Origin of the sequence: Brevibacillus laterosporus, from assembly GCF_030489605.1 — a bacterium.
In the GTDB taxonomy this organism is placed as follows: domain Bacteria; phylum Bacillota; class Bacilli; order Brevibacillales; family Brevibacillaceae; genus Brevibacillus_B; species Brevibacillus_B laterosporus_E.
The window spans coordinates 57,672-111,040 of sequence record NZ_JAUKFY010000015.1; the positions used below are offsets into that span (position 1 = coordinate 57,672).

Consider the following 53,369-nt stretch of genomic DNA (forward strand, 5'->3'; position numbering starts at 1 on the left):
AAAATCGTTCCTACTGTTAACCCAAAGCTGTGAAACATCGGTAAGGTATTTAAAAATTTGTCTTTCGAAGTCATATCCATCATGGCCAAGACCTGCTGAATATTATTATAGATATTACTGTGTGTAAGCACCACGCCTTTTGGTTTGCTCTCGCTTCCAGATGTAAATAAAATAAGTTCGCTTTCCTGTAACGGATTCGCCTTTAAAGCACGATGTTTGCTCATATAAGCAAACATCGCTTTTCCTTTATCGGTTGTGCTGATCGATGCTTTTACGTCTTCCAGGTAAATAACCCGAATATGTTTGGCAAGCGAATCAGCCATCGCCTGTAAATTAGCCTTCTGAATAAACTCTCTGGAGGTTAAGATGGTGGAAATACTCGCTGTTTCACAAGCATCCAACACCGTCTGAACCCCCATACTAAAGTTAAGGAGAGCAACCGTCTTGTCTAAATAAAATAACGAAAATAAAGCTACGGTATGCCCAAGTGATGTTGGTAATAATGTGCCGATGCGTTGCTCCTGGTGAACAAGAGTCTGTAATTTATTCCCTAACGCATATGCGCTTATGACCAGCTTTTTATAAGTTATGGACTGGGTTAATTCTTCCCCAATCATCCGGTTTGGACCATTAAGACGACAGGCATCTAGCATTTCATTAAATAATTGCACATGATGCTTCTCTTTGGCATAAAATAATTCTGTTTGCATCGTTCTCAGGACTTTACTGCCAGCCTTTTCCTTTTGAATACGCTTAGATACTCCCTCTTTTGCTGGAATCGTATAGGCCTCACCAATACGGATACGCACCTTGGGGAATAAATGCGTTTTCCACTTATCAGTAATGTAAGAAAATGGTGTTCGTTCAGGCCCTACCAATGTAACAGGATAAATAGTGGCTCCTGTGCGAAGAGCAATATAACCGAGCCCACTATATACTTTCATGATTCCGCCAGTCGTTGTAATTCTGCCTTCGGGAAACAACACCAAAGGTACGCCAGCCTTAACCTCACGCACAATTTTGCGGATGGAATAAAAATTAAAAGGATCAACCGTTATAAATTTTCGTTGTGATAAAAAGCTGGCATATTTTTTGGCAATATCCGTATTGACCACATAGCATACTTCTTTAGGAAGGTTTAAGGCCAGTAATACGGCATCTAAAATTGAAACGTGATTTGGTGCTAACATAACCGGCTTGGAAAAGTCGAGTTTTGAGAGTCCCTCAATCTCAACTCGATAACTCGTATTAACCACCGTTTTTAATAAACTATCTACAATACCCACACCATTCCACCTTTCTCCTTTTGTCTATTTAACTTGCATTCTCAAAAAATCATAACAGACTTGTCAACTAATATATACTTTCATCTCTCTATGCCCAACCATACATTTTTGTAGGATTTGCTTTTTTGTATCTTTTTTCTTAGCATATTCTACTCTCCTTTGTTCAAAACAAGTCTATTTAGCCAGGTAAGAATCAGCTTAAGGAGATTAGCCCTACTCAATCAGCCCTATTTTTTATTTTTTCTGATAAATACCGAAACTAAGTCGTCGTTTTCTGCGTCAAGGATTTTGACAAACGTCATACACTTGTGAAAAAGAACATGAGGAGGAAACCATGAAAAGGATATCTGCTTTATTGCTGTCGTTCCTATTGTTGTTTTCCATGATGCCCCTGCTAGCCCAAGCTAAAAACACAAATTTCTGGGATGTCTCGCGAGATCATTGGGCTTATGAGGCAATCACTGACATGGCCACAAAGGGAATTATTGATGGTTACAGTGACGGTTCGTTTCGCCCTAACTCAAAAGTTACCCGTGCCGAGTTTGCTAAAATTATGATTGCAGCAGCAGGAGTCCAACTGGGGGATAAATGGGGGATTTCTCAGACCTTTAAAGATGTACCTCGCAGCCATTGGGCTTTTACGTATGTCGAGTATGCAAAGCCTTACCTGACTGGCTACAAATCAGGCTCAACCTACAGCTACAAGCCTGATCAGAATGCCGTGCGTGAAGACATTGCCGTAGCTTTGGTGCGCCTGCTAGGCTATGATCAATCAAAATCAGCAAAAGTATCTTTATTAAATCAATTCAGAGATAAAGAAAGAATTTCTTACAATCTTCGCGCCTTTATCGCAATCGCCTTAGATAATGATCTGATTAAAGGCTTCAACGATGGTACCTTCCGACCACAAGATGCCATTACTCGTGCGGAAGCCGCCTCTCTATTGTACCGTGCTAAATTAGATGAGCAAAAAGTGGTTTTCCCAACGGATCCTACTTCTCCTGTCCCGCAACCAAAGCCTGATCAAAAAACAAGGGAAGTGGTTGATGATTTTTCAGATAATCAATTGAAAAAATGGAACAGTGCACGAGGAACTGGATCGTGGGTGGTTTATGATAAACGTGTAACAGCTTATAGCAATGACAGAGCTCTAAAGCATTATCTCCTTCCGCTAAAAGATAAGGTAAGCAGGGATGATACAGAATGGGAAATATCAGTAGATATTATTCCTGTCAAAACCGATGCGGAAGCCGGTATATTTATTAATGGTAATGACGGAGAAGCTGATATTGTTTATCTAACAAAGGATTCCCTGCAGATTCGCCACCTTCCTGATCCTGAAAAGAAAGAGACAAAAGCTATCGCCAGCATTGCCACCAAGCTAACAACACACAATAGCCTAAAAATAAAAGCTAGCGATGATACATTATCCGTTTATCTAAACGGCACCAATATCTATACGCTACAAAATGTGAAATGGGATCATTCCGAAATAGGATTATACATGAGTAAGGATGCTTTTAAACAAATTCCATCAAAGACTACCTGGTTTGACAATTTCACATTTACCGCTACAAAAAAATAAAAAAAGCTGGTCTCCTGAACATTTCGTTACATGATAAAGGTACAATTTTTTATATTTTGGTACCTTTGGCGAAATGTATTGGGAAGCCAGCTTTGTTTTGCTGTTTTACAGATTTTTTTTTAAAATCACCATATCTAAAGCACGAATTCCATTTTCCCAAATTGGATAGGGGTATTGCAAAAAGAAATCGGCTTTGATTCCTGTAATTCGAAACCCTACCTTTTGATAAAACGCTAGATTATCCAAGCTGGAATTCGCTGTTCCTACAACCATCACCTTATAGTTGGCCTCTTTAGCCTTCTCTTCCAAACACGAAATGAATTGTTTGCCGTAGCCCTTTCCCTGCTCTCCTCTACATACCGCAATATTTTTAATTTCGACCATTTCCTCGGTACACGGAAGCAAAATGGCGATACCGAGCAAACGCTCCTCCGTATAAGCAGCGTACATATCTCCTCGATGCTTATAGCGCGCAATCATTTCTTCTGATTCATTAGCCTCTAACAACAATCGATCATATTCACCTTTATCCCGCTCTTCCATGGGTACAAGGACTACAGTTACCTCCTCTGACAAATCGCTCTTCCTCTCTTACATGGACTTCTTGACTTTCTCCTCATATATTAAACAAATCACACCGAAAAATCCATCTTTTCTGAATACTCCTTTTCCTAGCAGAGATTTTCATGACATTGTGTATAATGGAGAAAGACACCTCTCTTACAGGAGGGTATTTGGGAAGGGGTTTTACTGTGTATTCTGAACTACTGCACTCTCCGTTTACCTGGATTGACTCGGGCATCTACCGACAATCTCCGGTAGAACCGATCGCATTGGATGAAGCATTAGCTACTGCTATGAAAGAGCCTAATGCGAAACCGATTATCCATCTATGGATTTATGATAAAGCTTTTTGGTTGGGACGGCGTGACGCCAAGCTTCCGCACTTAGAGCAAGCCTTGAAGGCATACAGTTATGAGGGGTACTCGGCTCTCCTCCGTTCCTCTGGCGGTGCATGTGTTCCACTGGACAGCGGTGTTTTAAATATGGCTATTTTATTCCCACAATGCAATCTGGCAATTGATGATTTTTATAAGCTAGCTGCTGAAATTCTATCAGTCGGGCTTGCTGACTACGGGAAGATTGAACTAGGAGAAGTCGTAGATTCCTATTGTGTAGGTGACTATGATTTTGCGCTTTCCGGTAAAAAAATTGGCGGAATGGCTCAACGCCGTACTCGCTATGGTTCCATTTTACAGCTCTGTATCAATATTGAGGGAAGCGGAATAGAACGCGGAGCCCTGATGGAAGACTTCTATCATCAAGCCGGACTATATGAAATGGAAGTGGCCCAGCGCCCTGTTCCAGCCGTCCGAAAGGAGACGATCGGGAGTATCTCCGAGCATATGGGACGTGCCATCTCCGTAGATGAAGTAAAAGAGCAGCTTTATTCAGCTATTTCAAAAAAATGGACAGCTCCCAAAGGAGAATTGCCTTTGACAGAATCAGATAAAGAAGTCGCAATCCAGCATTTAACGGGGCGCCTTGGTCTCTTCTCTTATACCGCAGCAGAGATTCAACAATCTGATTGGCGGTTACTAAAATAAAGTCATATTCGATGAGCTCCTTTGCATATCTATAAAAAAGACATCTTCTCATTCAAAACCTGAGGATTGATCCGCTCAGGTTTTTTCTTTTTTCATCTTTTTTGAGCCTGAATTGATCAGCATTACATATAGACTTTCGATCCGGACTTGTAAAAATTTGCTCAAGTTACTTCTACTCTGTTTTTCATCTCATTTCAAATAGAGAAAAAAATGCATTTTTGTTTAATTTTTTATACAATACAAGAAGAATGTCCATTAACAATGAAAGGTAAGGAGGATCTTGCATTGATTAATCCTCAAGCTAAGCATATTTTCAATTACCCGATTATGGATTTAATATTGCCCGCCTCAAAAGTAGCTCATGTTCAATTGGGCAATTCTTTGGAACACGCTTTATTAGTATTGGTCAAAAGTAGATATTCGGCCATTCCTGTATTGGACTCTTCCTATAAAGTGATGGGACAAATTAGTAAAACAATGATATTGGAATCCATTCTAGGATTAGAGCGTGTGGAGTATGAAACTTTGCACGAGCATCATGTAGAAGAGGTCATGGAACGTAACATCCCTCGTTTACGCCCTACTGACTCTTTTCAACGTGCTCTAGAATTATCCATTAATCATCCGTTTGTATGTGTCGAGGATGAGCAAGGTGTCTTTGAAGGAATTTTGACTCGTAAAGCAGTTCTTGCCCTCGTGTACCACCATTTCCGTAACGCCGAATAATACAGTCTCAGTCCCCCGTGGTGATGTTAGAAATGAAGGAAAGGCCCGCATCCAGCTTGATGCAGGCCTTTTATTACATATACGCTTTACCTTTTGGTATGCTATGATCCCTTTACCAATAGCATGATGCATGGCCGTCTACCAGTCTTCTATCAATTCTTATTTTTTCTTTTTGTACAAAGTAGCTCCAAATTCAAGCGGGGTTTTATAAGCTTGATAGAACATGGCCTTCTCACCTGCTTTGAAAAATGAGTATCTTTGATCCCTTACGTTCGCCTCAATAAAATATGGTAATCCAGCCCGGTCAATCCCCATATCTAAGCCCAGATCAGCTAGTGACGGTTCATGCTGCTCTAGCTCCTCTGCAATGGCAAAGCATGCAGCCTTTAAACGATTCACAATGATGGGAATACTTTGGGTAGCAAACAGCGAGCCCAGAACTGGTTCCAATTTTACTGCCTTGCCACCTTGTGCTAAGTTACTTAATTTATTGGTGGGATTTGCCAACTTTGCTACCATCCCTGATATCTTCCATTCATGTAATTGATTTTTTTGAATAGAAACACGCACATCAAAAGTTCGATTCTGATACCTGCAAAGCGGAATACCTTGTTGAATAATGTAGGTTTTGTTCTTGATCCAGTTTTCCACAAACTGTACAAGTTCTTCTACATGCTGAAAGCTTTCCTTTGTTCGTGACGAGCAGAAAAAATATCCCTCTGCCTTACGTTCTATTCGAGCAACTCCAATCCCTACTGATCCGACTACCGGTTTGATGTATATAAAAGCATATTTATTCAGCATGTCGGTAAAGGCTTGTTTACGAAATAGCTTGGTTTCCGGAATATAATGACGTAAATTATCCTGTCTCCACAGTCTCTTGTGCACCCTCCATTTATTGCGTGTAACAATCCCGTTATACACTTGGCTTATTTTTTCTAATTTTTTTATCCGAAAAATCGTAGCTTTCTTACCAGAAAGTAACCGATTGTGAATAACTTTTGGGATTATAAAAGTGGAAGGCACCAGTTTCTTATCTCTCCACACATAGCCTTTAATTTTATTCGTGGCAAAGTTAATTTGATCAGCATGAAAAAACACAGTTTCTAGTCCAAGTCTAGCCCCAATCTCTACATAAAATGCCAGCCGCTCATAGGTGTGTCGTTGCTGTCTGTTCAAGGAAATAACTTTCTTATTAAGCATGATTCCGATTTTTTCCACATTCATCCCTTCCTACATCATTTCTTCAGTACATTTTTCTTTTTTATTACTCTATGTAGACAGCAGACAGATGGGTTGCCTATTTTTTCTGCTCGATTTCAACTGAAAAAACCGAGTAATGAATCTGTCCATTACTCGGTTAGGGCTGACGATATCTGTTTTGTTCTTATCTTTTTTCAATTGCAATGATAAAAGGAGCTTGGTTTTGTTGATTCATATATTGATAACGAAGCACAAGGTATTCTGTCTGCGGCAGTTTTTCACAATAATCAACAACTGCCTCCTTCTCAATAGCCCCTGCTTCATGCCCCCAATAAATAATGATCGTCATGATTCCGCCAGTCCGAAGCTTATCCAATCCGGCTTCAATAGCACGAATGGTGGTATTAGCCTGTGTCGTAATATCCTTATTTCCGCCTGGTAAGTACCCTAAATTAAACATAACAGCTCCGATTTCTACCGGAATCTCTTTAATTTGCTCGTGGCTGGTTAATAATAAATTCACCCGCTCTACTACCTGTTCGCGCTCTAAACGTGCTCGGGTTTTCTCAATCGCTTCTGCTTGAACATCATAAGCGTACACTTTTCCTCTTTCCCCAACTAACTGAGCAAGAAATAATGTGTCATTTCCATTGCCCATAGTGGCGTCCACTACAGTCTCTCCCTCTCCTACTCGCTCTCTAATATATTGACGTACAACTTCTAGAACATTTGGAAACACAGTAGCTCTCTCCTTTTTATATCTCTATCTGTAACCCTATCCTTGCAACATGGCATGATTCCCCATATGCGCTTGCTTGCTCGTATACATCCTCGTCTTTTGTGTTATGAAATAGATGCGTAATTAATAATGCTTTTGCTTTTATACCATTTGCAAGCTGAGCAGCTTGCCGCACTGATAAATGGCCAGTAGGCTTATTCGGTTCAAAGCCGTCAAGATACGTTCCTTCACATATAAATAAATCAGGCTCCATAACCCTCTCCCAGTCCGTTTTCATTCCTGTATCCGCACCATAGAGGATTGTTTTTCCATTATGCGTAAACATCATGGCATAACATAAAATGGGGTGGTCTGTTTTGACAAAACGAACAGTGACGTCTCCTACAATCACGTCTGTCTGCTCAGTTATAGGCTTAAAAATTGTTGCTTCTTTATAGACCATTTGACTGCTATATTCGACTGGCTCTGTCGGAGCATAAATGGGTACAGGTTGATCGGCGCGTATCCCTTCTACTCTTTGATGCACATTCAAACCATACTGCAAAACTCCAATATCAGCAATATGATCTTGATGATAATGTGATAAGAAAACCGCATCTAGCTGATGAATTGGTATGTATTTTGTTACCTGACTGATTACCCCGCTCCCACAATCAATTAATATATTCTTCGATCCTGTTTGTAATAAATAACCAGGGGTAGCTCCTCCAGGTCCTGGATACGGCGATTGAAAGCCTAACACAGTGATACGCATGTTTTCACTCTCCATTTCATAGGATGTAGTATGGTGGACAGGAGGTACTCAATGCAAAATTCATGGAAAACTATTTTGCAGATCGCCTTTACTTATATCGGAACGGTTGTAGGCGCTGGATTTGCTTCAGGTCGAGAGATTCTCGAATTTTTTGTACGGTTTGGACCCTATGGCTTAGTTGGCATTGGCATTGCTAGTCTATTATTTGTCTGGTCTGCTATACAGGTAATGCTGGTAGCACAGCGTATACAGGCCAAATCCTATCAGGAAGTTAGCTTCTACCTATTTGGCAAAACGATCGGCACTTTTTTTAATACAACGTTACTTCTAGTTCTCATTGGGACAACTTCCGTCATGCTTGCTTTTACTGGTTCCCTTTTTAAAGAATCGTTCCATTTACCAGCTCAGCTTGGGATTTGGGCAAGTATGATATTTATTTTCCTGGTAACAGCTAGAGGTATGGGTGCTATTCATATGGTAAATAGTATTTTTGTTCCAATCCTTATTGGATTTACGCTGCTTGTCTTCTTCTACACGAAGCCTTGGGATAGCACTGCCTCCGTAGCCGGATTGCCTCTTGATGAACTAGAAGCTGACGGATGGATCCAATCTCCCATCTATTATGTATCGCTTAACGTGGCATTAGCACAAGCAGTCCTAATCCCTATAGGACGAGAATGCCCCTCTAGGCGTACTATCATTTGCGGAGGTTTAGTTGGCGGTCTGGGCATTGGCTTTCTTCTTTTTCTTGCATATGCATCATTATTGGACAATATGCCCCACGTTCAATTTGTAGATACGCCTACTATTTTCATTTTGTCTGGACTAGGCAAAACGATTACCTTTCTTTTTGCATTACTGGTTTATGCGGAGGTTTTCTCCTCGCTTGTTGCCAATCTGTTTGGATTAGTTGAACAGGTGAAAAGCTATATTAACGTTCATTTTTCACTAATCCTATTGATCATACTGCTAATCTGCTATGGGGTTAGTTTCGTAGGATTTAGTTCTTTGCTTACTATATTGTACCCGCTTTTTGGACAGATTGTCGTGTTCTTTTTGGTGATGCTATTTTATCGCCAAATGATGGATCGATCAAAGCGATTGAATTGATATTTGCAGGTAGCATAAGCTGATTCTGTATGTTACTAGAATCAGCTTGTTTGTATTATCTTGCAATGTTCCCTGCCATCTCAAAAAAAAAAATCATCCCCTCATAAACACTATTGTAGCAAAAGAAATCCGTTTTGCTGCCAAGTGTACATGAAGGGATGTTTTTTATGTGGTAAGAATCGTTATACTTGCATTTGCTTTACGCAAATTCCGCTTGTAATTGATTAAAGAGCTCTTCACCAAGATGCAAATCCTTTTTCACAAGGGCTTCTTGATCAAATCCTTTAACCAAGTCCTCATAGCGCTGTTGCTCTGTATTTTGGTATATAATACCTGTTAGCAGGCCATTGTTCGCCATCGAATGGGACATTGCCATAATTTTATTGTGCTTGTCATAGCCTTCAATGCTATCAACTGGAACAATATTTTGTTTGAACCAGTCATATGTGTTTACTTTATTAAAGGTTACACAGGGGCTAAATACGTTAATTAACGAGAAGCCTTTATGTTGTATTCCCTTTTCGATAACATCTGTCAAACCTTTTAAATCACTGGATACAGACTGAGCCACAAAAGTAGCTCCTGCTGACAGAGCTAATTCGATAGGAGAAATAGCTTGTTCAATCGCACCAGCAGGAGTAGATTTCGTCACAAAACCTGCCGCAGAGCGTGGCGATGTTTGACCTTTAGTAAGTCCATAAATCTGGTTATCCATCACAATATACGTAATATCCATATTGCGACGAATCGCATGTACAGTATGCCCCATACCAATAGCGAAACCATCCCCGTCTCCACCAGATGCAATGACAGTTAATTCACGGTTTGCCATTTTTAGACCTTGGGCGATTGGTAAAGCTCGGCCATGCACACCATGGAAGCCGTAGCAATTGATATAGCCTGAAATACGTCCTGAACAACCAATACCAGACACGACGGCCAAGTTTTCTGGTTCTAATCCCACGTTTGCTGCTGCCCGCTGAATCGCAGCTTGTACGGAGAAGTCACCACACCCTGGACACCAGTTTGGCTTGGTACTATTGCGAAACTCTTTGAACGTCGCCATCTTTTATCAGCCCCTTGACTTGTGTATAAATTTCGTTCGGCAAGAACGGATTCCCATCGTATTTTACCACGTTCTCCAATCTATCAGCACAGCCTACATTCAATTTCACCAGGTTGGCGATTTGACCAGTCGCGTTATTTTCAACCACAATAATTTTTTTAGCTTGATCTACGTATGGCTTGATTGCTTCTACAGGGAACGGATGCAGCAATCGAATTTGCGCATGATTTACCTTTAACCCGTCTGCTTCTAAGCGTGTACGCGCTTCTTCCACTGTACCTCCGACAGAGTTGATCGAAACCAACAGTACATCAGATTCTACGCCCTCACCATTAATGCGAACCGGTGTAGGGAATTTAGAAGGAAGCACGTCTAATTTTCGTAAACGTTTATCCATTTGCGCCTTGCGGTTAGTTGGGCTTTCCGATGGTTTACCTGTTTGGTCATGCTCTACCCCTGTAACGTGGTGAAGACCATACTTTTGTCCTGGAATGACGCGTGGAGATACACCATCCTCCGTTACTTGATAACGCTGGAACATCGCACCAGCTTCTGTTTCTGGAAGGTCCTGACCCGCAAGCAGCTTTCCTCGACGAATCTCAACACGTTTATAATCAAGCGGTTCAACGGTTTGCTTACCGAGTGACAATGCCAAATCCGTAATCAAAATAACAGGGACTTGATATTCTTCCGCAATATTAAAAGCCTCTACTGCATCATAGAAGCACTCTTCAACCGATGTAGGTGCCATTACTACCTTAGGAATTTCACCATGCGTACCATTGATCATGGCATTAACATCTGATTGCTCTTGTTTTGTAGGTAGACCTGTAGAAGGGCCGCCACGTTGTGTATCTACAATCACGACAGGCATTTCGGTCATTCCTGCTAAACCAATTGCCTCCATCATGAGAGACAACCCAGGACCGGCTGATGCTGTCAAGGCACGCACACCACCGTAGCTAGCTCCAATTGCCATCGTAATAGCGGCGATCTCATCCTCTGTTTGAATAACTGTGCCGCCAAATTTCGGTAATTTTTTAATAAGATATTCCATGATCTCAGACGCTGGTGTGATTGGGTATGCAGGCATAAAGCGGACTCCAGCCGTCAAACAGCCTAGAGCTATCGCATCATTGCCGATCATGAAAAGACGTTTATTTCCATCTGCCGGTTCTAGTTGGAACTCTGGAAGTTGTCCACCTGTTAATTCATTTACAAATTGTGCTCCCCGAGTAATCGCTTTCATGTTTAATTCGACTACTTTTTCACCTTTACGCAAGAACATGTCCTCTACAATGTTTCGGTATCCCTCAACTGGGATACCCAAAATTGCGCTGGTTGCCCCAATCGACACCATGTTCTTCATTAAAGAAGTACCCAATTCATCAGCAATTTGAGTTAGTGGAACAGCTAATAGGCGAACAGACTGTATTCCTTCTGGCAACACTGGGTTGAATTTAGCATCTGCTATGATGACTCCGCCTTCACGTAACTCTGGAGCATTTACATCAATCGTTTCCTGATCAAACGCTACCAACATATCTAGGACATCCGAAATGGCCTGAACAGGCTTCGTGCTTACACGAATCTTGTTATTGGTGTGTCCTCCTTTAATACGCGAGGAGAAATGACGGTAACCATACAGATAATAACCCATGCGGTTCATGGCAATAGAGAAGATTTCACCCGTACTTTCAATACCTTCCCCTTGTTGTCCTCCAACTTTCCAAGAAAGTTGACTAATCATGAAATTCCACCCCTTCAGCGACTGTGAGAAAATCTACAATCATCATTCAATCCGAACTGCACACATCTGTTCAATCATTATTTGTCTATGTAATATAGTAGACAAATTGTGAAGAATTTGTGTATAAGCAAGACCAATTTTAGACCTAGCTTATTTAAATTGCAAGTACTTTTACTTAAGATGGTTGCATTGTGTTAATAAATGTACTCGGTATATTAATGATCTTCTGAAGTAATTGTAACATGTTCCCATAAAGTCGCAACTATTTTTACTAAAAATTTAGAAGGTTTTGTCCTTCTGTTGAAGTTGATTCATTAGCTATTCTTTATATCTTCGTTGATTTCCGTGCTGAAAGCAAGTCATGTTTATTTATTTGTTATTTGACTGCTTGTACATCTTTTTTACGATGTATTTTTGAAATCATTATATGTAAAAACGATAAGAAAGCCAAGCCAATCGACTAAAAGGCTTGGCATTTAACTCTCTATGCTTTAGCAGGCTTGTTTGCTATTCGGCAAATAAAAAACCTGTTTATTCCAAGAGGACAAACAGGTGAATAGGTAGTTTAGTTCTCTATCATCTGGGTTCTACAATTAATTTTATGGCAGTACGTTCTTCTCCATCAATTATGATGTCTGTAAAGGCTGGGATACAAATCAAATCGACACCACTAGGCGCTACGAACCCACGTGCGATAGCTACTGCCTTCACAGCTTGATTGAGCGCCCCCGCTCCAATGGCTTGAATCTCAGCGGCCCCGCGCTCACGGAGTACGCCTGCAAGAGCACCAGCAACAGAGTTGGGGTTAGACTTTGCTGAAACTTTTAATACGTCCATCCTTTGTACCTCCCGTCAGATAGAAATAACTCTTATCTCTAGAATGATATTCGCATAACCCCTAAAAATTCCTGCCTTTTACGATTAATATTCGCAAAATTCGAATCTACCTTGTATTATTCCATAAAAGGACAAGCGGCGTCAATTCGAATTCGATCTATCTTTGTCGTTTTTCCCGTGGAATTATCGAGGGTAAAGAGAACACCGTTTAATTGTGTCGGCCCTTCTGCCACTTCAAATCTAACAGGTAATTGTGTTAAGAATTTCTTTATAACCGCGCTCCGCTCCATACCCAGAATCCCATCTGTTGGACCGCACATTCCTGCATCGGTAATATAGCCTGTCCCATTAGGTAAGATTCGTTCGTCTCCTGTTTGTACATGTGTATGTGTTCCAACCATGGCACTAATTTTCCCATCCAGATACCAGCCTAGTGCCTGTTTTTCTGAAGTAGCCTCAGCATGCACATCTACAAAAATAAATTTGGTGCGCTTTCTTGCTTCTTCTACTAGCCGCTCCGCTGTTTCAAATGGACACATCAATGGTGGTAAAAAGGTTCTTCCTTGCACATTAATGATGGCAACCTCTCCCACATGTGTTTGGACATAGGTAAGACCTCTACCTGGGGTCCCCTCAGGAAAGTTTGCTGGGCGAACAATACGTGAATCCTCATCGATAAAATCAAAAACTTCTCGATTATCCCACGTATGATTCCCCATCGTAATCGCCTGAACACCCACCTGAAAAAGCTCATTAGCAATTTTTCGTGTAATTCCCCGGCCATGTGCCGAATTTTCACCATTAACTACAATCAGATCAGGTGCATATTTTCGTTTCAGACGCGGTACATACTCTTTGACAATTTCTCTTCCGGGAGACCCTACAATATCTCCAATGAACAATAATTTCATTCTAATCACCTCTACTATTCATTCTAAAGAAAACGGGCGATGACCAATCCGCTGCCTTCAGCAGGACTTGGTTGTACGTATAGAGATGAGAATGTAGATACATTTCTATCCGTCAAAAAAATAAAGTGGCATCTCGCCACTTTATTTTTACTTCGCGTATTCAACAGCGCGGGTTTCCCGAATCACCGTTACGCGTATATGTCCTGGATAATCCAGCTCATTTTCAATACGTTTCGTAATTTCTCGAGCTAGCCTCATTGACTCAGCATCATCGATTTTTTCTGGCTGTACCATCACGCGTACTTCTCGGCCTGCTTGGATTGCATATGATTTTTCTACGCCGTCGAAGGACTCAGAGATCTCCTCCAGTTTCTCCAAGCGTTTAATATATGTTTCCAAGGTTTCACGGCGAGCGCCCGGACGTGCAGCAGAAAGGGCGTCAGCTGCAGCTACTAACATCGCAATGACAGAAGTAGGTTCTGTATCACCATGATGCGAAGCAATACTGTTGATAACAACAGGGTGCTCATTGTATTTCTTCGCTAGTTCCACACCAATCTCTACGTGAGAACCTTCTACCTCATGATCAATTGCTTTACCGATATCATGCAGCAAACCTGATCTTTTTGCCAGTTTCACGTCTTCTTTTAATTCCGCAGCCATTAGGCCGGCAAGATGAGCCACTTCCATTGAATGCTTCAAGACATTTTGTCCGTAACTTGTACGATAGCGCAAACGTCCTAAAATTTTTATTAAATCAGGATGTAATCCGTGTACATCTGTCTCAAATGTTGCTTGTTCCCCGTACTCACGAATACGTTCATCTACTTCACGTCTTGATTTCTCTACCATTTCCTCAATACGAGCTGGGTGAATACGTCCGTCTGCCACCAGCTTATCGAGGGCCGTTTTAGCAATTTCACGTCGAATCGGGTCAAAGCCTGAAAGAATAACTGCCTCAGGAGTATCATCAATAATAAGATCAATACCAGTTAGTGTCTCTAGTGCTCGAATGTTACGACCTTCTCGACCGATAATTCGACCTTTCATTTCATCATTGGGAAGAGTAACAACTGAAACGGTCGTCTCTGCCACATGATCAGCCGCGCAGCGTTGGATTGCTGTTGTGATAATCTCACGAGCTTTTTTATCAGCGTCCTCTTTTGCTTGCGTTTCAATATCCTTGATCATAATTGCCATGTCATGGCGCACTTCGTTTTCTACGTTTGTTAGAATAATTGTTTTTGCTTCTTCTTGAGTTAGTCCTGAAATGCGTTCGAGTTCAGCAACCTGATCTTTATATAATTGCTCAACCTTGGCTTGCAACTCAGTAATTGATTTTTCACGGTCGCTTTGTTCTACTTCTTTACGTTCCAATTGGTCCAGCTTTCGGTCAAGAGACTCCTCTTTTTGAAGGATACGTCTCTCTTGACGCTGAATTTCGTTACGACGCTCTTTGATTTCGTGATCAGCATCTGTACGCAGCTTAAACACTTCATCTTTGGCTTCTAAGACTTTTTCCTTTTTCACTGCCTCCGCATCGCGTTTCGCTTCTTCGACGATTTGCTTCGCCGCCTCTTCTGCGCTTGAAATTTTGGCTTCTGCAATGGATTTACGTAAGAAGTATCCGACCCCAAAACCAATTGCTAGTGCTACCAACAATAGCAAAACTAACAATAGTGGGTTAGATAGATCCATACGTGTTCTCTTACACCTCCTTTGTCTATGACTTTTACATTTCTCATACAAATATTTTTTTCTTGGTGATTCCTATCATCTTCGTATCTCGTACACAAAATCAAAAACAAGTAAGAGCGAAGAAGGAAACATTTGGCATCCATAGCCTAAAAAACAAGACCGATGCGACTCGGTCGACTGCAATCATGATAGACATAGGTCTCATGGATGTTCAGTTATGGATTGCTAATCGCAAAAAGTTATCAAACACCAAGTAATACAAACCTATTTTATTATTTGCGAACAAGCCTTGTCAAGGAGTAGACCTTGCGGGGAGTAGGATTGCTTCGTTAGGGAAGGATTATACAGTATACGCCCTCACTACTCGCCATCTTCCTCCATCCAGTTTTTTGTTCTCCATTCATTTCTTAGCTGTTGAACAATGGAATGTGAAAATCCTTTCCGTAATAAAAATTGTAAGAGCTTATGCTCTGTTTTTTGATCAATGGGTGTTGTTATTCTTGCCAGTTTTCCTCGTAACAAACCACGCGCTGCATCTAGCTCCTGTTCATATTCTATTCTTCCCAATACTTTCTCTATCAAACTTGGGGCAATTCCCTTCTGCTTCAATTCCATCTTGAGCATATAGGCTCCCCGGGGTTTCAAACGCAGTCTCTCTTCTACCCATTTTTTAGCAAACAGTTCATCATTTACATATCCTTCTCGCGTACACTTCTCCACTACCTGTTCCGCCAGTTCTAGTGAAAACTCTTTGCCTATTAAATATCTTTCTACTTCTCTAGAACTGCGCGGACGATAGCTTAGATAATTAATAGCAGCCAAATAGGCTTTATTCTCATGATCCGCTCGTAAAACCTCTGCGAAAAAATTACTATCTATCTCTGTTCCTTTCATCAAGTGGTACTTAATGAAGACTTCCTCATGCACTTCAAATGCAAATTCATAGTCTAAATCAATTAAATACACTTGTTTTCTTTTAGAATCCCTATGAACGGCCGTGATTACCCCTGAGGTTTTCATGTTTCCTCCTATTCTAATCGAGAATGCTTTTTCTTCACATAAAAAGCCTGCCGCACAGAATACGACAGGCTTACATCTCTTCTACTCTAAATCAAAAGTTGGCTCTTCATCCTGCTCTGGGTCGAGAACCGCTTCTCCCTCTGGGATGGAATTAGGATTCAAGCTGTAATATTCTCGAATTTTTTGGTCAATCTGAGCTGCAATAGCTGGATTCTCTTTCAAGAACTGTTTTGCATTTTCACGGCCTTGGCCTAAACGTTCCTCATTAAATGCATACCAGGCGCCGCTTTTAGCTACAATGTCCAGCTCAGCTCCAATATCCAGAATACTTCCTTCTTTAGAAATACCTTCTCCATACATAATATCGACTTCGGCTACTTTGAACGGAGGAGCTACTTTATTTTTTACAACTTTAATTTTCGTCTTTGTACCTACTACATCATTGCCTTGTTTAATTCCCTCTGCTTTACGCACATCAAGACGTACACTAGCATAGAATTTCAAAGCTCGACCACCAGGAGTAGTTTCTGGGTTTCCAAACATAACGCCCACTTTTTCACGCAACTGATTAATAAAGATCGCAATCGTTTTTGATTTATTGATAGCTCCAGAAAGCTTACGTAAAGCTTGAGACATCAAACGAGCTTGTAGACCAACGTGAGAGTCTCCCATTTCTCCTTCAATCTCAGCTTTTGGAACCAAAGCCGCTACGGAGTCTACTACGATAATATCTACAGCGCCAGAGCGTACAAGAGCTTCCGCAATTTCTAAAGCTTGTTCTCCCGTGTCTGGTTGGGATAAAAGTAATTCTTCTATGTTAACACCCAATTTAGCAGCATAAACAGGGTCTAGAGCATGCTCTGCATCAATAAAGGCTGCTTGTCCACCTTGCTTCTGTACTTCTGCAATGGCATGAAGCGCGACTGTTGTTTTACCAGAGGATTCTGGTCCATAAATCTCAATAATACGACCACGTGGGAAACCGCCGACACCAAGTGCGATATCAAGAGCTAAGGCTCCTGTTGAAACAGTAGAAACCTGTGAATGTGCCATTTCTCCCATCTTCATGATGGAGCCTTTCCCGAACTGTTTTTCTATTTGTCTTAAAGCACTCTCTAGCGCAGCGCGACGATCTGACAATAGTGACACTCCCTTTCTCGTTCCACTCAACTTTTTCTTATGTATGTATCATACATCGAGACAGAGGGGTTTGCCAAGTATTTTTTGCGAACAAATATTCGTATAGGGATTATATAGAAAAAAGAAGGCATTTTCACTTAACCTCCATGTGAAAAAACCTTCTGTACAGCCTAATTATGATTTACGTGTCCGCGGTTTAGCAGGCTCTAGATTGATACGTTTACCGTTGATGCGCGTCTGTCTTAACGCCTCATAAACAAACGGAGCAACATCTTCTGGAACTTCTACAAAGGTGAAGTTTTCAAAAATATCAATTCGTCCTACTGATTTGCCCGGAATACCCACTGATTCGGAAATCTCCCGCACAAGATCCTGAGGTTTCATGTTCACATTTCGTCCTACATTTAAGAAGAAACGAACCATTCCTCTTGCTGCACCCGTCTCACCAAAATTGTACCCTTCTTCTTCATCATTTCCACTCGGATCAGTATGAAAAGCGAGATGTAGAGCAGCGGCTGCAACTTTTGCTGGATCATGCTCCTGCATTAGCTCATTCACGATTTCTTGATACATATCATTCGCAGAATCACTTTCAATCAGTGAACGAAGCTGTTCACGTAATTGAGTACGTTTGCGTTCCGCAATCTCCTCCAAGGTAGGCACAGTGCGAGTAACCAAGGATGCTTTCGTTTGCTTTTGAATCACCATTAACTGACGCATCTCTCGAGGAGTGACTAGTGTCATCGCTATTCCCTTACGCCCAGCACGTCCAGTACGGCCGATTCGATGCACATAGCTTTCCGGGTCCTGTGGAATATCGTAATTAATAACATGTGAGACGTTGCCTACATCAATCCCACGAGCTGCTACATCTGTAGCAATCAAAAACTCAATGGTACCTTCCCGGAAGGCCTTCATTACTTTGTCGCGCTGTGCTTGAGATAGGTCGCCATGCAAGCCATCTGCCATATAGCCTCGTGCTTGTAAGGCTTCACTCAATTCATCTACCCCGCGCTTCGTTCTACAGAAAATAATGCCAAGCTCTACATCCTGGCTATCGAGAATGCGGCATAAGCTCTCCCGTTTATTACGTTCGAAAACCTTATAATACACTTGTTCAATAGAAGGTGCTGTAACTTCTTCACGGCTGACTGCCACAGTTTCGGGATTTTTCATATAACGATGAGCTAAACGCTTGATTTCAGGTGGCATGGTTGCTGAGAAAAGCAAGGTTTGACGCTCAGCTTTCATGTGGCTAAGAATGGTCTCGATATCTTCAATAAAGCCCATGTCCAGCATTTCATCTGCTTCATCGAGAACAAGCATTTTTACATTTTCCAAATGCAGTGTCTTGCGGCGCAAATGGTCCAAAACACGCCCAGGCGTACCAATCACCACATGCACGCCTTGTCGAAGCGCACGAATCTGATGACTAATTGATTGACCACCATAGATAGGGAGTGTGCGAATTTTTTTGTATTTGCATATTCTCACTAATTCTCCCGCCACCTGTATAGCGAGCTCGCGAGTCGGAGTCAAAACAATCGCCTGTATACGGTTGACAGTAGGGTTCAAGGACTCAGCCAGCGGGATACCAAACGCAGCCGTTTTCCCTGTACCTGTTTGAGCCTGTCCGATCAGGTCGCCACCCTCTAGTATTTTAGGAATGCAAGCCGCCTGAATTGGTGATGGTTCTTCAAAGCCCATATCATGAATAGCTTGCAACACATTTTTATGTAAAGCTAAATCTGAAAAAATCGTCATGATAGTCACCTTTCTTTTAGTCATTACAGTGAAGCTGCTGAAGCGCATAATATAGAGCATTCTTGGCAACACGCCCAATTATCGCTCTGCGCTGTCCCGCAACTTGCACCTTTTTTACCAAAGTAGGCTGCTTCTCACTGGCGATTCCGATATAGACCAGTCCCACAGGTTTTCCCTCGGAAGACTCAGGTCCTGCTACACCGGTAACAGAAACGCCATAGGTTGTGCCCATCTTTTGGCGAATATTCTCAGCTAAAAGCCGAGCTGTTGTTTCACTGACAGCCCCTTCTGTCTCTAAGACTTCAAGAGGCACATCCAGCCATTGGTGCTTGATTTCATTAGAATAGCAAACAATTCCTCCTCGATATACCTGCGACGCGCCGGGAACCGAGGTAAGCAGTTGTGAAACAGTTCCCCCTGTACAGCTTTCAGCAAAAGCAATCGTCTGTTGTTTTACTAGTAGCTGCTCATAAAGTACTTGGTGCAACGGAGATTCCCCTACTGCATATATAAACTCACCTACACGATTGCGAATCTCCTCTTCAACAGGACGTAGCAATCTCTCTGCTTCCTTTACAGAGGCAGCGCGAGCCGTAATGCGCAACGTTACCTCAAACTCTTTGGCATAAGGGGCAATTGTCGGATTGGATTGCTCCTCAATTAAGTCTATCAGCTTTGCCTCTAACAGAGATTCTCCGATACCAAAAAAGCGAAAGACACGAGAATGAAAGATTTGATGCTCATTTCCTAAAGAAGCCAAAAACGGCATCACATAATTTTCCACCATCGGATACATTTCGCTTGGGGGACCAGGCAACAAGACATATGTAACGTCCTCTTGGGTAATCCCCATCCCTGGTGCCATTCCGTGATCATTATCAAAGACCGTCGATCCCTCAATTACAAGGGCTTGCTTACGATTATTATCAGTCATATCAATACCGCGTCTCTCAAAAAAATCACGAATGTTCGCCATTGCCTTTTCATCCGTGACTAGCTTGTGACCAAGATGGTCGGCCACTACGTCTTTGGTCAAATCGTCCTGCGTAGGGCCCAACCCCCCGGTAAAAATGATGAGATCGGAACGCGATTTCGCACGTTCTATCACTTGTAGCATTCGTTCATAATTATCGCCAACTGTTATGTGATAATAAACATTGATTCCTACTTCAGCTAGCTTTTGCGATAAAAATTGCGCGTTTGTATTAGCAATTTGTCCAAGTAATAACTCAGTTCCAACCGCGATTATTTCCGCTTTCATCACTCTTCATCCCAATCTTTTACGAATATTGAATGACATTGCGATTCTTGGAAAAATAGTCATACCCCGACCAAAGGGTAATCAGGACCATTGCCCAAATCGCGATTTTGTCAAAAGGTATGCCGACAAACTCAAACGGGAAATTATTCATCATTAAGACAGCAATCGCTACGATTTGCACCCAGGTCTTAATTTTTCCCCACGCGCTTGCGGCAATAACCTTTCCTTCCGCCGCTGCAATCATTCGTAGACCTGTCACTGCAAATTCCCGACTAATAATCACTATAACGACCCACGCTTCGATTCGTTGCATCTCAACAAGAGAAATAAGCGAAGCCGATACCAACAATTTGTCCGCCAGTGGATCTAAAAATTTGCCCAAATTCGTAACAATCTTCCGCTTACGGGCAATGTACCCATCTAGACCATCTGTGCTCGCTGCCAAGATGAATACCAAAGCCGCTATCAGCTCATTGTACGTCATAGTTAGAGTCCCGATGGTAAACGTGCCAAATTTGTATTCTACTAGTAGAAAAAACATGACGACAGGAACCAGAAAAATTCTGGCAAGCGTGATGCGGTTGGCAAGATTCAACTAAATAACCTCCCCAGCTAGATCATAATCGTATGAGTGGGTAATTCTCACCTTTACAATCTTACCTAGTTCTCCTTGATAATTTGAAATAAAAACTTCCCCATCGATTTCTGGAGCATCGTATTGGGTACGGCCTACGTAAATGTTGTTTCTACCTTCGTATCTCTCTACTAGGACATCCAATACCTTACCCACGTATTGACCGTTCTTCTCGTTAGCAATCTCACGTTGAATTTCCATCAATATGTTAGCGCGTTTTTCTTTGACATCCTCATCAATCTGATCAGGCAGGCGTGTCGCAGGAGTATCATCTTCATTAGAATACGTAAACACACCTAGACGATCAAACTTAATGTCTTTCACAAAATCACAGAGCTTCAAGAAATCCTCTTCCGTTTCCCCTGGAAACCCAACAATTAAAGAGGTTCTTAAAGCTACATCCGGTACTTCAGCGCGGATTTTAGCAACAAGCTTACGAATATCGGTTTGACGTCCCGGACGGCGCATTCGTTTCAGAATGGCGTCCTCTGAGTGTTGCAAAGGCATATCAATATACTTACAAACTTTCGGGTTTTTAGCAAATGTTTCAATTAACTCATCTGTAAAGAACCCTGGGTATGCATAGTGTAGTCGAACCCACTCAATGCCGTCCACTTCAGACAGTCTGTTCAATAACTCAGGCAGCATTAGCTTGCCGTATAAATCCATACCGTAGTTAGTTGAATCCTGGGCGATTAGCGAAATTTCCACAATGCCTTTCGTTGCCAGATATGTCGCTTCCTCTACGATAGATTCGATTGAACGACTGCGAAATTTACCGCGCATGAGTGGGATACTACAGAATGTGCAATTGTTGTCACAGCCTTCTGCAATTTTGGTATATGTTGTATAAGTTCCTTCTTTTACCTTACGTTTAACCACTTGCTCGTAGTTAAATACAGGATTGCCGATCAGGCTTGTACGCTTGCCAATGAGCGTGTCTTCAATCACGTTAATAATTGACATAAAATCGCCGGTTCCAACAATACCATCCACTTCAGGAATCTCATTTAATAAATCTTCTTTATAGCGTTGGGTTAAACAGCCAGCTACTACCAACGACTTTAATTTTCCGCTCTCTTTTAACTCGGCCATGTCTAAAATCTTGTTTACAGACTCTTCTTTTGCAGCATCGATGAATCCACAGGTATTCACGATAACGACAGTTGCATCATCTGGATTATCAACTAACTCATAACCCTTCTCATCGATCAGATGTGCCATCATATCTGAATCGACCAAGTTCTTCTCACAACCCAAGGTCACTATGGCAACCTTTTCACGGGGTGTTGTCTTTTCGGTCATTTCTCTTCCTCCAATTGCATATTCCAGCCCAAATTCACCTAACCAGTATAATATAAGCAAAGGCGAGTAGTCAAAAAGAGTAGCACTTAAAATCAACTGTTTTCAAGCGTTCAAAGCCTGTATCACATATGGATTAACTCTGATTGCAGATACAATCATTTTAGCTTATAAATAAGTCCTTCTGCTAAAAAACTCCCGCCTCACTTTTGATAGTGAAAACGGGAGTCCATGAGCTTATAAAAAATTATTGTGCCGGCACTTCGTCTTTTTGCAAAGTGAAATTAAACTTAGCCGTTTGCGCTTTAATATCACTCATTGTGATTGGAACCTGATTAACTATTATTTCAAGGGCAGGTGAATAACCTACATGCAGAAAAGCAGTATCTTGTGCCTCTATCGTTTTTTCTTCACCTTTTTTAAGGGTAGATTCAAATAGTTTTTTCCCTCGATCTTTATCTCGCACCTGTACCCAACAAGCACCATGGGTTGCTTTAATCGTCACTGAGATTTTATCCGTATTACCAACCTTATAATTGTAATACCTTCCTTGCTGGGATTCAAAAGTAAGTGTACCCGCAGCCCCAGCACCATCCGTCTCAGGTAAATTCACATCAGGCATCGTAACATCTGGAGGCGTTGTCGTTGTTGGCGGTGTAGCTGTTCCCGGTGTAGTCGGTACCTGTCCTTGACCCGGTGTTTGATTCGGAGTAGGAGCCCCTCCTCCGCCTTGTGTGGTATCAATGATACCTTCAGCAGGCTTTTGAACAGTAGGTGGTGTACTATCCCGGTTCACTAGTGCCATATAAGCAACGCCAAGAACTAAGATGATAAATAGTGTTAACAATGTAGGAGCTACCCAGCTACCGGTTTGAAAAGGTGATCGCCTTTGAACCACATGGCGTCTTTGTAATCGTTCCACCTCTTCTTGCGGCGGTTGGGATGGCAAGTCGGCCTGGTAATGCTCTACGATCTGATTAGGATCCAATCCTACCGCTTCCGCATAGCTTTTGATAAAAGCTCTTGCATAAAAGTGGCCGGGCAACATGTGAAAATCTCCCCGCTCAATCGCTTCTAAATATCTGGTTTGGATTTTTGTCATTTTTTGTATATCATTGAGCGAGATTCCTTTTTCTTCTCTTGCTCTCTTCAATACTTGGCCGAGCTCAGACACAATGTAGCCTCCTTACGTCATCTCGAAGTCATTAAAACTTCTCGTGTTGATCAATTCATATGTAATCTCTTCATCGGGATGATGTCTCAACTCAATAATGTAGTGGAAGTCAGACAGCTTGTACTCTGTCTCTCTTGCAAAAATATCAGGGTGTTCAATGACTTTAGTAGCTGGGAAAGCCATAATCTCACGCAACAAGCTGTGATGACGTTCCGTAGAGCGCATGGTTGAGACGATCCCGTCAATCAAATATACATGATTAGCTGTCATTTCATCAACGGTCAAGGAACTACGAACTGTTTGTCTTAATAAAGTTGATGAAATAAACGTCCAACGCTTATTGGAGGATACACTGGCTGCGATCATAGACTCTGTTTTACCTACCCGAGGCATTCCACGAATTCCGATTAATTGATGCCCCTCTTTTTTAAATAGCTCTCCTAGAAAATCAACCAAAATCCCCAATTCGTCACGAATAAAGCGAAACGTTTTCTTATCTTCCGCATCTCGTTCGATATAACGTCCGTGACGAACAGCCAGACGGTCAAGCATGGTAGGCGGACGCAGCTTGTTAATTTCAATATTGCTCACTTTTAACAACAGGCTACGTAAGGCTTCAATCTTATCATTGTCATCTGTGGATAATAACATTCCTCGCGTGTTGGTTTGAACACCATTAATTGTACGAATGTTGATGTTTAGCATCCCCAGAATAGAAGCTAAGTCTCCCAGCAAACCAGGACGATCCTTTATTAAGCGATATTCTAAATACCACTCAAAAAATTCCTTCTCCTCCGTGAGCATCATGTATCCCCTTTTTTCTGTAAGAACAATCCTGATTGTTCTTTCCCCGTGATAGATGGCTTTTCAACAATAGTATACCATTTGCATGTAGAAGGACAAAGAAAAAATGCAGAAAACATGCCAACGATACCAATAAAAATTCTTTTACTACACTTTATCAACGGCCTGCTCTTTTGTTTATCAATAATCATTTCTATGCGCCGTTCAACTTATTATTCCCTTATAAAAAATTCGCTTATCTTAATCTGTCTGCGGTCTTACATTCCTTCCTATAAAAAACAGCCCTTACGTTGTTCCTAACGTAAGAGCTACTTTTCCTCAAAAGAAAAATCTATTCAATTTTACCATCGCTTACAAGCTTAACCATGACGCTAGCTAGAGCGCGGCGTTGCTCGTCATCACCAGCATCCCATAGTTGTTTAAGTAAACGTTCTTGTTCGTTTTTCGGATCAACCTGATCAGCAAGGTATCCACCGATTTGATATGCTACATTTTGAATGGTATCGGAGTTCATACCAGCTTGTGTAGCTTGTTGGACGCGTTCAGATAAAAAACCTTTCCAATCACTAAAGTTATCAAGTACTGACATCCCAATCCCTCCTTAAGCACTCTTCGGACGCTTTTTCATGTCCGCTCAGAATTAGAATGCGTTTCAGTCCTCATTTTTATACAAGAAGAAGGAAAAGTTACTGAGCTTTTACATTCATGTTTTCATTTTTAGGTATGCCAGCCACCATTAACCGAAATGGTTTGACCAGTAATATACCCGGCCTCCTTTTGCAATAAGAAGGAAACCGCCGCGGCTACCTCTTCTGGTCGTCCAAGTCGTCCCATTGGAATTTCTTCGGATACAGCCTCTTTTTCTTCCAAGGTAAACCGATCCATCATCCCGCCTGAAATAGCACCCGGCGAGACTGCATTGACTGTAATGTGGTTACGTGCTACTTCTTTAGCCAATGCCTTTGTAAAACTAAGAATAGCCCCTTTTGTCATGGAATATAAAACCTCACACGATGCACCTGTCTCTCCCCATATCGAGGAGATGGTAACAATTCGCCCAAATCTAGCCTGTAGCATTGCTGGAAGTCCTTGCTGTGCTACAAAAAAGCAAGAGCCCATGTTAACTCGAACCAATTGATCAAATAATTCTGGGCTCACCTCGCTCAAGAGACCTACATGATCAATCGAAGCATTATTAACGATATACAATGGCTTCACAGGCATTTGAGTAAACATGGCCGCGACTGCATCAGGTTGAGATAAATCTGCCTGTAGCGCAATCGCCGGCACATTTTTGCTTTCACAATAGGCTAACAATACGTTTATTTTATCTTTCTGTGTGTTGTAATGAAGATACAGTGGGATTGATTCGTCTGCTAGCTTCCTGGCAATAGCTTGCCCAATCTCACCGGAAGCTCCCGTAACCAATGCCCATGCTTGCTTGTCTTTCATGTATTTCTCCTCTTCCCCGGTTGCCTATGCCTGTGAACGTACGATCGAAACCGCCATCTGACTTTCTTGGAGATGGTCATGTATACGCTTTTGTACATCCTCTAACGTAATTTTTTCTAAAGTAGGTACGATTTCAAACAAATCAATTCCATTAAATTTATAACTCGTAAATTGATTAGCGATAAATTCAAGGGAATTTAGCGATCGCAGGAAAAGTCCGATTCTTCTCCGTTTTTGCCGTTGGAACGATTCCTCATCAATTCCTCTCGCTTTTGCCTCCTTGATTTCCTGTGTGATAACGCTAACGAGCTTTTCGGGATCAGGGGTATCTCCGCCTAGAATCGTATAGCCGTAATCCGTCTCGTTGCTGTAATCAAAATCAAAGGATTCTGTAAGGAGTCCCTCGTCATAATATCTTTGGTAAAAACTGGAGCTGTTTCCAAACAGTAAATCTAGCATCAACTTTGTCGTTAGTTCACGTTTTAGCAGCTCTTCACCAAATAATTGGTTTTTCGCTTCCTTAAATCCGATGTATATTTTAGGGATTGCCACGGAAAGATGGGCTTCCACAAGCTTTTCTCCCACTTCAGACGGTTCCTCTGGGAAAATGCGCTCAATGATCGGGGCTGGTGGAAAATTTTTTGCTTGCTGATTACTACGTATCAATTCGCCAATCTGATCTTTATCAAATCCTCCCACCACAAATAACACCATATTGCTTGGATGGTAAAAGGTCTCATAGCATTGATACAGCATGTCTTTTGTGATCGGTGTAATGGTTTCAATTGTTCCAGCAATCTCGATTCGTACCGGATACTTTTGATACATGGCTTTCAACAAATTAACATATACTTTCCAATCCGGATTATCATCGTACATTTGAATCTCTTGACCAATAATTCCTTTTTCTTTTTCAACGCTTGCTTCAGAAAAATAGGGTTCCTGTACGAAATCCAGCAAGGTCTTCAAATTCTCCTCTACTTTATCCGTAGAAGAAAAGAGATAAGCTGTCCGGTTAAAGCTGGTAAATGCATTATAAGAAGCACCGTTACGGGAAAAATCCTGAAATACGTCACGATCTTCCTTTTCAAATAGCTTATGCTCCAAAAAATGGGCGATGCCATCAGGTACATTGATGGTTTCCTGGTTATTTAATCGGAAATGGCTATCATTTGAACCATAGCGGGTTGTAAAAACTGCATAGGTCTTGCTAAAGCCTTCCTTTGGCAACAAATAGACTGATAAGCCGTTTGGCAGTTTTTCATGATAGAGTGTTTCATTTAACTGATCAAATGTTACTGTTTTCACCCTATTCCCCACCCTTCTTATCGCGTAGTAGATAAATCGTATCGAGTTCAACTTTTTTAGCCACATTGACGACATCCTGCACGCTCACTTTTTCAATCTCAGACAGCAGGGTTTGTAAATCACGGTTTCTGCCGCTGATGACTCCGTTATAGGCAAAATCCACCATCATTCTACCGCTATCAAGCAATTCTTTAAATTGATTGTACAAGGTAGCTTTCGTCATATCCATTTCTTCCTGACTGATCTCGCCATTTTCCATCATCGTCATCTGTTCCTTTATGATGGCGACCGCTTTTTCATAATTATTGACATCAATACCTGACATCATCATAACGACGCCTTTATGGCTTTCCAAACGCGACACCGCATAATAAGCCAAGCTAGCCTTTTCACGTACATTTAAAAAGAGCTTGGAATGCGGGAACCCACCTAAAATCCCGTTGTACACAAGCAAGGCAGGATAATCGTCGTCTTTATATACAATATTGGTACGGCATCCTATGTTTAGCTTAGCTTGATTCACATCCATGCGATCAACAATTGTTTTTTGTTCAGTAACCTTCTTAGAGACCTGCTGAATGTTTAGATGACTTTTATGCTGGGAGGGTAGCTGAAGATGCTTCTTACATAAAGCAGTAATCTCCTCCTCCTTAACATCACCCACAACAAAGATTTCAACAGGGTTATTCGTTATGATTTGATGATAATAAGCAGTAAGTGAAGCGGCATCTAGCTTGGTAACGTTATCTACCGTGCTGAATGCTGAAATAGCATACGGTTCACCTTTAAACATTTCTTCTGTAATCCGTTGATTTGCGTATCTCATTTTATCATTAACGATGCTTTCAATTTTTTTCGTTAAGGATTTTTTCTCTGCTTCAACATACATGCTGTCAAACTGGTCGTTAACCAAATAAGGACGAGTAAGAATATCGCCAACAAACTCTATAGCGTCTTCAACTAATGATTGGCTTCCGCTTAAATATTTTTCATTTGGAACCTCCATATACAGCTGCAGGACTTGGCGCTCCCCTTTTTTGGCTACATCAACGTCAAAAATAGCTCCGTACAAATAATCAAGATGCTGACGAAGCTTTTGAGGTTCAGGAAAACGAGCTGTTGCACGCTTTAACACCATGGCAAGCAAAGCGGTTTTCGATGCATTTTCCTCAGTTAATTCCTGTTCAATATTTACGATCATCGTAATTGATTTAAACTTTTCGGTCTGTAAAATATGTAGATTCATGCCATTTACCTGAGATTTCGTAAAGGCAATCTCTTGTGCCTTTTCAGCCATATGATTCGTCTCCCTCCTTATTTACGTACCTATTTTTTATTTTACCCAAAATAGGTAGCTTTCAGCAAAATGATTACATCAAATGTATGCCACACAACTGTACTCTTATACATCGTAGCCCAATCCAACAAAAAAAGACTGATGAGCAAAAAACTCAACAGCCTTTTTCTGAAATGACCTTCCTTAAAAATCACTTGTATCCCAATCATTAAGCATCTCCACACTCGTATCGCTGGAGTCAAAGCGACCACAGTCTGGATTTAGGCAGAGAATGCCATGTAATTGATTGTCCAAAAACACATGACCATTTGCAAAACCACAGTATGGACATTCCCACATTTTGATACACCCCTTATGCCTTTTATCTCAAAGTAGTGTACCCACTCCCTGTTTAGGATATAAGTATGGATATATAAATCCTTTTTACTTAGTTGATTCGATTTCGATCGTTTCCAGATATTTAAGGAAAAAATAAGGATTAACAGCTTTACCTGTCTGATTGCTGTACAGGCCAAAATGCAGGTGAGGAGAAAACATACCTGCCGTTTCCAGCGGTCCGTACCCCGTATCTCCTACAAAGCCAATTAACTGACCTGCTTTAACATGACTGCCCACCTTTATTCCAGGAGCAAAAGCGCTCAAATGGGCATAGTACACCCGATACTTACCAGAGGAATGTGTTATATTAACTCTCCATCCCCCCATGTTATTCCACCCTAAGCGATTAATGACTCCGTTCGTTGATGAAAAGACAGGGACTCCATGAAAAGCCATTATATCAATGCCTTCATGATTTCTGCCTTGAGCATCTGCGCCCCATGTTCGTTCATCCCCGTATGTATTGTAAACCTGTTCATACCATGTCCCCTTTTGCAAGGGGAAGACACTTTGCTTAGGGGCTAAAGCTTGATCAATGTTCCCTAGATATTGCTGCTTAGATTTTTTATCTAATAGTTTCCATGTCTGTTTATACATACTAATCACTGGAATGCTCAGCTTCATTCCCTCGCGTATCTCTTCCTTTGTCAGATGAGAAGCATTCTTTATCGACGAAATGGGCACACCAAATTTTTGACTAATTGACCATAACGAGTCCCCGGCCTGTACCGTATAAGTTGCTGGAGTGGTTTTAGTAGCTACCATCGCTACCTTTGATTGTTCATTATAATTTACCTGATAGCCTAGTAATTCGCTTATCGAACGTAAGGGAACTAATATACGGCCTTCCTTTACTATGGGAGAAACATCCAGCTTATACTTTTTTCCATTCCCCCAAGCTGTTTTTTGATTCACCCTATAAGTGAATTCGTTTGTTTTTGTCTTAATAAATACTTGCTTAGTTGATGCCTGATAAGTGACCTGTGCCTTAGTAGCTTCTGAAACGGCTCGAATCGGTACCAGCATACGGTTATTCACAATTTGTGGTTCTACATCTGTTTTTAAACCCTTACCATCTACCATAAGGAAAACACGTGGCACAGAAGCAGCCTGTACTTGCATAGGGTTAATCCAGAAAATCGATAACAAGGCAGTACCCACCAGACTCCTTACTAACCATCGGCTCGTACTCCTTCGCAATCTGTTCATGTAAATATCCTCCTTATCCAAGTCAAACTTGTCCCATTATCCCATAGGTTACAAAAGGGTATCTATGCATAATTACTGGTAAAAAGTAGACTAACAAGAAAGACCACCCTTCCGAACGGAAAGGTGGCCATTGATGTTTTAAGCTATATTTATCTATCACATACATGTAGATTCTTATTAGAAATAGATAAATACCGTTTCCTAACGAGAACCTGTTTCATATGGTTCACCACTTGCTTTTGGAGCACGTGATTTACCGACGAGACCAGCAAGTACCAAGATTGTCAAGACGTATGGCAGCATGTAGATAAATTCAACTGGAATGTACTTGGTAAGCCCAAATACTTGCACAAGTGTTTTAACAGCTTGAGCCAATCCGAAGAACAGAGCTGCTCCCATAGCACCTACTGGATGCCATTTACCAAAAATCATCGCTGCAAGCGCAATAAAGCCTTGACCAGAAATTGTGTTGTGAGAGAAGTTTGATGTTGTTGTTAAAGCAACAGTTGCTCCACCCAACGCTGCCAAAGCTCCACTCAGCATAACCGCAATGTAACGAACACGATATACATTAATACCGGCTGTATCAGCGGCACGCGGATGTTCCCCAACAGAGCGAAGTCTTAAGCCAAACTGAGTTTTAAACAGTACGAACCAAACGATTGCCACTGTGATAAATGCCAAATAACTTGTAGGATATGCTTGGAACAAAGCACGACCCAGGAAAGGAATTTCACTTAAAAAAGGAATGTCCCATTTGGAAAATACAACGCTCAATGTTTTGGTTTGACCAGCACCATCAAAAATGATCTTGGTAAGATATACTGCCAAACCTGTTGCCAAGAAGTTAAGAGCAACACCACTTACTACTTGATTGGACTTAAACGTAATTGAAGCTGCTGCATGTGGCAGGGAGAAAATAATCCCACCGACACAAGCCGCGATTAAACCAATCCAAGGTGCGTACGGCGCTGGCTCCATAAAGTAAGTAACAACCGCTCCAATGAAAGCTCCCATTACCATGAGGCCTTCCAGCGCAATGTTAACTACCCCGGAACGTTCAGAAATAACACCGCCAAGTGCCGCGAAAATGAGGGCTGTGGAAAATACGATCGTGTCATGTAAGAGATCGCCACCAATGGTTAGCCATTGCATCTTTACAGCACCTCCTTCTTATTCTTCTTAGATAAAACAGGTTTTAAAATAAATCTAACAATACCATGAGCTGCAACGAAGAAGATGACAGAGGCAATTACCACACGAATTAATTCTACCGGTACGCCTGCACCCATTTTCATTCCATTTGCTCCAAAGGACAATATTCCAAATAAAATAGCTCCCAATACTACCCCAATTGGAGTATTACCACCAATTAATGCAACTGCGATTCCATCAAAACCATAGCCAGGCTGAGCGGCCATAATCGCTTGATAATGGAACACCCCTAGAATTTCAGCGGCTCCGCCCATACCAGCCATACAACCTGAAATAAACATAGCTTTAATAACGTTATTATTTACATTCATACCAGCATATTGAGCTGCATGCGGATTAAAGCCTGTCGCGCGAAGCTCAAAGCCCGTTTTTGTTTTCCAAAGAACAATAAAGAAAAGGACGGCTAAAACAAGAGCAAGTAAAGTTCCCCAATGCATACGTGCGCTTTCAAACATTTGAGACAGCCAGTCAATTGCAATAGACGCTGATTCCTTAATATCTTCAGAACGCTGTTGTCCTTCTGGAACCAATGTAGTCACCAGAATAAAGTTCACCATATACAAAGCAATCCAGTTCATCATGATTGTAGTAATAACCTCGTGGACACCGCGTGCAGCTTTTAGCCAACCTGCAAAAGCCGCCCACAGGCCACCGACAATTGTACTAACAATAATGGTTAGTGGCGCATGAATATAGGCAGGTAAGTCCAGCTTTACACCAAGGTAAACGGCTGTAACCATACCCATCATGAATTGACCCTCTACTCCGATGTTAAAAAGTCCTGTACGGAAAGCAAAGGCAACAGCCAATCCGCTAAAAATCAAAGGGGTAATCTGGCGTATCGTTTCACCAAAATTATAGGCGTCACCAAATACTTTCTTAACCAGAGAACCATAGGCTAACAATGGATCAAATCCACCTGCTAGCATCGCAATCGCCCCGACGATGAGTCCAAGCAGAATCGCAACAACAGGAACGATGAAAGAATCCTTCGTAAAAATCTTAAACACACTATTCATCCTGTTCGCCTCCTTGAATGCGTTTTCCACCTGACATCATCAACCCGAGCTCTTGTTCACTCGTTGTTTTCGGATCAACAATACCAACGATTTCACCTTCATAAATAACAGCGATACGATCGGAAACATTGCGGATCTCATCTAGCTCAAACGAAATGAGTAAAACGGCTTTTCCTTTATCGCGTTGTTCAATTAGACGCTTATGAATAAATTCAATCGCACCTACATCCAGCCCACGTGTCGGCTGAGCTGCAATCAACAGATCAGGATTTTTGTTCACTTCACGTGCAATAATCGCTTTCTGTTGGTTACCCCCTGACAAAGCGCGTGCTAATGTATGTATCCCCGGCGTACGTACATCGAATTCTTCAATTAGTTTTTCGGCATGTTTGTTAATCGCATCATAATTCAAGAATCCATTTTTATTAAATTCAGGATGGAAATAAGTCTCTAGAACAATGTTTTCAGCCATGCTAAAGTCGAGAACTAAACCATGCTTATGCCGATCTTCTGGTATATTAGATAGTCCTGATTCAGAAATAAAACGCGGAGTTTTATTGGTTAAGTCCTTACCATTTAAAGTTACTGAGCCTTCCTGACACTTACGCAGCCCCGTTAACACTTCAATCAATTCAGACTGACCGTTACCGTCAACTCCCGCAATTCCAAGAATTTCTCCAGCCTTAACATCAAAGCTGATTTTATTTAGAGCATTAACTCCACGATTACCCATTGCTGTTACATTTTTCACAGATAGACTTGCTGCTTTAGGATTAGCAGGCTTTTTCTCTACAGCAAACGTTACGTCACGCCCCACCATTTTGGAAGCCAATTCATCCGGATTCGTATCTTTAATAGCTAAAGAATCGATAGTTTTACCACGGCGAATAATGGTGACACTATCACAAATTGCCATAATCTCTTTTAACTTATGGGTGATTAAGATAATCGTTTTTCCTTCTTTAACCAAATTACGCATAATCTCTATTAACTCGGAAATTTCCTGCGGTGTAAGAACAGCCGTTGGTTCGTCAAAAATGAGGATATTAGCTCCGCGGTACAAGGTTTTAAGAATCTCGACACGTTGTTGCATCCCTACTGAGATGTCTTCAATCTTTGCATGCGGGTCAACCTTGAGCCCATACTGTTCAGATAGTGCTTGTACCTTTTTAGCCGCTGAATTGATATCTATCTTCAAACCATTCTTTGGTTCTTTTCCTAGAATAATATTTTCCGTAACGGTAAACGGTTCGACAAGCATAAAGTGTTGGTGAACCATTCCAATACCCAATTCGTTAGCAACATTTGGACTGGTGATTTTCACTGGTGTTTCATTTAGTAAAATCTCACCCTCATCAGGCTGATACAACCCAAATAGAATATTCATTAGAGTTGATTTACCAGCACCATTTTCACCTAGGAGCGCGTGAATTTCGCCCTTTTTTACTTTAAGTTGAATATTATCATTTGCAATAATTCCTGGAAAGCGCTTCGTTATTCCGCGCATTTCTACTACAGTTTTTACATCTTTCATTTCACTCACCCCGTTTTTCTGGGTAATAATACACAAGTAACTCTGCACAAGGCAACAACAAGGCTAGTCATGAAACTAGCCTTGTTGCTTATTTTCTTCAACAAATAAAATAACTAGATCAATTACTTAACAGCTTTTTCTGGAACTTTAATTTCGCCACTTACAATTTTTGCTTTAAATTCATCAACTTTTTTCAAAACTTCAGCCGGCACATTGATAGTAGAAGTAGATGCTAAGCCTACGCCGTCTTCAGCGATACCTAGGTTAACAACTTTTCCACCTTCCCATTTGCCTTCAGCCATATCTTTGGAAACTTTGTAAACAGCCTCGTCTACTTTTTTCACCATAGAAGTTAAAGTGATTTCGTTACCAAAGTTAAGAGATTGGTCTTTGTCTACACCGATAACCCAAACGTTTTCGCCTTTTTTCTTACGATCAGCAGCTTCGTTGAATACACCGTCACCAGTAGCACCGGAAGCATGGAAGATGATATCTACGCCACGCGCATACATACCAGCAGCGGTAGATTTACCTTGGTCAGGTTTGTCAAACGCACCTGTGTAGAGCGAAATGATTTCAACATCAGGCTTAGCTGCTTTTACACCAGCAAGGAAACCAGCTTCAAAACGTTCGATAACAGGAATTTTAACACCGCCTACGAAACCAACCTTTTTGGTTTTCGACATTTCAGCAGCTACAACACCTGCCAAGAAAGCACCTTCTTGCTCTTTGAACAATACGGATGCTACGTTTGGAGCATCAACCTGCGCGTCAATGATCGCTAATTTCGCATCTGGGTTTTGATCAGCAATTTTCTTAATTGGTTCAGCCATCATGAAACCAATACCCCATGTCAGATCCCATTTTTCCTTAACAAAGTTGTTCAAGTTTGGTACGTAGTCAGCATCGCCATTACTTTGAGCATAGTTTGTTTCAATGCCTGTGTCTTTGTTTAGTTTCTGTAGAGCTTCCCATGCACTTTGGTTAAAGGAGTTGTCGTTAACACCGCCAACGTCAGTAACCATACCAACCTTTGCAGAAAGTTTCTTTTCTGCCGCTGGAGAAGCGCTTTCTTTACTAGGCTCAGTTGGTTGAGCTTTACCGCAACCAGTTAGCACCAGTGAAAGACTCAGGGTTGCCACGGAAAGAACAGATAGGATCTTTTTCATTGCTTGTGATACCCCCAATTATCAGTTTTTATGTAGACAAGAAAATATCAGACGATCAAATTGGGTGATTATTCAGGAGCTTGGAGAGGCACTTCATAAATAAAAAACGATAACTTTTTTATTTTGTTCTCTACCAATTCCTATTAAGGAAAAAACACCCATTTTCGACATGAATCCAATATTTTCGCCAGCCCGTAGAAATTTTACCCCATGTAAGAAGCGATATGCAAGCGAATTTTTTATTCTATCATTCGGAATATGTTAGTTTTCTTAATCTTTAACATAAAAACCTTTTATGAGATTTGTGATTCAGTTGATGGTCTTGGAATTCGTACCTCGCGTGGTTTACTCCCTTCGTACGGACCAACAACTCCTTGGGCCTCCATCATATCTATGAGCCGAGCAGCCCTCGTATAGCCAACACGCAGTCTTCGTTGCAATAGAGAGGCTGATGCGGTCTGAGCTTCTGCCACAACCTGAACGGCCTGATCATACATTTCATCGTCCATGACCATTTGTGGCTCCTCGCTTATTTCCTCGGGAATCATTTCTTCGCTGTATTTTGCTTCCTGCTGTTCCTTCACAAAGGATACCACATCTTCTACTTCCTTATCTGCAACAAAAGCCCCTTGTACACGGGTTGGTTTGGAGGCTCCCATAGGTAAGAAAAGCATGTCTCCCCGCCCAAGTAATTTTTCTGCGCCTCCCATATCTAAAATTGTTCGAGAATCGGCCATAGACGAAACTCCGAAGGCAATTCGCGATGGAATGTTCGCCTTTATCACACCCGTAATAACGTCAACAGAAGGACGCTGAGTCGCAATTAAAAGATGAATTCCAGCTGCGCGAGCCATCTGAGCTAGTCGGCAAATGGCATCTTCTACCTCTCCTGGAGCTACCATCATTAAATCGGCCAGCTCGTCCACTATCACAACGATATAAGGCAGGGGAGCTGTATATTGCCCTTGTTCTGCGGTTTTCACCATCTGATTGTACATTTCTATGTTGCGACAATTCGATTTGGAGAACAAATTGTAACGTCTTTCCATTTCTGCCACTACTTTTTTCAAAGCTACAGAAGCACGTTTTGGATCAGTTACAACAGGCGCCAGCAAATGTGGTATACCATTATAAACATTAAGTTCTACCATTTTCGGATCTATCATCATTAATTTCACTTCGTTCGGTTTTGCGCGCAATAAAATACTCATAATAATCCCATTAACACATACTGATTTACCACTTCCTGTAGCTCCAGCCACCAATAAATGGGGCATTTTTGCTAAATCTGCCAAAATTGGCTCTCCAGAAATATCGCGTCCTAAAGCTACAGTTAATTTGGCTTCTGAATCTTTGCATTGTGGACTTTCTAAAACTTCTCGCAGTGTCACCAAAGAAATCTCACTATTTGGAACCTCAATGCCTATAGCAGATTTGCCGGGTATAGGAGCCTCAATTCGAATGTCTTTTGCTGCTAAGGCTAAGGCTAAGTCATCGGTTAAACTTACGATACGGCTTACTTTTACCCCTGTAGCAGGCTGTACCTCATAACGTGTTACGGCTGGACCGCGATGGATTTCAGAGACAATAGCGCTCACACCAAAGCTTTTCAGCGTTTGCACTAGCTTAGCTGCATTTGAGGCATGATCTACGTCTTTTTGTTGACCTGTGTTCTTCGGTCTTGAAAGCATGGATAAATCAGGGATTATATAAGTACTTTCAAGCTGACTATCCTCTGTTTGAAAATTTACCGTCACATCCGGCAAATCTTCTCCTTGAGAATCGGCCTTTGTTTTAATCGTAATCTTGGCTGATGTTTCTGTTTTGTTTGGCAGCTTTGTCGTTTCCTGCTCTGGAAGAGTCTCTACTCGCTCTGTGAAATCTCTTATCACGGGCGAGACCATCGCTGGTTCACTATTTATTTGCTCTTCCCAAGGGACACTGTTATCTACAATCACTGGCGGTGGAGCCTCTATCGAACTGGCATGCTCCAAGTTTGACCCATTTCCGAGCTTTTCCTCAGATTTCTTCTTTTCTTTTTCTTCTTGTAAAAGCTGCATGGATTCTTTAACAGATTGCTTTATTTTCATATAACCCGCGGACAGCTTTCCTCGGATGATATTAAACAGATCAACATAGGAAACCTGGAAGATAAACATGATGCCGATCAAAAAGAAAAGGCCAACAACAAGACCTGTTCCAACTGTGCCAATTAACGCATTGGTTACTGTAAATAAAACAGCTCCGATCATTCCCCCGCCGACGCTTACAGTCGACACTCTCTGCTTCTGATCCTCTAAAATTCTCTCCCAGGTGAGCTGAATCATATTTTGATCAAAACGTCCATTACCGGATAAAAGCTCATATAACAGCAGATGGTCCCATAATAGAATTCCCATGAAAATGATGAAAAAACCGAACATTCTTGGACTCATTCTGGGGAGTTTTCGAACGAACATCATATAGACAGAAATCACAATAAGGGCAACAGGTATCAGAAAATCCCATGATCCTGCAAACATGCGAAATAAAAAGGAAAGGACTCTTTGACCTAACCAACCACTCTCCAAAAGACCGATCACACTGAGACAGATTATAATAAGACCAATCAGTTCCAGCTTAATGATCGAGGCCCATGCCGATGGGGATGTTTTTCTCTTTCTTCTACTCATGGCACGCTTGCCTCCTTTACGTATGATTACTTTTGCTTTTCCAGTCCCCTTGTAACATTCCCTTTTGACAGCGAGAATCCCTGCTTTAAGGGAACAAAAACAGCCGGAGTTGGTGCGTCCGGCTGTTTTTGTTATCTTAATTAGTATACCACAGGAAATTGTTACAAATACAAACTGCTAACAAAATTCCTTTATTAATCAAATGAGGGACGAAATTTAACTGTTTGCCCAGGTGCATAGGCTGGATTGACATAGTCATGTGGATTGGGACTAATCAGTCGTACAATTTTTCCTTCATAGGAATTAATAGGTTCTACCAGCATGACCGCAGCTCCCATTTGGATCTCCTGGATTTGCTGCTTTTCCACCTGCTCCTGGTTAGCAAATATGAGCTCCATTGGCATAGCAGAGTAAATAATCATTGAAGGACACCTTCTTTATTACGTCTCTCTTCAATAAGCTCATTTAGTTTCTTTAACGCTTTACCAAGTCCGCCTACTTCATTAATTAAGCCATACTTAACCGCATCAGAGCCAATTACATTCGTTCCAATATCTCGGGTTAATTCACCTGTGCGTAGCATGAGATCACGGAATTTCTCCTCTGTAATATCAGAATTACGAGCAACAAATGAAACCACTCTATCCTGCATTTTATCCAGATACTCAAAGGTTTGCGGTACACCAATAACAAGCCCGGTTAAGCGAATGGGATGGATTGTCATTGTCGCTGTCTCAGCAATAAAGGAGTAATCACCTGCAACAGATATTGGCACGCCGATAGAATGCCCCCCGCCAAGTACGAGGGTAACAACAGGCTTCGATAAGGATGAAATCATTTCGGCTAAAGCAAGGCCTGCTTCAACATCGCCACCCACCGTATTTAAGATAACCATAACACCTTCAACCTTTTGGTTTTGTTCTGCTGCCACCAATTGAGGGATGATATGCTCGTATTTCGTTGTTTTATTTTGAGGTGGTAATTGAATATGCCCCTCTATTTGGCCGATGATTGTCAGGCAGTAAATATTGCTTTCCAACTGAGGTATGTTAGTCTGGCCAAGCTGAGTAATATTTTCTAATAGGCGCTTTTTAGCCTCCTCTGAAGGTTCCTGCTGCGGTGCTGTCGTTTCTGGCTGCTCTTGTGATCTTGATCGGTTGGGTTGTAGTTGGGGTGTTTGCGGACTCTCCTCATTATTGATTCTATTCATTGTAAATGGGGGCTTACGCAAATAATCTTTAGAATCCATCTGGCTAACGACCTCCTTTATGCTAGTTGTAGTATGGGTTAGCCTTACCGAATTCATGCATTGATGGAAAAGCTAGCCTGTTTCACATGAGTCAAATCCTTATAAAAAACACCCCTTTCATATTTGATGGCAAGTACAGCCAATCATCCATGACAGGAGTGTTTTTATCATCTATTTACTCTCTAAGCCTTTATTTAATTTTTCGCTTGCCTTAGCAGGAATCTCCGATATTTGTACCTCAGTATAGGAAACTACTTCATCAGGCTTCACATACACTTTAAGATACGCCTTTTGACGCAATTGTTTAAGACCGATAAATGTAATCGTCTTTTCCATTCCATCCTGATCATATCCAGTTAACGTATATTCGTACGAGTCTGTATTTGACACTTGTTTACCTTCTCCAACGATTTGGACATAATAAAGGTCTGCACCTATTTTTTTGAATCGATTGTCTTCAAAAAGATAATATAAACCGCCTAAAACGATCAAAAAAACTAAAATCCCAATAATTGCCTTCTTCATTTTCATTCTCCTCTATACGAATTCTCATGGGCTCAGTATAAGGGAGTTTTCGCCAATGTAACATTGAATATCCTTTCATCAATATTACATTTTTGTAAGATAGGGCAAATATCTGCTATTTTGAGATCATTGATCCTTTTAAAAGGGAAGAAAGCGGGAGAGCAAATTCAGGGATCCCCGCAGCGTAAGGAGTATATTCATATAAGCCAAAATAAATGATTACGGAATCTCCTTTTACATAAAACGCTTGTTCATCGCTAATGGTTTCGAACGGTGTTAATAAATACCCGTATTTTTGTTGAAATTGTTTCTTTATTTGTTGTGAAATCTCTGCTTTATAAGCAGAGTTTTCTTTGAGAAGGTCTTGCAGCGAAAGAATGTTACCTGTTTTGATATCGATTGTGTAAGCAACCCGATCAACCATTCCGTGTGCTCCACCCGTATACGTATACTGATCAAAAACGACGCTAATTAATCCGTTTTGATTATAGGTAATCTCGTAATTAAGCAAGTAATCATAAGGATTTTCACCCTCTCTGATCTCCATTGAAGCTTGAGAACCCATTTCAAAGGTTTCAAGTGCAACTTTTTCTAGCTGATCGTTTATTTTCCGTTGAATTTCTACATTTGAGGAAAGCCATTTTAATTGCGGATATTGTATCGATACGTTTGTATTATTTCTGTTAATTTTCAGTTCTTTATTCTCGAATTGTAGGTTGTTTTCGGATACAGAATGAGTACGTACAGCTTTCGTAAAGGAATCCTGTGAAACAGAAAAACCCATGCTTTCACAAATAATCCGCAATGGTACCAATATGGAAGAGTCTTTAATTCGTGGGGTTTCCTCCATAAATAGCTTATGTCCATTTACGAGATAGGCATTTTCATCTACCTTCATTACTATTTCCTTTTTTGAGGAGAAGATTGAAATACGTTTTGTTTGGGGCTCGTAGTAGACATGAAATCGGAAATCGTTGCGTAGCGTATCTAATGTTACAAATGTAGTTCCTTTGATGACTTCTCCGGCACTTCTAAGCAGTTGGGTGTCGATAAATACATCAACCTTCTTGGTAGATTCCGCTAAGACGGAATTTGCACCGAACGTAGTACAATGAAGCATTGCTGCTACCATCAAAATATAACCTCTTGCTTTTCTCATACAAGTCACTCCTTTATATACAGAACCATTCCTTCTTTTTACCATGATGCAAAAAGGACAGTATATCACATGTGATGCTTGTTTGTACTCCTTCATTAAAATTGAAAAACGCTATGTCATATTCTAGGAAATGTACAATATGACAGCTATAAGCGTCTTTTTCATATATATAAAATAACATCATTAACAATACGGAAAACAAAAACGTCAAGTCCGTTTGCTTTGGGATTATGTCAACATTCCAAGATTTAGTTAAACCCTTTCAGTTAGCATTTTACATACCTCGGCACCGCTTTTATTGTTCCTTTCCCAGGTTACCTTCTTATCCTAAAAACAACGACCCATCAACGAAATCTTGACAGGTCGTTCATACTGTACCCCTGTTCCCACAGGCCATATATTTTATGCCTCTTTAAGAAGAAATGATTAGACTACCCGCATGACTTCTACATTTATTCACCCCTAACCACTCCTGTCGCTTCCAATGCTTGCATGCCATTAAAATGATCTGTATAAGTCTGATTAATAAATCTTCTAAATCTGTATCGAATAAGACATACTGATCAGACTGCTGATTAAATGGCTTAGATATAGCCTGTTGGCCTGGATGCACATTCATCCTGCCCAAATTCCATTCCACACCGGTTACAAATAAACTACCTTTTTGTCATGGTACGAGTAAATTTTAACACCTCATCCGCTGCTCTCTCACGCCCTCCAGACTTATGAAATGATTGACTGATTTTTTTTGCCTTTTCCTGATAAATCGGATTTTGCAAAACCTCGTGCACAGCTTGTTTAATATCCCCTGATGATAGATTTTCAAAATCTAACAAAACCCCTGCTCCAAGCTCCTTCACCCGTTGTGCTATCATAGGTTGATCATTCACAATGGGAAGCATGACTAACGGTACTTCAAAATAAAGCGATTCACTTATGCTGTTCATACCGCAATGGCTAATAAACACATTTGTGTGACGTAATACGTCTATTTGAGGGACATAATGGCGTACAATAAAGTTATCCGGTATATCCCCTAATTCTTCCATTGTTATATTCTTCCCAATGCTAAGTACTACCTTCCCATCTATATCTTTTAAAGCCGTAAAGCATTTTTGATAAAGCTCTAGCTGTTGGTTTACGACCGTTCCCATAGAGATGAAGATGACTTGTTTTCCTTTTAACTCATCAATGGGAAAATCACCGAGTTGACTACGATCCGGTATTGAAGGACCTACAAAAATGTAGTTGTCATTAAACTGCTCACTATTTCTCTGGAAATAAGAAGAAGTGAACACAATATTTAAATCAACTGGTCCAGGATTCGATAAAAAAAATCCCGGAAATAGAACTTTATATTTGCTTTCTAATTGCTTTTTACGTTCTTGTATTTTTTCCAATTGTAAAAAATTTTGAAGCGTAGCCAGCCTCTCCAGCTTCCCTTTATCATCATCTGAGTCTGTTAGTGTCATATTTTCATGAGGATCATTTGAAAATGCAAATGTAGTCCAAGTAGCAATGGATAATAACTTACATTGGTGAGCAATCCAGGTACCTACCATCGTTTGTGCATCGTATAAGATATAGTCATATGTCTCATTAGTAATTTCGTTTTGTATGGTATCCGTTATCATTTCCATGGCCTCTAAAAATTGCAGGAAAAATTCCACCGGCTGTGAATCCAGAAGATAATTGATTTCTTCAAGTATTTCTTGTGCTCTTTGATCCACAGGCCGAAAAACGGCTCCTGTTTGTTCAATTTTCTCTTGGAATTTATTGGACGAATAATAGACAATATGTTCCCCGCGCTTTACTAAATCAGTTACTAGCCCTAACGTTGGATTTACATGACCTTCTCCCAGCATACTGATGTACAGTGCTTTTGCCATTTGCTTCCCTCCCAAAATAAAGACTGTTCTACTCCCAATTCCGTTTTTTCTACAGAATGCCCTTGGAAATCAGCTATAACTATTGCTTATGAATAGTGCATCCATAAAACAAACAATATAATTATTTGTTTGGATTATAGCAGACTTTTTATTGATTTGTCTATTATATATATTCGTTTTCCACTCGATCACATCCTGACATATTAGCTTTTTACAGTATAGGATTTCGAATAAACTTGAATATTAATAGATAAAAAAGAAAATAGACTTAAGATTTTTCAATACCATCTTTTTAGTGTTACAATTCTAAATAGCTAGACAACTTAGACTAAAGTACCATTCTCTACAATTTGCTCGTTTTATTTGTATTCTTATAGGAAAAGGTAGTGAATCAGTTCATAGGGGGACGTATTATGGCAATGGCAACAGCAACAGATATTTTTTGGAGACCGAGCATCGGAAGTGGCTATGAACATTTACAATTAGTAAAAGACGATCACATGATAACGGTTGACAGCTTAGTAATTGGAAAGACAGACGAGGGAGCAATTTTTCGTGTGCAATATCAAATTATTCTAGACACGAATTGGATTGTCCGCAAAGTAATAATACAAGGTATCGGCAAAGAACAATCCCTAATACTGACCTCTAATGGGAGGGGGGAATGGCGAGATGCCCAAGGAAAGTTCATCTCCGCTATAGCAGGATGTATTGATATCGACATATCCTGTACTCCATTTACGAACACACTCCCTATAAACCGCTTAGAGTATACTCTCTCTACTCAACAGGAAATCTCTGTCGTTTACATATCCGTACCCAATTTATGTTATCGTCAGGTAAAACAGACCTACACTCTGATGGAAAAAAAAACTACTGAATCGATTTTTACTTATCAAAGTGGCAGTTTTACAGAAAATATCAAAGTAGATACTGACGGAATCGTCACAGAGTATCCGCAATTGTTTTTGCGCGAATATGGCCCATACTAAAAATATGTGATCAACTGATCTGAGGCTGCAGCAAAACCTATAGCTTTTGAATCCTATAGCTTTTATAGCATTCTGCAAAATGACCTAGGCCCACTAATGAATGAGCATAAGTAGGCTTAGGTTTTATGTTTTCAAATGCATTCAAGCACTTGCTTTTATACTTATAAAAGGGAAAATAAGCTATTTTTCTTAAACTAGCAACATCCAATTTTTCAGCTAACACTGTTCATTTCATACCGACAAGCTCCACAGTCTTCCTTGCTTGTTGCATTAAAAATCTTTTAAGCCCAGCTTGATAGCCGTACAATGACCCTATTTTTAGAATCGAATCCAAATGTATCCACAGCTCAAATCTCTTTGGCAAATGTTAATCCCCTGTCAGCTAAAGCACGACGGATCTGATCCATTGCTTTTGGACCCATACCATGTAACTTCATTACCTCGGCTTCACTTAGTAGAGTAAATTGTTCCAGCCGCAAATACCCTGCCGCTTCGAGTGCTCGTCTTGCCGGCTTGGCTAGCTTACTGGGTAAATCGCTTTGTGTTTCATGATCATTCTGAGCCATCAGTAACCCCTCTCTCCTCCTTATTGAATCCCTCAAGCCGTTACATTCTATCCTTGTTCAGCTCCCTTCATTATTTATAAAGGATTTCAAAAAGGATAAGGCACCTTCTTTTTTTAATACAACTTCCATTTCATGTAAAATAAGTATATTACTTAGAGTCTGACCAGATTAGTTGACGAAAGTTATTTTTGTAATATATTTACATTATATAAATTTTCTGAATATAATAATATAGAATTATATGTCGACAGCGACCTAATGGTAGAGTCAGGTTACTACAATTATAACAGTCAATTTACAATTTATACCTATTATTTTGGATTTTAATTTTATCTAGTAAGATATCCCCTCCACCATCCGAAAATAGCTCGTGCGTTTTCGCGGTCATGATTACTCTCTGCTTACAGGAATTCATACGTAATACTTACTCCCTACATTAAAACTGGTTTTAGACTCTTCCATTTCTTTGTAGTATCATCCACTACTTGCTTTTTTATTTATAGTGAAGATGTTAAAATGCCTTTTTCAAAACAAAAAGCCGAAACCCCTTACTGTGCAAGGATTTCCGACTATTTAACTTCATGTCTGGAATTATACTTCCATTTTTATTTATGGTCATTATAGTAGTGTTTTTTAGCGCACCGTTAGTATTTTACTGCGGTGTTTCTTCATTATAATAGAGGTCAAATGAACGGTTTTATTTTAGTGCGCTGTCAATTTTACTGTCAAAGCTGTCAGTTCCTATCTAGAGGGGTGACTTTCTTGTTCACCCCTCTATCTTCTCTATCCTTGAACATAGTTCGTGCTGTCAGTCCGTGTCGTTCGTCATACTGGCAATCAAAGATAGGTTTTTGAGTTTTGAATCTCCCAAGCTCTTTGAGCGTTTGCACTCAGACAATGGCTCATTTCTGTCATTTCCGAGTCGGTAAGCTCCCTTGTCTTATTGATGAACCAAAGCTCTGCCATCCGTTGGTGAACGATCCACATTCCCACCAGCTCCTTAATCTTGATGGTACAGTATATTCCTTTCATATTGCTTGTCCAAATAAAAAATCTTCATTCCAGGAACCAAATATCGTCTATATGTACGTTTAAGGCTTGCGCTATATCCGCTGCTGTTTCCAGATTAGGGATTGTCCCATTTACTATCTTGCTCATAGCGCCGTGAGAAACTGTTTTTTTCATCAGCCTAAGTAAATCTTGCTGTTGTATGTTTCACTCGGCCAAAATCACTTTCAACCGACTTTTTATCAACTATCCTCGCCTCGCTTCCGTTATTACGTTATTACGTTTCGGCTTTGTCGAATCCTTTAGCGAGAAAACAGAGGTTTTGATGAAAAATGCTTATCAGGTTGGCTATTGCGAACACCAGAAAAACGTGAATTAAAATATATTCGATGTGAAAAAGTATTTTATAGACAAAAACCCTCGTTTGAAGCCTGAAACACTTGAGGAGTATACACGTCGCTTCATTGCCATCCAGGATACGTTAGGCCGTGACGTTAACAGAAAGTGAGAAACGAACTCTCGCATGGTTGTCAGAATGGGAAACAGAAACAGTTGCTAATATGCAGAGGATTTTTGATGAATTAAGTGCGAGAATTCAAAAATGAAAAAGAACCATAAAAAACTTTTTAGATCTAAAAAGCGCTTCTCTTCTTTGGTGGCAGAAGTTTCTGACATACTTGAGTCTGAGAAAACAGATGTGGAAAAACTTTCTGAGATTACCTCACCTGATGGAGATAGCTAAAGAAAGTACTTGCTAATGTCTGCTTGCATGACAACGAAGAAGAGCATCCTAGCAAAACAAAAGGATTATGCCAGGAACTTTATAGTGAATGGTATCAAAGAAACAAAATAGCGAGCAATAAATATCATAAAGAACCCTACCCTGTGGCTCTTTTCAAACATACATCATTTCTTTTTTATAAACATTGTGATTTTATATAAAATCCACAATAGCCCACAAGCAGGACAAAATAATGTCAAATATACTGAAAACATCATTTATTAGAGGAGAGATAAACTTATGAAAATATACTGCACACATCCATTTAAAACGACTGAAAAAGTCACCATCTCGCTTGGCTGCAATCCAGGACATCCAGGTTCAAAAGACTTAGTGTTTCCAGGCATTACATTTGGCACACCAGTTTATGCTATGGAATCAGGTGCAATAGTTGATATAAGAACAAACAGACCCCATTGTCCAACTCCAGACTGCCCACAGTATGCAAATAATGTTGTGATCCGAGGTCAAGATGGGTTTTTCACAGAGTACAATCACATGGCTCGAGCTACCAAGATTGATCTCAGGGTTGATCCCAGAGTTGGTCCCGGGGGTCGTCCATGGCGTTGGAATAGGCAATACCTAAAGATAGGAGACTCCGTTCAACGAGGTCAATTAATCGGTTTTGTAGATAATTCTGGTTATACTACAGGGCCGCATCTTCATGTTGGCCGATATACACCTGGTGATGATAAAACTTGGTGGAGCAGGCCAACTTGTGATTGGATGATACATGGTGTCGATTCATTTCTTCAGTACCCACCTTTAGATTGTCGTCCTATGCCTCGTGTCGTTAGACATGGCTACTATATTGTAAATGGCCCCTTTTATATGTAACTGTGAAATAAAGATTGGTTAAAAAAATTCTTATTCTATAGCAAATAAAAATGAATCCGTTTTGAAAAAAGTTCTATCAAAATGAATTCGTTTTTTTTTTTTGATTGAGCATTCTATTTTATAAAAAATTTGATTAAAACTCACTTAGTATTCTTTAATCAAAAATGGGAAAAGCATCGCAACATTTTAATAAACGTCTCGACTTTACTTTAACTCCACAGGCAGTACCTTCTATGGCTATAGTATTTCCCTCCAAATACAAAAAGCCGCTTATAAACGCGACCTACATAAATCCTTCCTTAAACATAATTTAAAAATCGTCGTTTAGAGTCCAAAAACGACGATTTTTAGGAAATAAATTTATTGACCCACCCAAGATTTATATAGGTCCTGGTCTTCCTTCCTCTAATAAGGCGTTGAATCACCAGGACAGCCGTAACAATTGATGTTAACTTCCCTTCTTCGCCGAGCTGTAACATCCGTATTTGTAGCTGATGAGCTCTTGATAGCTTTAGCTAGGTTAGGATTATTGATTATTACTTTCCCTGTTTCATCAATGCTTATTTCTTCGGGTGAGAAGTTAACTCCAAAAAGTTTTTCATTCATTATTCATTCCTCCTAGTAAAAAATTTTACACTACTTAGCATTCTCAAAATAGGGATACTTTATTCAATGCCTAGGGCACTTAATGGACAACTTAAAGTGGCATGGTCAAAAGTGGCAAGACCCTGTATCCAAGGAGTTAAACGTTTCGAATTTAATTCAAGAGTACCATCTGAGCGTAATAAACCTATATGATTACGTGGATCGTTCAATGCAACGGTACATTTACCTATTGTACCATCAGCACGAATAATCAGGGAGTTAGGTTGTGAAGCATAGCAAACTGAAAATGTCTCTTCATGGTCAATAAAATCATTGCCATACAATTTATGTTTGAGCATTTTGAGTGCCACATTCTTTTCTTTAAGCGACATAATTTTAATATTAGCATCGTTGGGCCCACCTAATCGTTCGATTGACTTGAAGAGAATAGAGAAACGAGTATCGTGTAAAAACTCGTGACGAACATCTTCAATTAATGGATCTAATTGTGTCAGAGTTTCAGAATCATAATGAACACGAAGTTTGATTGAAACTGGTTCTTTACTATCTCTGATAGCTAATAAGTTTTCCCATATACGATCAAAAGTACCTTTACCATCTGCTCGTAATCGGCTCTTATTATGTATTTCACGTGGACCGTCGAGTGTGATTTGGTAATCGAGTATGCCAACTGCTGCTAATTGAGATAGTGTTGAAGGTGTTAAAAAATATGCATTAGTAGTCATTCCACCCCGATACTTTAAACCAGGGTGTTTTTTTGTCAACGCTGAGGCATGGGCTGAAATATCAAAAACTATGTCTTTACTAACTAGAGGTTCTCCACCAAACCATGATAAGTATAATTCTTCAAGTTCTGGAGTGCGTCTATCCAAAAAAGCTTTTACTCCTCCAATTGTGTCGTCAGACATTCTACCGATTGTATAATCTTCATAACAGTAAGTACATCTGAAGTTACATTTTTCTGTGGGAAAAATAATAAGCTCCTGTCTTCGATTTGACATAAATGAAGCAATCTTCGCTTCAATATCTGGAATAGCCATAAAATATTTTTCACCTACTCGTGACAAAATTTTTATAACGCTATTTTTACCATTAAAATCCAATATTATTCATTAGATACCGAACGATATTTAGATAACAGCCAACCGGTTAGTGGCTATTATCATGCTAAAAGTACCTGTCGATCGTTGGACCCTTGGAGAACCAACAACCGCTCATTATCCAGATAATGTAGTGGAATAGGGCACTTCTGTTTTGCCTCTGCTTAGGCCGGACAAAAAGTCAGTATAGCTGCTCCGCATACATATCTCCTGTTACCTTCTCAATAATTGACCGGGTAGTATAGTATTAATGTTGGAATAAGGCCAGACCTCCATATCTTTCAGTATTTTGTCTACACACTGACACCACATCAGGCTATATGGTGGGGTGTTTGCTGTATCCCTAATCCTACAGGCAGTACATTCTATGGCTGTAAAATTTCCTTCCAAATAGAAAAAGCCGCCGGACATCCGACGACTAATTGCGTTTTTTCAAGGCTTGTACCAACGCGACGAGTGAGATTACAATGTTAATGTTTAAAAAACAGAAAAAGCCATTATATGATAAATAAAATATATAAATGTGATAAACGAGAGCGACGCTACTACAATGCTTACAATATAGAGCACTTTTCGTAACCTTTCAAATTTACCCTTTAAGAGAAAAGGAAGAATTGCTAGATTAAGAAATATATACAAAGGTAAAAGGAATATAGCCCAATTGTATGCTGTCATTTCATTCACTACTTTTCCATAATATTATCAAGTGCACGTGCTGTTTTTCTTTCAATTAAAACCACATCCGCAGCGTTAATGGCGGCTGCCATACCAAAACCAGCACTTGCAAAAAAAGCGATCATTCTATCCTCGCCCCAACCTGATTTAATGCCTTTTACACTTGCCATAAATGCCGCGGTTGAAACAGTTGAGTTTGCCACAAACGCAGTCTCTGCTTTTATTAAATCTAGAACTTTATCCTCAAAATCAAACAAATCGGCTTTATTCCTTGAAGTTTGCTTTACATAGGTTCCTCTTTTAATATTCCCAACATCCCAGTACTTTTTTCCACCGCTCTTATCGATTACATAATAATAACCAAAATACATATCCTGTGCTTCCCGTACTATATTTTTCGTCGACCGTTTTTGTCTGTCTTTTTCTTTCTGTACCTGTTCCTCAGGGTCTTCTATAGAGACCTGTGTTTTAATGCCGTCTTCATCGAACTCTATAGTATGATTCATTTGATCATACGTAGCCTCAGTAATTCCATTTTCACTTTCTACTCTAACTACTCTTAGGCTATCATTATCCTCTAAAATCTCAATCTTATATTTATTTCCTTGACTGTCTTCAATGGTTGCTGCTTCAACAATTTGATTAGATTCATCCAGAGCAAAAACAGGAATACTAGATGAGGCCATTACTTATAAAACAAGAGCAATAGATAAAATTACTTTTTTCATTTCTTCCTCCTCGGGAATATATTCTAATTTTTTACATAATTAGTACAATAGTTATTGTTTTAAATATTAATAACATTTTGGAAAAATATAGCATGAGCAACAATGAACCCGGGGTGGTTGCAGCTCTTGCGAAAATATACGAAGTGCTTGGCGTTGAACTTACGGATGTACTCGAACTTTCGGACGAGAGTCTCTGGCATACATAGATAGAAACCGTTTGAAAAGCTATTGAAAGTTACATGCAAACACTCCACCATAGATAGTCTGGCAGGGTGTTTGCTGTATACTTGTTCCCACAGGCAATACATTCTATGTAGTTGCAAAATACATTGTTTAGGATTCTATACTAATCACATCCTCTACAGGTATCCACCAAAAATCCTCATCGTTCTTTAACTTGATCTGTTTAAACGTTGAATCAAACCTATCTACCCATCTCCAGGCGGATTCAATTACTCCTCTACCCTCTTTTGTCTCTTTCCACCAGCTAATCGTAAGGGCGTAGTCATACTGGGCGAGTCAGATATCCTGTAACAAAACTCGGCCAACTCATCCTCTTCAATGATCGGCTTCTCGATCAGTTTCTTATCCTCGTGATACTGACGTAACATTTCTGCATGTTCTGGCAAGATGAATTTTGTTACAAGTGGATCAAGAATTTTGCTAGCCATCAAAACATCTGCTCAAAACACGAATGTGCGTTCTTGTTTTATTAGATGATGAGGAGATTATGCAATTAGTAAAATTACATTTCCCTCACAAACTTAAAACCCTCTGCCACTTTATTTTGACAGAGAGTTCATATTAGTTAACGGTGAAGAGATTAAAACAATGATCTTGCTAGGGTAAAAACTCCCTAGACCACCAGGGATAGCGCTACGGTTTCACCTTGTCCGTCTCAATATCAAGCATTAGCGGCATATCACACGGTAGCTCTTTGACCGTTGAACAAAATGGTCCACTTGTGCCTGGGCAGATAAATCAGGGGGGCAAAGTGATAATACCCCTCCTTGATTTCGGCTCTAGAGAACCTCTTCAGCCCATTTAACGACGTTTGGTACTGGTAATCCGGTAGTCCAGCGTTCTCTAAAATGGACAGTAGCTCATTAGCCATATGGGAAAAAAATCGTAGCACTACGGATTACATGCTGAATCCCTGAAGCAGTATCCAGCATATGTGCAATAGCATCAATCTCAAAAATAAAAAGCTGTCTTGCAATACCGATATGAATTTTTGGCTGGAAGAATACGTCATGATTAATCTAAAGTATAACACCCAAGAAAATTACAGAGACATCATCGAAAGAAACATTAATCCGACAACCGGGATGATAAAACTAAAATCGCTCTCGCCAGAACTGTTACAAAAATTTATTAACAATAAACATAGAGAGGGATACTCTTGAAGGACACTAACAAAAATTTACACGTTTTTGCAAAATGCATTAAAGCAAGCTGTGTATCCTTCTAAGCTTATAAATGAAAACCCTATGTAATATATATCAAGCTGCCAAAAAAGAAAAAAGACGACAGAAGCAGATGTAAAGCCACTGCCCATGTCGTCAATAAAAAAGATAACAAACTACCTAGAACCTTCCAATATAATCCCCCCACCATTTTACCAACCCGGTGGCTATAGGGTGGGGGAAATGATTTTTTGCTATAACCCAAATCGTAAAACCTTTTATTTATCAGCTAGTACTTGTCATCCATACGTAAAACAGCCATAAATGCTTCTTGTAGTTATTGAGCAACGAGCTGTATCTAGTTGTATTCTACTACATCCTATAACTATTGACATAACAAGGTTTTATAAGAACTGAAATATCATAGTGTATTCTAGTACAGCATGGTATATCGACGTTCTCCCTCCAATTACGGTGGCAGTGTTTTTAATGAACTAATCAATGGAACCTTCCCATCTCGATCATTTTTTCGCGAAACATAGCAAAGAATCGCATAAAATGCACCTATGATAGAGGGCTTTTCATTTCAGCTCTCTATCTTCTCTATCCTTGAACATAACTCATGCTGCCAATCCGCGTCGTTCGTCATACTGGCAATCAAAGATAGGTTTTTGAGTTTTGAATCTCCCAAGCTCTTTGAGCGTTTGCACTCAGACAATGGCTCATTTCTGTCATTTCCGAGTCGGTAAGCTCCCTTGTCTTCTTGATGAACCAAAGCTCTGCCATCCGTTGATGGACGATCCACATCTGCACCAGCTCCTTAATCTTGATGGTACAGTGTATGGCAGGGAAAAAATAAAAATGCATGTCCTCGCAAATAAAAATCCGTCATTAACGGAATTATTCTTCCCAAATATCTTCTACGCTCATGTTTAGAGCCTTTGCAATACGAATTGCAACCGACAGGGTGGGTAAACTTTCCCCCCGTACAATTTGGCTCATTGCAGAAGTAGATAATCCTACACGTTCACACAGCCATTTCTGCTTAACCCCTCGCTCCCGCAGTATTTCTTTCAACTTACTCCGCATAAAAATCACCCCATTGCTCACTTCATTACAGGGCTTGTCGAATCCTTTAGCGAGAAAACAGAGATTTTGCTGAAAAATGCTCATTACTTTTTCCGAATGCAAGCTTTAAAGCGGTTGGCGAGGGAAGTTTATTTTAAAAAAATTGTGGAAAAATCATCAATAAAGCTTATACTTAAATAGGGTGCTATGTAAATATTTCCTAACACTCAGAAAGGATGATAACGGTGAAAAAAAGAGCTTTAGTAGCAAGCTTAGCGGTAGTCGGGTTAACCTTAACCAGTAGCTATCAAGGAGCTGATGCAGCTATTGACAACAAGAAAACTGGAATCCAGATTTTTGACAAAGTAAAATGTGATAATGAGATGAATGTAAAAGGCAGTACAAAAGGGACTGGAAATTATGTTGACTCGACTAAAGTCTTTTATAGACTTACTAGAGATGGGGATTTCATCGATAACTTCTCAAATTCGAAAAACTCCGATTATGTTACCATTACCATGACCCATTCAGGAAATGATGATTCAAAAGACAATGATGGGCCTCTTTGGAAAGTTCAAAGCACCCATAGGGTTGACTATTCAAACAGTTCTCCAGACTTTTCAGAGGACTCGGACAAAGCTTATGGGAAATGTGGAGGCTCCTCTAAGTCAAGTCCTAAATCCCAAGCGGCAATTTCAAAGATTGAAGATGTCGAAGCCAAGCTTGAAAGAAAGTGGAAGGAAGTCATGGAAGCTCACAACATAGATGAAAGCAAATGGAGTCGTTACACTTTTGAAGACTTTAAAGGTGTACAAACGAATATAGACAACGCTGACAAATTTACACCAGTTCAAAAAGCTGTTTCTCTTGCCCATGCTGAAATGGAAAACGTTAAACTTGAAAAAGGAGATTCAGAAGGATTGTATCTCCTAGATAAAGCTGAGGAAAAAGGCTTGTATATCTACCAAAAAGCCAACGGTGAAAATGTAGTAGTTGAATTTACTCTCAAAGGAAACAATGACATCAAGGGTCTTTCTGCAAGCAATGATAGCAATACGATCTGGAAGCTTGTAGATACCAAGGTTAAGCAATAGAATAAATAATATGTTCCCAGAATTTCATATGTTACACAAACGTCCGAACCTAAATTCGGACG

At 40.4% G+C, this 53,369-nt stretch carries 50 protein-coding genes and 3 pseudogenes (1 of these 53 only partly in view); 9 read left to right on the forward strand and 44 right to left on the reverse strand.

Annotation, left to right across the window (positions count from 1 at the left end):
* A protein-coding gene (locus QZ995_RS16105) for an AMP-binding protein (protein ID WP_301808823.1) crosses the window boundary here: on the reverse strand, nucleotides 1–1,286 show its 5' portion. The gene continues 841 nt to the left of window position 1, outside the view; 1,286 of the gene's 2,127 nt are visible here — the first part of the coding sequence; its start codon is at nucleotides 1,284–1,286; its stop codon lies off the left edge, out of view.
* 334 nt (nucleotides 1,287–1,620) lie between these two features.
* Here QZ995_RS16105 and QZ995_RS16110 point away from each other — a divergent pair, with 334 nt between their 5' ends.
* Nucleotides 1,621–2,871 carry an S-layer homology domain-containing protein gene (locus QZ995_RS16110; protein ID WP_301808824.1) on the forward strand — a complete coding sequence of 417 codons (1,251 nt, stop codon included), beginning with the start codon at nucleotides 1,621–1,623 and terminating at the stop codon, nucleotides 2,869–2,871.
* A gap of 105 nt (nucleotides 2,872–2,976) precedes the next feature.
* Here QZ995_RS16110 and QZ995_RS16115 read toward each other — a convergent pair whose 3' ends face one another.
* Nucleotides 2,977–3,447, reverse strand: a complete 471-nt coding sequence (locus tag QZ995_RS16115) for a GNAT family N-acetyltransferase (RefSeq protein ID WP_301808826.1) — start codon at nucleotides 3,445–3,447, stop codon at nucleotides 2,977–2,979.
* A gap of 158 nt (nucleotides 3,448–3,605) precedes the next feature.
* Between QZ995_RS16115 and QZ995_RS16120 the strand changes: the two genes are divergently transcribed.
* A complete protein-coding gene (locus QZ995_RS16120) occupies nucleotides 3,606–4,478 on the forward strand; it encodes a lipoate--protein ligase family protein (protein ID WP_301808829.1) in 873 nt (290 codons plus the stop codon).
* 285 nt (nucleotides 4,479–4,763) lie between these two features.
* Nucleotides 4,764–5,204, forward strand: coding sequence for a cyclic-di-AMP-binding protein CbpB (cbpB, locus tag QZ995_RS16125; protein ID WP_031413780.1), 441 nt, complete (start codon nucleotides 4,764–4,766; stop codon nucleotides 5,202–5,204).
* A gap of 159 nt (nucleotides 5,205–5,363) precedes the next feature.
* Here the strand turns inward: cbpB and QZ995_RS16130 are convergent, their stop codons facing one another.
* The 3 genes from QZ995_RS16130 to QZ995_RS16140 form a co-directional block, all read right to left on the reverse strand.
* Nucleotides 5,364–6,425 (reverse strand): YheC/YheD family protein, encoded by a 1,062-nt coding sequence (locus tag QZ995_RS16130; RefSeq protein WP_301808831.1) that lies wholly within the window; start codon nucleotides 6,423–6,425, stop codon nucleotides 5,364–5,366.
* 166 nt (nucleotides 6,426–6,591) lie between these two features.
* Complete coding sequence (locus QZ995_RS16135) at nucleotides 6,592–7,146, reverse strand: class I SAM-dependent methyltransferase (RefSeq protein ID WP_301808832.1); 555 nt, start codon at nucleotides 7,144–7,146, stop codon at nucleotides 6,592–6,594.
* 16 nt (nucleotides 7,147–7,162) lie between these two features.
* On the reverse strand, nucleotides 7,163–7,900 hold the full coding sequence (locus QZ995_RS16140; RefSeq protein ID WP_301808833.1) for an MBL fold metallo-hydrolase: 738 nt from the start codon (nucleotides 7,898–7,900) through the stop codon (nucleotides 7,163–7,165).
* A gap of 51 nt (nucleotides 7,901–7,951) precedes the next feature.
* Between QZ995_RS16140 and QZ995_RS16145 the strand changes: the two genes are divergently transcribed.
* Complete coding sequence (locus tag QZ995_RS16145; RefSeq protein WP_301808834.1) at nucleotides 7,952–9,010, forward strand: YkvI family membrane protein; 1,059 nt, start codon at nucleotides 7,952–7,954, stop codon at nucleotides 9,008–9,010.
* 199 nt (nucleotides 9,011–9,209) lie between these two features.
* On the opposite strand, the gene QZ995_RS16150 is transcribed toward QZ995_RS16145, so the two are convergent.
* From QZ995_RS16150 to QZ995_RS16295, 30 genes are all read right to left on the reverse strand, one after another.
* Nucleotides 9,210–10,076 (reverse strand): 2-oxoacid:ferredoxin oxidoreductase subunit beta, encoded by an 867-nt coding sequence (locus QZ995_RS16150; RefSeq protein WP_003341270.1) that lies wholly within the window; start codon nucleotides 10,074–10,076, stop codon nucleotides 9,210–9,212.
* Nucleotides 10,048–11,826, reverse strand: a complete 1,779-nt coding sequence (locus QZ995_RS16155; protein ID WP_301808837.1) for a 2-oxoacid:acceptor oxidoreductase subunit alpha — start codon at nucleotides 11,824–11,826, stop codon at nucleotides 10,048–10,050. Before QZ995_RS16155 ends, QZ995_RS16150 begins: the two co-directional genes overlap by 29 nt.
* Nucleotides 11,827–12,402: 576 nt before the next feature.
* Nucleotides 12,403–12,663 (reverse strand): stage V sporulation protein SpoVS, encoded by a 261-nt coding sequence (gene spoVS, locus QZ995_RS16160; protein WP_003337012.1) that lies wholly within the window; start codon nucleotides 12,661–12,663, stop codon nucleotides 12,403–12,405.
* Between the two features lie 116 nt (nucleotides 12,664–12,779).
* Nucleotides 12,780–13,574: a TIGR00282 family metallophosphoesterase gene (locus QZ995_RS16165; RefSeq protein WP_301808839.1), complete on the reverse strand. Its 795-nt coding sequence runs from the start codon at nucleotides 13,572–13,574 to the stop codon at nucleotides 12,780–12,782.
* A 147-nt stretch (nucleotides 13,575–13,721) separates the two neighbouring features.
* Nucleotides 13,722–15,272 carry a ribonuclease Y gene (gene rny / locus QZ995_RS16170; protein ID WP_301808840.1) on the reverse strand — a complete coding sequence of 517 codons (1,551 nt, stop codon included), beginning with the start codon at nucleotides 15,270–15,272 and terminating at the stop codon, nucleotides 13,722–13,724.
* 360 nt (nucleotides 15,273–15,632) lie between these two features.
* Complete coding sequence (locus QZ995_RS16175) at nucleotides 15,633–16,292, reverse strand: regulatory protein RecX (protein WP_301808842.1); 660 nt, start codon at nucleotides 16,290–16,292, stop codon at nucleotides 15,633–15,635.
* A gap of 81 nt (nucleotides 16,293–16,373) precedes the next feature.
* Complete coding sequence (recA, locus tag QZ995_RS16180) at nucleotides 16,374–17,432, reverse strand: recombinase RecA (RefSeq protein WP_031413767.1); 1,059 nt, start codon at nucleotides 17,430–17,432, stop codon at nucleotides 16,374–16,376.
* A gap of 174 nt (nucleotides 17,433–17,606) precedes the next feature.
* Nucleotides 17,607–19,196, reverse strand: coding sequence for a DEAD/DEAH box helicase (locus QZ995_RS16185; RefSeq protein WP_301808845.1), 1,590 nt, complete (start codon nucleotides 19,194–19,196; stop codon nucleotides 17,607–17,609).
* Nucleotides 19,197–19,212: 16 nt separating this feature from the next.
* Complete coding sequence (locus QZ995_RS16190) at nucleotides 19,213–20,457, reverse strand: competence/damage-inducible protein A (RefSeq protein ID WP_301808847.1); 1,245 nt, start codon at nucleotides 20,455–20,457, stop codon at nucleotides 19,213–19,215.
* A 19-nt stretch (nucleotides 20,458–20,476) separates the two neighbouring features.
* Nucleotides 20,477–21,052 (reverse strand): CDP-diacylglycerol--glycerol-3-phosphate 3-phosphatidyltransferase, encoded by a 576-nt coding sequence (gene pgsA / locus QZ995_RS16195; protein ID WP_003337004.1) that lies wholly within the window; start codon nucleotides 21,050–21,052, stop codon nucleotides 20,477–20,479.
* The gene (rimO, locus tag QZ995_RS16200) at nucleotides 21,053–22,396 is read right to left on the reverse strand and encodes a 30S ribosomal protein S12 methylthiotransferase RimO (RefSeq protein WP_031413763.1); all 1,344 of its coding nucleotides are present in this window, start codon (nucleotides 22,394–22,396) and stop codon (nucleotides 21,053–21,055) included.
* Nucleotides 22,397–22,640: 244 nt separating this feature from the next.
* Nucleotides 22,641–23,567, reverse strand: coding sequence for a helix-turn-helix domain-containing protein (locus tag QZ995_RS16205; protein ID WP_301808850.1), 927 nt, complete (start codon nucleotides 23,565–23,567; stop codon nucleotides 22,641–22,643).
* Nucleotides 23,568–23,579: 12 nt separating this feature from the next.
* Nucleotides 23,580–24,371 carry a DUF3388 domain-containing protein gene (locus tag QZ995_RS16210; RefSeq protein WP_018670903.1) on the reverse strand — a complete coding sequence of 264 codons (792 nt, stop codon included), beginning with the start codon at nucleotides 24,369–24,371 and terminating at the stop codon, nucleotides 23,580–23,582.
* 331 nt (nucleotides 24,372–24,702) lie between these two features.
* Nucleotides 24,703–24,960, reverse strand: coding sequence for a DUF3243 domain-containing protein (locus QZ995_RS16215; protein WP_031413761.1), 258 nt, complete (start codon nucleotides 24,958–24,960; stop codon nucleotides 24,703–24,705).
* A gap of 128 nt (nucleotides 24,961–25,088) precedes the next feature.
* On the reverse strand, nucleotides 25,089–25,823 hold the full coding sequence (gene ymfI, locus QZ995_RS16220) for an elongation factor P 5-aminopentanone reductase (protein WP_301808853.1): 735 nt from the start codon (nucleotides 25,821–25,823) through the stop codon (nucleotides 25,089–25,091).
* 24 nt (nucleotides 25,824–25,847) lie between these two features.
* Nucleotides 25,848–27,131: an EF-P 5-aminopentanol modification-associated protein YfmH gene (yfmH, locus tag QZ995_RS16225; RefSeq protein WP_301808854.1), complete on the reverse strand. Its 1,284-nt coding sequence runs from the start codon at nucleotides 27,129–27,131 to the stop codon at nucleotides 25,848–25,850.
* Between the two features lies 1 nt (nucleotide 27,132).
* Nucleotides 27,133–28,428, reverse strand: coding sequence for an EF-P 5-aminopentanol modification-associated protein YfmF (gene yfmF / locus QZ995_RS16230; RefSeq protein ID WP_301808856.1), 1,296 nt, complete (start codon nucleotides 28,426–28,428; stop codon nucleotides 27,133–27,135).
* A 183-nt stretch (nucleotides 28,429–28,611) separates the two neighbouring features.
* Complete coding sequence (locus QZ995_RS16235) at nucleotides 28,612–28,767, reverse strand: hypothetical protein (RefSeq protein WP_301808857.1); 156 nt, start codon at nucleotides 28,765–28,767, stop codon at nucleotides 28,612–28,614.
* An 84-nt stretch (nucleotides 28,768–28,851) separates the two neighbouring features.
* On the reverse strand, nucleotides 28,852–30,015 hold the full coding sequence (locus QZ995_RS16240; RefSeq protein ID WP_301808858.1) for a stalk domain-containing protein: 1,164 nt from the start codon (nucleotides 30,013–30,015) through the stop codon (nucleotides 28,852–28,854).
* Nucleotides 30,016–30,216: 201 nt separating this feature from the next.
* Nucleotides 30,217–31,170, reverse strand: a complete 954-nt coding sequence (locus QZ995_RS16245; RefSeq protein ID WP_301808859.1) for an ABC transporter permease — start codon at nucleotides 31,168–31,170, stop codon at nucleotides 30,217–30,219.
* Nucleotides 31,171–31,172: 2 nt separating this feature from the next.
* Complete coding sequence (locus tag QZ995_RS16250; protein WP_301808860.1) at nucleotides 31,173–32,249, reverse strand: ABC transporter permease; 1,077 nt, start codon at nucleotides 32,247–32,249, stop codon at nucleotides 31,173–31,175.
* Nucleotides 32,242–33,783: an ABC transporter ATP-binding protein gene (locus QZ995_RS16255; protein WP_301808862.1), complete on the reverse strand. Its 1,542-nt coding sequence runs from the start codon at nucleotides 33,781–33,783 to the stop codon at nucleotides 32,242–32,244. The genes QZ995_RS16250 and QZ995_RS16255 overlap by 8 nt, the downstream gene beginning before the upstream one ends.
* Nucleotides 33,784–33,905: 122 nt before the next feature.
* Nucleotides 33,906–34,952 (reverse strand): BMP family lipoprotein, encoded by a 1,047-nt coding sequence (locus QZ995_RS16260; RefSeq protein WP_301808863.1) that lies wholly within the window; start codon nucleotides 34,950–34,952, stop codon nucleotides 33,906–33,908.
* Nucleotides 34,953–35,245: 293 nt separating this feature from the next.
* A complete protein-coding gene (locus QZ995_RS16265; protein WP_301808865.1) occupies nucleotides 35,246–37,624 on the reverse strand; it encodes an FtsK/SpoIIIE family DNA translocase in 2,379 nt (792 codons plus the stop codon).
* A 194-nt stretch (nucleotides 37,625–37,818) separates the two neighbouring features.
* Nucleotides 37,819–38,046, reverse strand: a complete 228-nt coding sequence (locus QZ995_RS16270) for a YlzJ-like family protein (RefSeq protein ID WP_301808866.1) — start codon at nucleotides 38,044–38,046, stop codon at nucleotides 37,819–37,821.
* Entirely contained in the window at nucleotides 38,043–38,873 is an 831-nt protein-coding gene (locus tag QZ995_RS16275; RefSeq protein WP_301808869.1) for a ClpP family protease, read from the reverse strand. Before QZ995_RS16275 ends, QZ995_RS16270 begins: the two co-directional genes overlap by 4 nt.
* Nucleotides 38,874–39,044: 171 nt before the next feature.
* Nucleotides 39,045–39,398: a YxeA family protein gene (locus QZ995_RS16280; protein ID WP_301808871.1), complete on the reverse strand. Its 354-nt coding sequence runs from the start codon at nucleotides 39,396–39,398 to the stop codon at nucleotides 39,045–39,047.
* 115 nt (nucleotides 39,399–39,513) lie between these two features.
* Entirely contained in the window at nucleotides 39,514–40,557 is a 1,044-nt protein-coding gene (locus QZ995_RS16285) for a PdaC/SigV domain-containing protein (protein WP_301808873.1), read from the reverse strand.
* A 412-nt stretch (nucleotides 40,558–40,969) separates the two neighbouring features.
* Complete coding sequence (locus QZ995_RS16290) at nucleotides 40,970–41,176, reverse strand: hypothetical protein (RefSeq protein WP_301808874.1); 207 nt, start codon at nucleotides 41,174–41,176, stop codon at nucleotides 40,970–40,972.
* Between the two features lie 37 nt (nucleotides 41,177–41,213).
* Complete coding sequence (locus QZ995_RS16295; RefSeq protein ID WP_301808875.1) at nucleotides 41,214–42,446, reverse strand: macrolide family glycosyltransferase; 1,233 nt, start codon at nucleotides 42,444–42,446, stop codon at nucleotides 41,214–41,216.
* 413 nt (nucleotides 42,447–42,859) lie between these two features.
* Between QZ995_RS16295 and QZ995_RS16300 the strand changes: the two genes are divergently transcribed.
* A complete protein-coding gene (locus QZ995_RS16300; RefSeq protein ID WP_301808877.1) occupies nucleotides 42,860–43,438 on the forward strand; it encodes a putative glycolipid-binding domain-containing protein in 579 nt (192 codons plus the stop codon).
* 347 nt (nucleotides 43,439–43,785) lie between these two features.
* Here QZ995_RS16300 and QZ995_RS16305 read toward each other — a convergent pair whose 3' ends face one another.
* The 3 genes and pseudogenes from QZ995_RS16305 to QZ995_RS16315 form a co-directional block, all read right to left on the reverse strand.
* Nucleotides 43,786–44,004, reverse strand: coding sequence for a DNA-binding protein (locus QZ995_RS16305; protein WP_301808878.1), 219 nt, complete (start codon nucleotides 44,002–44,004; stop codon nucleotides 43,786–43,788).
* A gap of 808 nt (nucleotides 44,005–44,812) precedes the next feature.
* Nucleotides 44,813–44,991 (reverse strand): annotated as a pseudogene (locus QZ995_RS16310) (DUF7667 family protein).
* Nucleotides 44,992–45,060: 69 nt separating this feature from the next.
* Complete coding sequence (locus QZ995_RS16315; RefSeq protein ID WP_301808893.1) at nucleotides 45,061–45,216, reverse strand: helix-turn-helix domain-containing protein; 156 nt, start codon at nucleotides 45,214–45,216, stop codon at nucleotides 45,061–45,063.
* 397 nt (nucleotides 45,217–45,613) lie between these two features.
* Between QZ995_RS16315 and QZ995_RS16320 the strand changes: the two genes are divergently transcribed.
* On the forward strand, nucleotides 45,614–45,754 hold the full coding sequence (locus tag QZ995_RS16320) for a hypothetical protein (protein WP_301808879.1): 141 nt from the start codon (nucleotides 45,614–45,616) through the stop codon (nucleotides 45,752–45,754).
* Between the two features lie 279 nt (nucleotides 45,755–46,033).
* Entirely contained in the window at nucleotides 46,034–46,630 is a 597-nt protein-coding gene (locus tag QZ995_RS16325; protein WP_301808881.1) for a M23 family metallopeptidase, read from the forward strand.
* A gap of 405 nt (nucleotides 46,631–47,035) precedes the next feature.
* On the opposite strand, the gene QZ995_RS16330 is transcribed toward QZ995_RS16325, so the two are convergent.
* The 4 genes and pseudogenes from QZ995_RS16330 to QZ995_RS16345 all read right to left on the reverse strand — a co-directional run bounded on the left by QZ995_RS16330 (nucleotide 47,036) and on the right by QZ995_RS16345 (nucleotide 50,410).
* Nucleotides 47,036–47,236 (reverse strand): hypothetical protein, encoded by a 201-nt coding sequence (locus tag QZ995_RS16330; RefSeq protein ID WP_301808884.1) that lies wholly within the window; start codon nucleotides 47,234–47,236, stop codon nucleotides 47,036–47,038.
* Nucleotides 47,237–47,295: 59 nt separating this feature from the next.
* Nucleotides 47,296–48,276: a radical SAM protein gene (locus tag QZ995_RS16335; RefSeq protein WP_301808885.1), complete on the reverse strand. Its 981-nt coding sequence runs from the start codon at nucleotides 48,274–48,276 to the stop codon at nucleotides 47,296–47,298.
* A 743-nt stretch (nucleotides 48,277–49,019) separates the two neighbouring features.
* Complete coding sequence (locus QZ995_RS16340) at nucleotides 49,020–49,697, reverse strand: geobacillin-26 family protein (protein WP_301808886.1); 678 nt, start codon at nucleotides 49,695–49,697, stop codon at nucleotides 49,020–49,022.
* Nucleotides 49,698–50,072: 375 nt separating this feature from the next.
* Nucleotides 50,073–50,410 (reverse strand): annotated as a pseudogene (locus tag QZ995_RS16345) (YolD-like family protein).
* Nucleotides 50,411–50,965: 555 nt separating this feature from the next.
* Here QZ995_RS16345 and QZ995_RS23865 point away from each other — a divergent pair.
* A complete protein-coding gene (locus QZ995_RS23865; protein WP_437124748.1) occupies nucleotides 50,966–51,145 on the forward strand; it encodes a hypothetical protein in 180 nt (59 codons plus the stop codon).
* 586 nt (nucleotides 51,146–51,731) lie between these two features.
* On the opposite strand, the pseudogene QZ995_RS16350 reads toward QZ995_RS23865, so the two are convergent.
* Nucleotides 51,732–51,952: pseudogene (locus QZ995_RS16350) on the reverse strand (DUF7667 family protein).
* A 93-nt stretch (nucleotides 51,953–52,045) separates the two neighbouring features.
* A complete protein-coding gene (locus QZ995_RS16355) occupies nucleotides 52,046–52,234 on the reverse strand; it encodes a helix-turn-helix transcriptional regulator (protein ID WP_301808887.1) in 189 nt (62 codons plus the stop codon).
* Between the two features lie 224 nt (nucleotides 52,235–52,458).
* Between QZ995_RS16355 and QZ995_RS16360 the strand changes: the two genes are divergently transcribed.
* On the forward strand, nucleotides 52,459–53,307 hold the full coding sequence (locus tag QZ995_RS16360) for a hypothetical protein (RefSeq protein ID WP_301808888.1): 849 nt from the start codon (nucleotides 52,459–52,461) through the stop codon (nucleotides 53,305–53,307).
* Nucleotides 53,308–53,369 lie beyond the last annotated feature (62 nt).

Coding starts and splice junctions, on each gene's coding strand:
- QZ995_RS16110 (WP_301808824.1), top strand. CDS start 1,621: ATGAAAAGGATATCTGCTTTATTGCTGTCGTTCCTATTGTTGTTTTCC.
- QZ995_RS16335 (WP_301808885.1), bottom strand. CDS start 48,276: ATGGCTATTCCAGATATTGAAGCGAAGATTGCTTCATTTATGTCAAAT.
- ymfI (WP_301808853.1), bottom strand. CDS start 25,823: ATGAAAGACAAGCAAGCATGGGCATTGGTTACGGGAGCTTCCGGTGAG.
- QZ995_RS16140 (WP_301808833.1), bottom strand. CDS start 7,900: ATGCGTATCACTGTGTTAGGCTTTCAATCGCCGTATCCAGGACCTGGA.
- QZ995_RS16240 (WP_301808858.1), bottom strand. CDS start 30,015: ATGAACAGATTGCGAAGGAGTACGAGCCGATGGTTAGTAAGGAGTCTG.
- QZ995_RS16245 (WP_301808859.1), bottom strand. CDS start 31,170: ATGCAATGGCTAACCATTGGTGGCGATCTCTTACATGACACGATCGTA.
- QZ995_RS16235 (WP_301808857.1), bottom strand. CDS start 28,767: ATGTGGGAATGTCCATACTGTGGTTTTGCAAATGGTCATGTGTTTTTG.
- QZ995_RS16265 (WP_301808865.1), bottom strand. CDS start 37,624: ATGAGTAGAAGAAAGAGAAAAACATCCCCATCGGCATGGGCCTCGATC.
- spoVS (WP_003337012.1), bottom strand. CDS start 12,663: ATGGACGTATTAAAAGTTTCAGCAAAGTCTAACCCCAACTCTGTTGCT.
- QZ995_RS16340 (WP_301808886.1), bottom strand. CDS start 49,697: ATGGCCTCATCTAGTATTCCTGTTTTTGCTCTGGATGAATCTAATCAA.
- QZ995_RS16305 (WP_301808878.1), bottom strand. CDS start 44,004: ATGGCTCAGAATGATCATGAAACACAAAGCGATTTACCCAGTAAGCTA.
- QZ995_RS16290 (WP_301808874.1), bottom strand. CDS start 41,176: ATGAATGTGCATCCAGGCCAACAGGCTATATCTAAGCCATTTAATCAG.
- rny (WP_301808840.1), bottom strand. CDS start 15,272: ATGGATCTATCTAACCCACTATTGTTAGTTTTGCTATTGTTGGTAGCA.
- QZ995_RS16215 (WP_031413761.1), bottom strand. CDS start 24,960: ATGTCAGTACTTGATAACTTTAGTGATTGGAAAGGTTTTTTATCTGAA.
- QZ995_RS16185 (WP_301808845.1), bottom strand. CDS start 19,196: ATGACGATTTTTTCAGATTTAGCTTTACATAAAAATGTGTTGCAAGCT.
- QZ995_RS16165 (WP_301808839.1), bottom strand. CDS start 13,574: ATGAAATTATTGTTCATTGGAGATATTGTAGGGTCTCCCGGAAGAGAA.
- QZ995_RS16285 (WP_301808873.1), bottom strand. CDS start 40,557: ATGAGAAAAGCAAGAGGTTATATTTTGATGGTAGCAGCAATGCTTCAT.
- QZ995_RS16270 (WP_301808866.1), bottom strand. CDS start 38,046: ATGATTATTTACTCTGCTATGCCAATGGAGCTCATATTTGCTAACCAG.
- QZ995_RS16300 (WP_301808877.1), top strand. CDS start 42,860: ATGGCAATGGCAACAGCAACAGATATTTTTTGGAGACCGAGCATCGGA.
- QZ995_RS16280 (WP_301808871.1), bottom strand. CDS start 39,398: ATGAAGAAGGCAATTATTGGGATTTTAGTTTTTTTGATCGTTTTAGGC.
- QZ995_RS16175 (WP_301808842.1), bottom strand. CDS start 16,292: ATGAAAACCTCAGGGGTAATCACGGCCGTTCATAGGGATTCTAAAAGA.
- QZ995_RS16330 (WP_301808884.1), bottom strand. CDS start 47,236: ATGAATGAAAAACTTTTTGGAGTTAACTTCTCACCCGAAGAAATAAGC.
- QZ995_RS16150 (WP_003341270.1), bottom strand. CDS start 10,076: ATGGCGACGTTCAAAGAGTTTCGCAATAGTACCAAGCCAAACTGGTGT.
- QZ995_RS16155 (WP_301808837.1), bottom strand. CDS start 11,826: ATGATTAGTCAACTTTCTTGGAAAGTTGGAGGACAACAAGGGGAAGGT.
- QZ995_RS16255 (WP_301808862.1), bottom strand. CDS start 33,783: ATGAAAGATGTAAAAACTGTAGTAGAAATGCGCGGAATAACGAAGCGC.
- QZ995_RS16355 (WP_301808887.1), bottom strand. CDS start 52,234: ATGCGGAGTAAGTTGAAAGAAATACTGCGGGAGCGAGGGGTTAAGCAG.
- QZ995_RS23865 (WP_437124748.1), top strand. CDS start 50,966: ATGAATTTTTGGCTGGAAGAATACGTCATGATTAATCTAAAGTATAAC.
- QZ995_RS16260 (WP_301808863.1), bottom strand. CDS start 34,952: ATGAAAAAGATCCTATCTGTTCTTTCCGTGGCAACCCTGAGTCTTTCA.
- QZ995_RS16210 (WP_018670903.1), bottom strand. CDS start 24,371: ATGCTCACGGAGGAGAAGGAATTTTTTGAGTGGTATTTAGAATATCGC.
- QZ995_RS16320 (WP_301808879.1), top strand. CDS start 45,614: ATGAAAAAGAACCATAAAAAACTTTTTAGATCTAAAAAGCGCTTCTCT.
- QZ995_RS16295 (WP_301808875.1), bottom strand. CDS start 42,446: ATGGCAAAAGCACTGTACATCAGTATGCTGGGAGAAGGTCATGTAAAT.
- QZ995_RS16190 (WP_301808847.1), bottom strand. CDS start 20,457: ATGAAAGCGGAAATAATCGCGGTTGGAACTGAGTTATTACTTGGACAA.
- QZ995_RS16275 (WP_301808869.1), bottom strand. CDS start 38,873: ATGGATTCTAAAGATTATTTGCGTAAGCCCCCATTTACAATGAATAGA.
- QZ995_RS16145 (WP_301808834.1), top strand. CDS start 7,952: ATGCAAAATTCATGGAAAACTATTTTGCAGATCGCCTTTACTTATATC.
- yfmF (WP_301808856.1), bottom strand. CDS start 28,428: ATGGCTGAAAAGGCACAAGAGATTGCCTTTACGAAATCTCAGGTAAAT.
- QZ995_RS16250 (WP_301808860.1), bottom strand. CDS start 32,249: ATGAATAGTGTGTTTAAGATTTTTACGAAGGATTCTTTCATCGTTCCT.
- rimO (WP_031413763.1), bottom strand. CDS start 22,396: ATGACCGAAAAGACAACACCCCGTGAAAAGGTTGCCATAGTGACCTTG.
- QZ995_RS16325 (WP_301808881.1), top strand. CDS start 46,034: ATGAAAATATACTGCACACATCCATTTAAAACGACTGAAAAAGTCACC.